Source organism: Micromonospora sp. NPDC048999 (assembly GCF_040649295.1).
In the GTDB taxonomy this organism is placed as follows: domain Bacteria; phylum Actinomycetota; class Actinomycetes; order Mycobacteriales; family Micromonosporaceae; genus Micromonospora.
In genome coordinates, this window is the sequence record NZ_JBEZFI010000029.1 from 1 (window position 1) to 57671 (window position 57671).

General features: G+C 73.4%; 36 protein-coding genes. 10 read left to right on the forward strand and 26 right to left on the reverse strand.

Annotation, left to right across the window (positions count from 1 at the left end):
- Window positions 1-106: 106 nt before the first annotated feature.
- From AB0C02_RS24250 to AB0C02_RS24280, 7 genes are all read right to left on the reverse strand, one after another.
- Window positions 107-2467, reverse strand: coding sequence for a lantibiotic dehydratase (locus AB0C02_RS24250; RefSeq protein ID WP_357551087.1), 2361 nt, complete (start codon window positions 2465-2467; stop codon window positions 107-109).
- 4 nt (window positions 2468-2471) lie between these two features.
- Window positions 2472-2738, reverse strand: a complete 267-nt coding sequence (locus AB0C02_RS24255) for an acyl carrier protein (RefSeq protein ID WP_357551088.1) — start codon at window positions 2736-2738, stop codon at window positions 2472-2474.
- 61 nt (window positions 2739-2799) lie between these two features.
- Window positions 2800-4275: an amino acid adenylation domain-containing protein gene (locus AB0C02_RS24260; protein ID WP_357551136.1), complete on the reverse strand. Its 1476-nt coding sequence runs from the start codon at window positions 4273-4275 to the stop codon at window positions 2800-2802.
- Window positions 4275-6575: a lantibiotic dehydratase gene (locus AB0C02_RS24265; RefSeq protein ID WP_357551089.1), complete on the reverse strand. Its 2301-nt coding sequence runs from the start codon at window positions 6573-6575 to the stop codon at window positions 4275-4277. The genes AB0C02_RS24260 and AB0C02_RS24265 overlap by 1 nt, the downstream gene beginning before the upstream one ends.
- Window positions 6568-7797: an MFS transporter gene (locus tag AB0C02_RS24270; protein ID WP_357551090.1), complete on the reverse strand. Its 1230-nt coding sequence runs from the start codon at window positions 7795-7797 to the stop codon at window positions 6568-6570. The genes AB0C02_RS24265 and AB0C02_RS24270 overlap by 8 nt, the downstream gene beginning before the upstream one ends.
- A complete protein-coding gene (locus AB0C02_RS24275) occupies window positions 7797-8738 on the reverse strand; it encodes an ornithine carbamoyltransferase (protein ID WP_357551091.1) in 942 nt (313 codons plus the stop codon). The genes AB0C02_RS24270 and AB0C02_RS24275 overlap by 1 nt, the downstream gene beginning before the upstream one ends.
- Before the next feature lie 192 nt (window positions 8739-8930).
- Complete coding sequence (locus AB0C02_RS24280; RefSeq protein WP_357551092.1) at window positions 8931-9536, reverse strand: response regulator transcription factor; 606 nt, start codon at window positions 9534-9536, stop codon at window positions 8931-8933.
- Between the two features lie 279 nt (window positions 9537-9815).
- On the opposite strand from AB0C02_RS24280, the gene AB0C02_RS24285 reads away from it, so the two are divergent.
- From AB0C02_RS24285 to AB0C02_RS24300, 4 genes are all read left to right on the forward strand, one after another.
- On the forward strand, window positions 9816-12818 hold the full coding sequence (locus tag AB0C02_RS24285; RefSeq protein ID WP_357551093.1) for a type 2 lanthipeptide synthetase LanM family protein: 3003 nt from the start codon (window positions 9816-9818) through the stop codon (window positions 12816-12818).
- 56 nt (window positions 12819-12874) lie between these two features.
- Complete coding sequence (locus tag AB0C02_RS24290; RefSeq protein WP_357551094.1) at window positions 12875-13102, forward strand: hypothetical protein; 228 nt, start codon at window positions 12875-12877, stop codon at window positions 13100-13102.
- A gap of 115 nt (window positions 13103-13217) precedes the next feature.
- Window positions 13218-16133: an AAA family ATPase gene (locus AB0C02_RS24295; RefSeq protein WP_357551095.1), complete on the forward strand. Its 2916-nt coding sequence runs from the start codon at window positions 13218-13220 to the stop codon at window positions 16131-16133.
- A 299-nt stretch (window positions 16134-16432) separates the two neighbouring features.
- Window positions 16433-17224, forward strand: coding sequence for a response regulator transcription factor (locus AB0C02_RS24300; protein ID WP_357551096.1), 792 nt, complete (start codon window positions 16433-16435; stop codon window positions 17222-17224).
- A gap of 90 nt (window positions 17225-17314) precedes the next feature.
- Here AB0C02_RS24300 and AB0C02_RS24305 read toward each other — a convergent pair whose 3' ends face one another.
- From AB0C02_RS24305 to sbnA, 18 genes are all read right to left on the reverse strand, one after another.
- Complete coding sequence (locus AB0C02_RS24305) at window positions 17315-17518, reverse strand: MbtH family protein (RefSeq protein WP_357551097.1); 204 nt, start codon at window positions 17516-17518, stop codon at window positions 17315-17317.
- 111 nt (window positions 17519-17629) lie between these two features.
- The gene (locus AB0C02_RS24310) at window positions 17630-19339 is read right to left on the reverse strand and encodes an IlvD/Edd family dehydratase (RefSeq protein WP_357551098.1); all 1710 of its coding nucleotides are present in this window, start codon (window positions 19337-19339) and stop codon (window positions 17630-17632) included.
- Between the two features lie 34 nt (window positions 19340-19373).
- Window positions 19374-19940 carry a hypothetical protein gene (locus AB0C02_RS24315; protein ID WP_357551099.1) on the reverse strand — a complete coding sequence of 189 codons (567 nt, stop codon included), beginning with the start codon at window positions 19938-19940 and terminating at the stop codon, window positions 19374-19376.
- Window positions 19937-21259, reverse strand: a complete 1323-nt coding sequence (gene mtnC, locus AB0C02_RS24320; protein WP_357551100.1) for an acireductone synthase — start codon at window positions 21257-21259, stop codon at window positions 19937-19939. The genes AB0C02_RS24315 and mtnC overlap by 4 nt, the downstream gene beginning before the upstream one ends.
- Window positions 21256-22245 carry a hypothetical protein gene (locus AB0C02_RS24325; RefSeq protein WP_357551101.1) on the reverse strand — a complete coding sequence of 330 codons (990 nt, stop codon included), beginning with the start codon at window positions 22243-22245 and terminating at the stop codon, window positions 21256-21258. The genes mtnC and AB0C02_RS24325 overlap by 4 nt, the downstream gene beginning before the upstream one ends.
- Window positions 22245-23354 carry an HAD-IIIC family phosphatase gene (locus tag AB0C02_RS24330; protein WP_357551102.1) on the reverse strand — a complete coding sequence of 370 codons (1110 nt, stop codon included), beginning with the start codon at window positions 23352-23354 and terminating at the stop codon, window positions 22245-22247. Before AB0C02_RS24330 ends, AB0C02_RS24325 begins: the two co-directional genes overlap by 1 nt.
- Window positions 23355-23358: 4 nt before the next feature.
- On the reverse strand, window positions 23359-24546 hold the full coding sequence (locus tag AB0C02_RS24335) for an acyl-CoA dehydrogenase family protein (protein WP_357551103.1): 1188 nt from the start codon (window positions 24544-24546) through the stop codon (window positions 23359-23361).
- The gene (locus tag AB0C02_RS24340; RefSeq protein ID WP_357551104.1) at window positions 24536-24784 is read right to left on the reverse strand and encodes a phosphopantetheine-binding protein; all 249 of its coding nucleotides are present in this window, start codon (window positions 24782-24784) and stop codon (window positions 24536-24538) included. The genes AB0C02_RS24335 and AB0C02_RS24340 overlap by 11 nt, the downstream gene beginning before the upstream one ends.
- Before the next feature lies 1 nt (window position 24785).
- Complete coding sequence (locus AB0C02_RS24345) at window positions 24786-25664, reverse strand: 3-hydroxyacyl-CoA dehydrogenase NAD-binding domain-containing protein (protein ID WP_357551105.1); 879 nt, start codon at window positions 25662-25664, stop codon at window positions 24786-24788.
- Entirely contained in the window at window positions 25661-27004 is a 1344-nt protein-coding gene (locus AB0C02_RS24350) for an acyltransferase domain-containing protein (protein ID WP_357551106.1), read from the reverse strand. Before AB0C02_RS24350 ends, AB0C02_RS24345 begins: the two co-directional genes overlap by 4 nt.
- Window positions 26997-27758 carry an alpha/beta fold hydrolase gene (locus AB0C02_RS24355; protein ID WP_357551107.1) on the reverse strand — a complete coding sequence of 254 codons (762 nt, stop codon included), beginning with the start codon at window positions 27756-27758 and terminating at the stop codon, window positions 26997-26999. Before AB0C02_RS24355 ends, AB0C02_RS24350 begins: the two co-directional genes overlap by 8 nt.
- A complete protein-coding gene (locus AB0C02_RS24360; RefSeq protein ID WP_357551108.1) occupies window positions 27755-28954 on the reverse strand; it encodes an aminotransferase class V-fold PLP-dependent enzyme in 1200 nt (399 codons plus the stop codon). The genes AB0C02_RS24355 and AB0C02_RS24360 overlap by 4 nt, the downstream gene beginning before the upstream one ends.
- Before the next feature lie 28 nt (window positions 28955-28982).
- Window positions 28983-32450: an SDR family NAD(P)-dependent oxidoreductase gene (locus tag AB0C02_RS24365; RefSeq protein ID WP_357551109.1), complete on the reverse strand. Its 3468-nt coding sequence runs from the start codon at window positions 32448-32450 to the stop codon at window positions 28983-28985.
- Window positions 32450-34216 (reverse strand): non-ribosomal peptide synthetase, encoded by a 1767-nt coding sequence (locus AB0C02_RS24370; protein ID WP_357551110.1) that lies wholly within the window; start codon window positions 34214-34216, stop codon window positions 32450-32452. Before AB0C02_RS24370 ends, AB0C02_RS24365 begins: the two co-directional genes overlap by 1 nt.
- A gap of 281 nt (window positions 34217-34497) precedes the next feature.
- The gene (locus AB0C02_RS24375) at window positions 34498-41649 is read right to left on the reverse strand and encodes an amino acid adenylation domain-containing protein (protein ID WP_357551111.1); all 7152 of its coding nucleotides are present in this window, start codon (window positions 41647-41649) and stop codon (window positions 34498-34500) included.
- On the reverse strand, window positions 41649-48065 hold the full coding sequence (locus tag AB0C02_RS24380) for an amino acid adenylation domain-containing protein (RefSeq protein ID WP_357551112.1): 6417 nt from the start codon (window positions 48063-48065) through the stop codon (window positions 41649-41651). Before AB0C02_RS24380 ends, AB0C02_RS24375 begins: the two co-directional genes overlap by 1 nt.
- An 88-nt stretch (window positions 48066-48153) precedes the next feature.
- On the reverse strand, window positions 48154-49164 hold the full coding sequence (gene sbnB, locus AB0C02_RS24385; RefSeq protein WP_357551113.1) for a 2,3-diaminopropionate biosynthesis protein SbnB: 1011 nt from the start codon (window positions 49162-49164) through the stop codon (window positions 48154-48156).
- Window positions 49158-50168 (reverse strand): 2,3-diaminopropionate biosynthesis protein SbnA, encoded by a 1011-nt coding sequence (gene sbnA / locus AB0C02_RS24390; RefSeq protein WP_357551114.1) that lies wholly within the window; start codon window positions 50166-50168, stop codon window positions 49158-49160. Before sbnA ends, sbnB begins: the two co-directional genes overlap by 7 nt.
- 161 nt (window positions 50169-50329) lie before the next feature.
- Here sbnA and AB0C02_RS24395 point away from each other — a divergent pair, with 161 nt between their 5' ends.
- From AB0C02_RS24395 to AB0C02_RS24420, 6 genes are all read left to right on the forward strand, one after another.
- A complete protein-coding gene (locus AB0C02_RS24395) occupies window positions 50330-51310 on the forward strand; it encodes a TauD/TfdA family dioxygenase (protein ID WP_357551115.1) in 981 nt (326 codons plus the stop codon).
- A gap of 176 nt (window positions 51311-51486) precedes the next feature.
- Entirely contained in the window at window positions 51487-52272 is a 786-nt protein-coding gene (locus AB0C02_RS24400) for a hypothetical protein (RefSeq protein WP_357551116.1), read from the forward strand.
- A complete protein-coding gene (locus tag AB0C02_RS24405; RefSeq protein WP_357551117.1) occupies window positions 52269-52979 on the forward strand; it encodes a DUF4129 domain-containing protein in 711 nt (236 codons plus the stop codon). Before AB0C02_RS24400 ends, AB0C02_RS24405 begins: the two co-directional genes overlap by 4 nt.
- Complete coding sequence (locus tag AB0C02_RS24410; RefSeq protein WP_357551118.1) at window positions 52976-54256, forward strand: DUF4350 domain-containing protein; 1281 nt, start codon at window positions 52976-52978, stop codon at window positions 54254-54256. The genes AB0C02_RS24405 and AB0C02_RS24410 overlap by 4 nt, the downstream gene beginning before the upstream one ends.
- Window positions 54257-54267: 11 nt before the next feature.
- Window positions 54268-55251, forward strand: coding sequence for a MoxR family ATPase (locus AB0C02_RS24415; protein ID WP_357551137.1), 984 nt, complete (start codon window positions 54268-54270; stop codon window positions 55249-55251).
- A gap of 10 nt (window positions 55252-55261) precedes the next feature.
- Window positions 55262-56629, forward strand: a complete 1368-nt coding sequence (locus AB0C02_RS24420) for a DUF58 domain-containing protein (RefSeq protein ID WP_357551119.1) — start codon at window positions 55262-55264, stop codon at window positions 56627-56629.
- A gap of 27 nt (window positions 56630-56656) precedes the next feature.
- Here the strand turns inward: AB0C02_RS24420 and AB0C02_RS24425 are convergent, their stop codons facing one another.
- Window positions 56657-57658, reverse strand: coding sequence for a stage II sporulation protein M (locus AB0C02_RS24425; RefSeq protein ID WP_357551120.1), 1002 nt, complete (start codon window positions 57656-57658; stop codon window positions 56657-56659).
- Between the last annotated feature and the right edge of the window lie 13 nt (window positions 57659-57671).

A 57671-nucleotide genomic window follows, 5' to 3' on the forward strand; every position in this document is an offset into this window, starting at 1 on the left:
CACCCAAACCCCGGCCAGTCAACCCCCGAAGGACTTACGGCGCGGACCACTAAGGACGACAGAGCGGTCCGCCGGCATCCGCCGGCGGACCGCTTCGGTGCCGGCCTCAGGACTCCGGTTCGTCGAGGCCGGCGGTGTCGAACGCGACGAAGCGAAGCTCCGAGGTGTAGCGGTTGCCCCGATCGTCGGTGAGCCAGGTCTGCTCGGGGGTGGGCAGCATCTCCGTGACGGTCAGCCGCCCGTCCGGGTCCTTGCGGATCAGCCGGCGTGCCGCCTTGGCCAGCAGATTCACGTACACGGGGCTGTCGAAGTCGACGAACAGCGGCCGCGGCTCGGTCGGCGAGGTCACGAACACGAACCTCGGCAGCTGGTGGGCGGTGGCCCACCGCCGGGCCCGGACGAACCTGCGGGCCTCGGTCCGCTCCTCGGCGAAGGCCAGCTCGCCGGCGGCGAAGCGCCAGGTCTCCCGGGCGAGGACCAGCTTGTCCACCGTCACCCGCGGGGTGTGGTCGTGCTCGGGCAGAATCCGCCAGCGATCCAACACCAGCGAGGTCAGCACGTGCGAGAAGACGTCGACCACGTCGTACTCCGCCCCGTCGGGCAGCACGGCCACCAGCCGTTCCCCGCGCGCCCGCACGGTGACGTCGGCGCTGTTGACCGTACGCGGCCGGTGCGGGTCCGCGGTGAAGTCCACCAACGCGACGTAGTAGTCCTCCGGCCGGGCGAGGCTGTAGCGGATCCGGGTGGACAGGCGGGACCGGTTCTCCTTGGAGATCAGCGGCAGGAGCCTTGGCGTCGGATGGTCCCGATCGGTCAGTTCGACCAGCTCGGCGGGGTTCGGGTGCTGGTTGAGGTAGAGCGAGGCGCCCAGGGTGTTGATAGCGACGTGCAGCTCGCCGAGGACCAGCTCGAACTCGCCGCGCCCGACCGCCTCGGCGTCGGTCGCCGCGATCATGACGTCCGGGCTGAGGTACCGCGCCGTCGGCCAGCCGCCGCCGGGCGAGTCGAAGACCTCGCGTACCCGGTCGGCGAGGTCGGCCAGGGACAGGGTGACCCGTCGGGTGGCGTCGTCGATCCGTAGCAGCCTGCTCCACCGCGCCCAGAACTCGGCCTGCAACTCGGTGACGTCCGAGACGGCCTCGCCGTGCAGGATCGGCATGCACGCGAACCAGAACGTGGCCAGGTCGACCGGCCCGCCCAGCCGGTCGAAGACCCCGCGGGCCCGGGTCATCACCCGCTCGGCCAGCGCGGAGGTGAGCCAGGTGGCGCTGGTCAGCAGCGGGTCGAGCGGGGCCAGCGCGGACAGGACCGCCGGGCCGACCCGGATCGACGCGGCCCGCCGGCAATCCGAGTAGACCAACGCCCGCCCGGGCGCGGTCGTCGCGCCCTTCTCGCGGGTGGCGGCCACCTCGGTCAGCGCCACGAAGTCGTCCTCCAGCGCGGCCATCCCCGCCGACAGCTCGTCCGGTCCGGTGGCCGCGCGGACCCCCGCCCGGTGGTGTTCCAGCGCGGCCAGCTTGTCGAGACCCCGCTGCCGGGTGGCCGGGTCCGCCACGTTTTCCAGCCACGCCCGGAGGTGACGCTCGGGGAAGGCGTCGGCGGGGATGTCCAATCGCCACACCACGAGGCGGCGCCGCACCAGCTCGGTGAGCAGGTCGGTGACGTCGTGACCGAGCTCCTGGCCGATCCGTACCGCCGGTCGGGTGCCGTCGCAGCGGTGCAGGACCTCGGCCAGCTCCGGCGTGAGCTGCTGCGCCGGCCGGCCGGGCAGCGACACCGTCCGCCCGTCGACCCGGACGAACGGCACGCGCCGTGGCGCGACCCAACCGGCGAGCGCCGGGTCGGCGCCGATGCTGCGGGCCAGGCCGTCGATCGCCCAGCTGGCGAAGTAGACGGTGGTCTCGGCGACCAGGCCCTGGCCGGGGGCGACCGCCAGGCCCGGCCCGGTCGGGTCGCACCGACCCCAACCGACCGGGCCGAAGAAGCCGATCGTGTCGTTCTTCACGCACAGCCGCTGCCAGTAGTGCGCGACGAGTTCCTCCCGCTGCCGTACCTGGCTGGTGCGCGCGGCCGTGGGTCGCCACGACAGGTACGGCTGGACGGCCCGGCCGAGCACGACCCGGTTCTGCCACGCCACCGCCGTACGGAACTCCGGCGTCGCCGCGGCCGCCTGTAGCGTCAGGGCGCTCTTGACCGCGGACGCGGCGAACGACTCCTCGAACGTCTTCCACTCCGCGGCCGAGGCCGGGACGGCACCCGTCCGGGCATCGGCGGTGGAGGTGCGCCGGGAGGCGGTCGGCGGGTCGATCCGGTCGGCGGCCAGGGCCATCTCGTGATCCGCCAGCCGCAGGACGCCGTCGGCCGGGAACCCCGCCCCGCGCAGGCTGAACTGGTCCCACAGCCGCCATCGTCCACCGAGCAGCAGCGCGGGGTGTCCGGCGCGGTCGGCGCCGATCATGCCGTCCATGCCGTCAGACCCCCGAGACCGCGTCCGCCTCGACGACCTCGGCGAGCTCCGCCGGTGTCGGGTAGGAGAACACCAACGCCACCGGAACCTCCACCCCGAGCGCCGTCTCAAGGCGCCCGGTGATCTGGAACGCGGCCAGTGAGTCCCCGCCCGCCTCGAAGAAGTCGCTGTCCGCGTCGAGGTCGCTGTCGGAGAGCGTCTCGCGGTAGATCGAGGTGATCAGCTCCCGGATGTCGGTGCCGGCGAGCGTCATGTCGTCGATGGTGGTCATCAGATTCCTTCCGTGGGGTTGGTGCCCTGATCCGTGGACGCCGCCGGGCTGGGCCGACGGGTCATCGGACGCCGCCGGCGGTGAGCGCGCGCCGGTCGATCTTGCCGGTGCGGGTGGTCGGAAACCGGGTCAGTCGGGCGAACCGCCGGGGCATCATGTGCGGCGGCAGCTTCTGCGCCAGGTACCCGCGCAGCGCCGCGTCGCCGACCTCGGCCAGCTCGCCGGTGAGGTGGGCGACGAGGTAGGTGCGGGCCTGTTCGTCGGTCACCGCGGTGACCGCCGCACCGGTCACCGCGGGGTGGGTCAACAGCACTCCCTCGACCTCGGCGGGGTCCACCCGGTAACCCCTGATCTTGATCTGCCGGTCGGCCCGGCCAAGGTACTCCAGGTTGCCGTCGGGACGTCGCCGGGCCAGGTCGCCGGTGCGGTAGAGACGCGTACCCGGGGCGCCGAACGGATCCGGCATGAACCGCTCGGCGGTCAGCGCCGGCCGGCCCGCGTAGCCACGCGCCACCCCGGCACTGGCGATGCAGACCTCGCCGGGGGAGCCGTCCGGGACCGGCCGCAGGTCGTTGTCGAGCAGTCGTACCGCCACGCCGTCGATCGGGGTGCCGATGAGGTCGGCCGTGGTGTCCGCCGCCACCGGCACCTCGAATCTCGTCGCGGTCATCGTGCCCTCGGTCGGGCCGTACTGGTTGACCAGCCGCCCGGAGATCAGGTGCCGGCCGCCCGAGGCAAGGAACGGGCGCATCGACTCGCCGGTCGTGCCGACCAGCCGGAGTCCGCGTAGCCGCCGCGCGACGCCGTCGTGACGCGCCAGGAAGGTGAGAAACGACGGCGTGACGCTGAGCATCGTGTTGACCTCGAACCGGTCCAGGGCGGCGAGGAACTCGTCCGGCCGCAGCAGCGCCGAGCGGGGCAGCATCACCAGGCGTCCGCCGGCCACCAGCGGCGCGAAGATGTCCCTGATCGAGGCGTCGAACCCGAGCGGAGCGAGCTGCACCGCCACCGTGTCCGGCCCGAGCCGGTGGTCGCGGGCGACGAACCGCAGGTACGCGTGCAGCCACCGGTGCTCGATCAGCACCGCGTTCGGCGTACCGGTCGAGCCGGAGGTGTGGCTCACGTAGGCGAGCGACCGCGGCGCGACCCCGGACGGCGGCGCGGCCGTGGGTCCGGGCCCGTCGAGCAGGATGGTCGGCCCCGGTACGTCGAGCGTGGCGAACCGCTGCGCCAGCGCCGCCGTGGTGAGCAGGGCGTCGGCGCCGGTGACGAGCGAGGCGATCCGCTGGTCGGGCAGGTCGACGTCCACCGCCAGGAACGCGGCGCCGGCCCGTAGCACCGCGGCGATCGCGATGACCGCCTCGGGTCCCCGTTCCAGCGCCACCACGCAGACCCGTTCCGGCCCCACCCCACCGGCCGCGAGCCGACCGGCGAGCCCCTCGACGCGCGCCACCAGCTCGGTGTAGCTGAGCATCCGGTCGAGGGTCACGATCGCGGGCGCGTCGTGCGCGGGAAGGTCGGCGACGAACGTGCTGATCATGTGGGCTCCCCCGTGGTCTGGTCGACGGCGACGAGCCGCAGCTCGCAGCCGTATCCGGCCCCCCGGTGATCGGTCAGCCAGGTCTGCTCGGGCGTGGGCAGCATCTCGGTGACGGTCAGCCGGGCCGCCGGGTCCGCGCGGTGCAGGCGGCGGGCGGCCTTGGCGAGGATGTTCACGTAGACCGGGCTGTCGAAGTCCACATAGAACGGTCGTGGTTCGGCCGGGGACACCACGAAGACGAAGCGCGGCAGGTCGTGCGCGTCGCGCCACCGACGCGCCCGCACGTACCGCCGGGCTTCGATCTTGTCCGTCGCGAAGTCGAGCGCCTCGGCGGTGAACCGCCACGACTCCCGGGCCACCACCATCCGGTCCACCGTCACGCGGGGCGAGTGGTCGGCGCCCGAGCGCAGCGAGAAGCGGTTGATGACCTGGTTGGTCAGGGCGTAGCCGAACACGTCCAGCAGCCCGAACACGGCCCCGTCCGGCAGCACCAGCACGAGCCGGCCGTTCCGCTCCTGCACCAGCACGTCGGCGCCGAGCACCGTACGCGGGCGGTGCGGGTCGGCGCTGTGCCCCACCACCGCGACGAGGTAGTCCCCCGGCCGGTCGAGCGCCGGCCGGTTACGGGCCGACCACCGCAGTTGCGGGGTCTCCTTCGGCAGCATGGGCAGCACCCGCGGGCCGGGAAAGTCCCGGTCCGTCTCGTCGAGCAGCTCTTGGCCGGCGGGATGCTGCATCACGAACAGTGACTGGTCGAGGGTGTTCGTCGCCACGTGCAGCTCGCCGAGCACGAGGGTGCAGTCGCCGCGCCGCACCGCCTCGGGGTCGTCGCCGACGACGAAGACGTCGGGGCTGACGTACCGGGCGAGGTTCCAGCCGTGCGCCGGCCCGTCGAACGCGTCGCGCACCGCGTCGGCGATCTCGGCGGCGGACAGCTGCACCCGGCGGGCGCCCGGCGGCGCGTCGACGATCCGCTCCCACCGCCGCCGCAACTCCGCCTGGATCTGCTCGGCGTCGGTGGCGGCGCCGGGATACGGCGTCGGCTGGCAGCGCATCCAGAGCGCCGACAGATCCACCGTCGACCGTTGGTCGCGCAGCTCCCGGTACGCGGCGCCGATCCGCGCCTCGGCGGCCTCGGCGACCCGGTTCGTCATCCAGCGGGCAGCGGTGAGGCACAGTCCCAGGGGCGTCAACGCGTCGAGCACCCCGGTGCCGACCCGGACGGTCGCGGCTCGGCGCGAGTCGGCGTAGGCCACCGCCCGGCACGGCGCCGTGCGGGTGCCCTTCTCGCGCTGCGCCGGGGCGCGGGTCAGCTCGACGAACGACGCCTCCAGCCCGGCGAGCGCGGCGATGAGCGCGTCGGGCTCATCGACGGCCGACCGCAGTCGCTCGCGCCCGTGTTCGAGCACGGCCAGCTTCGCCAGGGCACGTTGCCGCACCGCCGGATCCGGCACCCGTTCCAGCAGGGCGCGCAGCTGACGGTCCGGATGGGCACCGGACGGCACGTCGAGCCGCCAGACGATCCAGCGTTGTTCCACCATCGTCTGGAGGGCATGCAGCACCTCCGGCACGGACCGGCCGACCGCGTCGGCGAGGGCGGCCGGTTGCCGCGTGCCGTCGCAGAGTTCGAGGATCCGGCGTAGGGGTGGTGCGACGGCCTGTGCCGGACGGCCCGGCAACGACACCCGCCCGTCCTCGACCCGGGCGAACGGCACCCGGCGCGGCGGAAGCCACCGCCGCAGCCCCGGGTCGGCGGCGATCTGCCGGGCCAGCGTGTCCACCGCCCAGCTGGACAGGTACACCTCCGACTCGGCGACCAGGCGGTCGCCGGGGTCGACCAGGACGCCCGCTCGGGTCGGGTCGAATCGTCCCCAGCCGACCGGGCCGAAGAACCCGATGGTGTCGTTCTTGACGCAGAACCGCTGCCAGTAGTGCGCGACGAGTTCCTCGCGCTGCCGGGGCATGCTGGTACGTCCGGCGGCCGTGGGCGCCCAGGACAGGAACGGCGCGATCCCGGTGCCGAGCACGGCCCGGTTCTGCCACCCCACCGCGGCCCGGAAGTCCGACCTGGCCGCGACCTCCTGGAGCGTCCCGGCGGTACGCACCGCCGCCGCTTCGAAGCGCCGCGCGAACTCGTCCCACTCGGGGCCGGAGAGCGCGTCCGGGAGCTTGTCCGCGGCCAGCGCGATCCCCTCCGGGGCCAGCCGCAGCACCCCGTCGGCCGGAAAGCCCGGCCCGCGCAGGGCGAACTGCGGCCACAGCCGCCAGCCGCCGGTCAAGAGCAGGTCGTCAGGCATTGCTGAGCACCTCCTGCGGGGCGGGCGGGGCACCGACCCGGTCCATCCGGGCCAGCGCGATCAGGAAGTTGAGCGTGGCGAGGGTGGCGCTGACCGCGACCAGTACCAGGCTCGCCCGGATCCCGACCCCTTGCATCAGCAGGCCGGCGCAGAGGAAACCCAGCGGTCCGGCGATGTTGCTGATCGTCAGGACCGCCTGGAGGACCTTGGGCAGCAACTCGGCCGGGACCCGGGTGCCGAGAATCGTCATGTACGGGGCGTTCGACACCGACACGGCCGCGGCCGAGACGGCCACCGCCGCCACCAGCACGGCGGGCGAAACGGGCAGCGGCAGCAGCCACAGCGGAAGCGCGACGGCGATCATGGCGACGCCGGCCAGCCGGTGTGGCGCCACCCGGCTGGCCACCACGAACACCCCGAGCGAACCGAGCAGCGCGCCGGCCCCTTCGGCGGCGACCAGCAGGCCACCCAACCGGGCGTTCCCGTCGAAGCTGACGAAGGCGAGCAACGGCAGGGCGACCGCCAGGACCCGGAGCAGGAACCCGTACATCAGCGTGGAGATCACCGTCTGGGCCAGGAACGGGTCGGCGCGCAGGTGACGGAGCCCGGCCAGGGCCCCGCGCGGGCCGCCCCGGGCCGCCGCGGACCGGCCGACCTGCGGTACGAACGCCAGCAGGACCAGCCCGGACAACGCGAACGAGAACGCGTCCAGCCAGAGCACCTGGGCCGGTCCGGCCACCGCGATCAGCGCGCCCGCGAGGGCGGGACCGCCGAACGCGGAGACGCCGTAGATGCCGTCCAGGACGCTGTTGGCGCGGGTGAGCGCCTTCGGATCGTCGTCGATCAGGGCGACCGCCAGCACCCGCTGCGACGCGGCGTACGGCACCCCGAACACCCCGATGAGGGCGACCAACGCCAGCAGGACGCCGAGGCTGAGCGCACCGGTGGCGTGCAGCACCGGAACGAGGGCGACGATCGGGGCCCGGGCGAGGTCGGCGACGAGCATCGTGCGACGCGCGCCGAACCGCTGGATGACGACGCCGCCCAGGAACCCGAGCAGCGCGATCGGCAGGATCTGCACGGCGAAGACCAGACCCGTCCGGGCCGCCGACCCGGTGCTCTCCAGCACCAGCCACGGCAACGCCAGCATCGTCATCTGGGTGCCGACGGAAGACACCCCACCAGCGAGGTACAGGGCAACGGGCCCGCGTCGGTGCGTCATCACGCGCCACCAACCGTGGTCCGACCGGCGCACCACTCCAGCACGGCACGGGCGCTGTGGTACTTGTTCTCGGCCTGCCGGAAGGCGACGCTGACCGGCCCGTCCAGCACGTCCGCGGTCACCTCCTCGCCGCGGTGCGCCGGCAGGTCGTGCAGGAACACCGTCGCGCCGCTGCGGTCCAGCACCGCGCCGTCGACCCGGAACGGTTCGAACGCGGTACGCCAGTCGGCGGTCGGCTTCGTCGTACCGGTGGTCTGCCACCGGGTCGTGTAGACGACGTCCACCTCGGGCAGCGCCGACATGTCGTGGCGCTGCTCGATCCTCGCCTCGGTGCGTTTCGCGGTCACCCGGGCCCGGTCGATGAATCGCGCCTCGACGCCGTACCCGGGCGGCGTGCGCAGGTGCAGTTCGGTGCCCGGGTACCGGGCCAGCGCGAGGGACAGCGCCGAGGCGGTGTTGTTGCCCTCCCCGACGTACAGCACCCGCAGGCCGTCGATCGCCGGGAAGTGCTGCGCCAGGGTGGTCAGATCGGCCAACGCCTGGGTGGGGTGCTCGGCCGCGCTCATCGCGTTGACCACCGCCATCCGGCGCTGGGCGGCGTACGCCCGCAGCTCCGACTCGGCGCCGGCGGTCCGGGCGACCAGGACGTCGAGCATGCGCGACAGCACCGCCCCGGTGTCCTCGACCGTCTCGCCGGTGTTCTCCTGCAGGTCGGCGGGACCGTACGTGATCAAGTTGGCGCCGAGGCGCAGCGCGCCCGCGGAGAAGGCCGTCCTGGTCCGGGTGGACGTCTTGCGGAACAGGACGCCGACCACGGCGCCGTGCAGGGGCCGGGCGTCCGAGTGCCGCCCGGACGCGTACTCGACGCCGCGCCGGACGATCCAGTGCAGGTCGTCGTCCTCGAGATCGTCGATCGAGATCAGGTGTTGGCGCATGGGCATCGGAACCTCCCAGTTCTTGGGCTGCGCCCCCGTGGCCCGCCGGTCCTACGTGGACACCCGCGCGGTCGACGTTCGCCCGACGGACTCAGACTGTCTGGTCGCCGCCCTGGCCAGCCAGGGAAGCGGTGGCACGGCGGCTCGCGGTCACCGCTGCCGGTACTACCCGTCCGGCCGTGGCGGCGCCGTGGCGGGTCAAAGCAGCCCGGCCCGCAGCGCGTACGCCACGGCGTGGGCCCGGTTGCGCAGCCGGTACCGGTGCGTGATGTCGTGCAGGACGCTCGTCACGGTGCGGGGGGAATAGCACAGTGCCCGGGCGATGTCCCCGGTCTCGTGGCCGTCGGCGACCATGCGCAGCACCGCGCGTTCCCGTTCGGTCAGGCTGGCCGCCAGTGCCGGGTCCCGGGCGACGGCGCCGTGCTCCAGCAGGCCGTCGAGCAGGTCGGGCGGCACCAGGCAGTCGCCGCTCGCGGCGGCGAGCACCGCCTGGACCAGCCGGTCCGGGCTGGCGTCCCGCCGGCGGAGCAGGCCCCGAGCCCCGGCCGCGATCACGTGCAGCGCCCCGGCCGCCGCCAACTCGGCGGCGACGAGGACCACCTCGGGCCGGTGGGGCTTCGCGCGGGTGGCCCGCACCAGGTCGAGGATCTCGTCGCTGACGTCGTCGACGATCACGACGGTGACCCAGGCCGCCTCGCCCGGCAGCACCACGGCGATGTCCGGACAACTGAACAGGGCGCTGGTCGTGCCGGCCTCCAGCACCGGATCCAACGCGACAACGTTGACGCTTACGGGTTCGCCCATCTCGGACCTCCTCGTCGCAATACAGTCATCGAAGTACGGCGACCCGGGTGTGCGCATGGGTAGGACACCCGCCAATTCCGGGACCGGACACCCGACAAGCGGCGCGGCCACGGCCGCTTCCGGCCGGGTGTACGACAGATCCGCGCTGCGCCGGCCGCTTCGGGCCGCCACCACGGACCCCGGTCTGCGTATGGGCCGGAAGAATGTAGGTGGCGTCTACCCATGACCCGGCCACGCCGGTGTGGCAGCTTACGAGGCGTGAGTCTTCTATCGACGCCCGTGGGTGAGGGTTCCGCCGCCGCCGAACTCGGCCCACGGTGGTGGGCGAGGGCGCTGGGGCCGGCGGACGGCCCGCTCTCAGGCGGGTCGGGATCGTCGCGACCAGACTGGGTCGACGTCGTCGAGCAGGCCGTCTCCGTCGCGGCGGTGCGCCCGGCCGGCCGACCGCCGGCCGTCGACGAGTGGCCGGACGCGTTCGCCGTACCGTTGCGACCGTTCCTGACCGGCGCCGGGGAACTGCTCGCCGAGGCGGCCCGCCGCCACCTCGCTCCGGGCCAGGTCGAGCTCCAGGGCCTGACGGAGAGCTTCACCGCTGTGCTGGCCGGGCGGCTGGCCCGGATCGCGGTGCGCACCATGCTGCGCGAGCTGGAAGTGGCTCGGGCCGGCGGGAAGCTGGTCGGCGCCGACGGCCGGCAGCGCTTCACCGACTTCATCGCCCGGTTGTCGACCCGACCCGGGCTGGTCGGACTGGTCGAAAAGTATCCCGTGCTCGCCCGGCTGCTCGCCACGACCAGCCAGCTCGCCACCGAGGCCGCCGTGGAGCTGCTGGCCCGGTTCGGGGCCGACCGCGCGGCGATCGTCGACGCCCTGCTCGACGGGGTGGACCCGGGACCGATCGTGACCATCCGGCCGGGTCTGGGCGACGCACACCGGCGGGGCCGCTCGGTGTCGGTCGTCGGGTTCGCCGACGGTCGCCAGGTGATCTACCGGCCGCGCGGCCCGCAGGCGCTGGCCCGGTTCGGCGTGGTGGTCGGCTGGCTCAACGAGCGGCTGCCCGACGTCCAGCTCCGTACCCCGGCCATGCTGGCCCGACCCGGGTACGGCTGGGTCGAGTTCGTGGCGCACCGGCCGCTGGGCCACCCCGGGCAGGCGGTGGACTTCTACCGCCGCGAGGGGGTGCTGCTCGCCGCGCTGTACGCGACCCGCGCGGTCGACATCCACTGCGAGAACGTCATCGCCAGCGCCGACCAGCCGGTCCTGATCGACGTCGAAACGCTGTTCCACCCCCTGCTGCCGGCGGGGCACACCGTCACCGCCGACCCCGCCGCCGCGGCGCTGGCCGCCTCGGTGCGGCGTACCGGGCTGCTGCCCTATCTGACCGTGGGCGAGTACGGCGCCCTCGACTACTCCGGGATGGGCGGCGACCCGGGCGAGGCCCGCCCCGACGGGGTGCTGGACTGGGATCCCCCGGCGACCGACACGGCCCGGCTGGTACGGCGGGCGGCGCCGTTCCCCGGCGCGCAGAACCGTCCGCACCGCGGCTCGGAACTGCTGGACTCGGCCGACCACGAGGCGGCCGTGCTGGCCGGCTTCCGGCTCGGGTACGACGCGATCGTCCGGGACCGAGCCGCGTTCACCGATCTGCTGCGGGAGTGCCGCGACGTCGAGGTCCGGGTGGTGATCCGGCGCAGTGGCGGGTACGCCCGCCTGCTGGACGAGTCCACCGAGCCGGACCTGTTGGGCGACGTCGACGGCTGGGACAAGGCCCTGGGCACGCTCCGGGATGCGTCCGCCCACCATCCGCTCTGGCGGGCACTGGCCCCGTACGAGATCGCGGACCTGCGGTCCGGCGACATCCCCCTACTGACCAGCCACCCGGGGACTCGGGACATCTGGGCCGCCACCGGCGAGCGGGTGCCGGGTCTGCTCGACCGAAGCGGTCTGGCCGGCGCGGTCTCGACCGTCGAGGCGATGGACGAGGTCGACCGGGGTGACCAGGAGTGGATCATCTCCGCCAGCCTGGCCGCCCGACGCCCGGTCGACGGGCACCGCGGCGCACCGCCGCTGCCGGGTCCGGCGACCGTCGTGGACGCCGAGCCCGGTCGGCTCCTCGCCGCCGCCTGTGGCCTGGCGGACCAGATCGTCGCCCGAGGCATGACGGAGCGGCAGGCGGACGGGCGCGGCGGCCGGGTGAACTGGATCGGCCTGCAGGCGGTGGAGGACGCCCGGTGGATGGTGCTGCCGATGGGCGCCAGCCTGGGTGACGGTTACCTCGGCGTCGCGCTGTTCCTGGCCCAGCTCGCCGAGCTGACCGGCATTGCCCGGTACGCCGACGTGGCCCGGCGCGCGGTCGGGCCGGTGCCGACGCTGTGGACCGTGCTCGGCGGCCGACCGGACCTGATCTCCGCGATCGGCTGCGGCGGGACCTCCGGGCTCGGCGGGATCGCCTACGGGCTCGCCCGGATGTCCACCCTGCTCGGCGACGCGACGCTGGGCGAGTGGGCGGAGACGGCCGTCGAGTTGTCCGCCACGGCGGCTCCCTTCCCGGCACCGCCCGGCTGGACGACGGGCAGCGCCGGCTGCCTCGCCGCGATGGCCGCGGTCCGGGACGAACTCGGCTCGACCGCGGCGGCCCGGCTGGCCGAGGCGTACGCCGACCGCCTGGTCGAGCTGGTCGAGCGGACCGACGGCCGGTGCGCGGAGGACGGCGAGCCGGTGCTGCCGGGCTTCGCCGCCGGGCCCGCCGGCATCGGCTGGGCGTTGGCAAGGTTCGCCGAATCCGGGGCGGACCAGCGGTACGCGCAGGCGGCGTGGCGCGCGGCCTCCCGGGCCGGCACGCCGGCGGGCGCGATCGCCGACGAGTCGTACGGCTGGTGTTCGGGGGCCGCCGGCTTGCTGCTGGCGCGTACCGGCCTGACCGGCGACGCCGCGGCCCGGTCGGTCCTGCCACGGCTCGCCGACCGTCCGGTGCTGCGCGATCTCAGCCTCTGCCACGGTGAGCTCGGCATCGCCGAGGTGCTGATCGTGGCAGGAGCCGCCCGGGGCCGGGCCGCGCGGCAGGTACGGCGACACCGGGCCGGGCAGATCCTGGCCGCCATCAACCAGCACGCCCCCTACTGCGGGACGCCCGGTGGCATCGCGACCCCCGGGCTGCTCAACGGACTCGCGGGCATCGGGTACGGGCTGCTCCGGCTCGGCTTCGCCGAGCGGGTGCCCTCGGTCCTGCTACTGCAACCCACCCCACGAAAGCCCTCCGAGGCGGTGGCTCACTCCTCGGAATGAGCCACCGCCGACCGAGACCTTCCCACCCCGACAGGAAAGACCGAAGAGGAGACACAATGTCCAATGTGAACAGCGACCACATCGTGGCCGACGGCGGCGAGCTCGCGTCCACCCGCACCCGTGGCGCCAGCCGGCTGGTGCCAGCCGCGGCGACCTTCGCGCTGGGTGCAGCCCTGCTGGCCGGAGTGGTCGTCGCGCCGGACGCGGCAGTGCCCGGCCTGGGTGGCGCGGTTCAGGAGCTGATCGGCATGCCCGACACCGGATGCTGCGGAAACACCAAATAAGTTCTTTTTCGCTCGGGGAGGCCACGCACGCGTGGCCTCCCCGAGCGCGTGACCGGGCCAGGCATTGGAGATCACGGATAGACCCACGATCGCTAGCCCGGTATCGTCTGCGACCATGCGGACCCGCGCATCGCTCATGGTGGGCAGAGATGACGAGCTCCGTACGGTCGGGCAGGCACTCTACGCGGCGAGATCCGGCGCAGGCCGGGCCGTCTTCCTGGCCGGTGAGGGCGGTATCGGAAAGTCTCGACTGGCCGCCGCCGCTGCCGACCTCGGGTTCGCCGCCGACATGAGCATTCTGCGGGGCCGGGGCAGCTCGGTCGGCCCGATGGTGCCGTTCCGGTCGTTGGCCGAGGCGCTGATGTCTCTGCTGCGCGCCGGCGACGCGGTCGACATCGAGGCCCTGGGCCCGTACCGGCCCGTCCTCGCGCGGTTGGTCCCGGACTGGGGCCCGCCTCCACCGGGTGGAGCCAGCACGTCCCTGGTCGTCCTCGCCGAGGCGGTGCTGCGGCTGGCCGCCCTCGTCGGCCGTGGGCGCGGCTGCCTGATCATCCTCGACGACCTGCAGGATGCCGACGCGGAGACCCTGGCCGTGGTCGAGTACCTCGTCGACAACCTCGACCGGCAGCCCACGATGCTCCTCGGCACGGTCCGTACCGAGCCCTGCCCCGCCCTCGACCTGGTCCGCTCGGCGGCCCAGCGGCGCTCCGCCGTCCTGATCGAGCTGAACCGGCTCGCCGACGACGAGGTACGCCGGCTGGCCGGCGCGTGCCTCGGCGGCGACGCGACGCACGTGCCGGAGCAGGTCGCCGAGCACCTCTGCGCGCATACCGGAGGCATTCCACTGCTGGTCGAGGAGCTGCTGAGCGGCATGCTCAGCAGTGGGCTGCTGGTCTCCGAGACGGACGGCTGGCGGGTGACCGGCACGATCCAGACGACCGTGTCGACCACCCTGGCGCGCAGCGTGGCGGGGCGGCTGGCCAAGCTCGGCGCGCCGGGGCGGGAGCTGCTGTCGGTCGCCGCCGTGCTGGGCCGGCGCTTCCCGCTGGCCGTGATCCAGACCGCCACCGGGCTGGACGACCGCGAGCTGCTGAGCTACCTGCACGCCGAACTGACCGCCCAGCTCGTGGCGCCGGACGAGGAGATCTCCGGCTGGTACGCGTTTCAGCATCCGCTCATCGCGGAGGCGTTGCAGACGCTGCTGCACCCGGCTGAGCGCAGCCGGCTGACCCGGCAGGTGGCGGACGCGGTCGAGCGGTGCTATCCCGGCCTGCCCGGCGAGTGGTGCCAGATCACGGCCAGCCTGCGCCTGACCTCGGGCGACCGGTCCAGCGCCGGGCGGCTCTTCGCCGAGGCCGGCCGGCGGGCCCTCGACCAGGGCGCGGCGAACTCCGCGGTGACCCTGTTGGACAAGGCGACCGGCCTGCTCACTCCAGACGACGACGCGCAGGACTACGCCGACGCCTTCGCCACGCTGCTGTACGCGCTGGCCGAGACGGGCCAGGTGGAACGGGCGGTCGCGGCCGCCGGCGAGCTCGACCGGATCAGCGGCGTGCTGGACCGTCGCTCACGGGCCCAGTTGCACACCCGCCTCGCCTGGGCCGCCGCCGTCGCCGGCCGTACCACCGACGGACTGACCCAGGTGGAGATCTCCCGCCGGCTGCTCGGGCCGGACGCCGCCGACGAGGATCTCGCGCCCGTCGACGCCGTCGCCGCCCACCTGATGCTGGACGTGGCCGGTCCGGGCCAGGTCCGCATCGCCGAGTCGCTGGCCCGGCGAGCGGCGGCGGTGGCCGAGGCGGCGCCGCTGCCCATGGTCGCCTGCCAGGCGTGGCAGCTGCTCGGCGCGCTCAGCCGGGGACGGGACCCGGACGAGGGTACCGCCTGCCTGGAGCGGGCGCGGGAGCTCGCGGTCCGGCACGGCCTGCGGCTCGAGGAGATCCATGCCCTGATCCGGCTCGGCAACGACGACGCGCTACGGGACGGCAACGTCGACCGGCTGGAGCAGGTACGGCAGGAGGCGTCCCAGGTCGGCGCGGTGACCACGCGATACCAGGCCGAGGCGAGTCTGGCCCTCTACGCCACCCTGCGCGGCGACTTCGCCGACGCCGAGGCGCTGCTCGACCAGGTACTCGGCGTCACCACCCGGCTCAAGCTGCTGGAGACCACCCGGTACGCGCTCCTGCTGCGTGCCATCGTCGGCGCCCATCGTGGTCGGCGCCGGGAGATGGACGCCGCCCTGGCCGAGCTGCGCCACTGGGCCGGGGATCTCGCGCAGCTCACCCCCCGGGTGCATGGCCTGGCCCGGTCTTGGTGCGCCCTGCTGGAGGAAAACCGGCCCCGGGCGCTCGAAGAGCTGTCGCGGGCGCTCGACGCGGAGGAGCGCAGCCCGAGCATCTACCAGCTCACCGGCCGGTACGGGCTGCGCCTGCTGCTGCGGGTGTTGAACGGGGAGGCCGACGAGGCGGAGTACGCCGCCGTCACCTCGGCGCCGGTCAGCCAGCTGCGCTGGGACCGGCAGTTCGCGCTCTTCGCCAAGGCGGTGCTGTACGGCCGGGCGGGGCGGAGGGCGGAGGCGGCGGACACCGTGGCCGAGGCCGAGCGGGTGGGCGCGCCCTACGCCACCGGCCGGCACATGGGGCTCCGCCTGGTCAGCGAGGCGGCCGTCGCCGACAACTGGGGCACCCCGGTCGAGTGGCTGCGCACCGCCGAGGAGTACTTCCACACCGTCGAGGTGACGGCGGTGGCGAGCGCCTGCCGGGCGCTGATGCGCCGCGCCGGGGCGTCGGTCGCCCAGCGCCGGCGCGGTGTCCAGGCGATCCCGTCGGCACTGCGCAGCGTCGGCGTGACAGTTCGCGAGTACGAGATCCTCCAACTGCTGATCGAACGCCTGGGTAACCGCGAGATCGCCGAACGGCTGCACCTGTCTCCGCGCACGGTGGAGAAGCACGTGGCCAGCCTCATCGCCAAGACCGGCCAGCGGGACCGGATCGCGTTGAGCGAGTTCGGATCAATGGCGCTGTCAGCCTGACGGCAACCGACGCCATCCGGCGCAGCGGCACCACCGGGCCGGGGCCCGGGACATCGGTACAGCTCCCCCGGATTTTCGCCGTCCGCCGGTACGCGTTCCCGCCGGCCGGGGTCCACCACCGTGTTCTGCCTGCTCGCCGCAGCGTGCGCAGGGTAGAGGGCGGGCGCGAATGTGGGCAGCCGGACCCGTTACGCGGCCTCGCCCGGTTGGCGAGGCTGGTGCCGTGAAAAGCGCGGCGTGGCCCGGGAAGCCGGGGCACGCCGACGGCGCGAACGCCCCCTAGCCGAGGAGCCCCCGACATGAGCAGCAACGCGACGTTGGCGCCCGAATGGGCACCGCCCCACCGCCCGACGCTGGTCCCCGTACCCGACCGGTGGGCCGGCGTGGGGCCGGGCGAACCGACCCGGGACCGACGACGGACTCGACACCACCCCCGCACACCGGCCGCGCAGTCCGGCCCCGCACCGCTGCGGGTGCACGTCAGCGCGCGGGACACCCGGGCGCGGGCAGAGGTCCTCACCCTGCTGCGCCGGGCCGACCTGGCGCTGGCCGCACAGGCGGACCGCTCGCCGGAGACGGTGGTCGTGGCCGCCGGCAGGACGGTCGACGAGGCGATCGCGGCCTGTCCCGCGGCATACCGGTCCGGTGACCACCGGCTGATCGTGCTGGCGGACCGGTTCTCCCCTTCCGAGGTGCGCCGGGCCGTGCAGGCGGGCGCCCAGGTACTGGTGGGGTCCACCGAGATCACTCCGGCGCGGCTCGCCGCCGCCGTACGCTCGGTCGGACACGGCTACGGCCGGATACCGTACGAGACGCTGGTTCGGCTGCTCAACGAGGCGAACGCGGCCGAGCCGGCGCCGCCGGCGCCCGTTCCGGCCCGGCCGGCGGTCTGCCCGGTCGAGCCGCTCACCGCCCGACAGACCACAGTGCTCAGGCTGATCGCCGAGGGGCACGGCAACGCGGCGATCGCCGACACGTTGACCTGCTCCGAGCACACCGTGAAGAACGTCATCTACGACCTGATGGCCCGGTTGCAGGTACGCAACCGGGCGCACGCGGTGGCTCGGGGCGTCCGCACGGGCCTGATCTGACCCGGCCGGGCGGCCCTGTCCCGGACAGCGAACTGCGCGATCACCGTTGCGGTGATCGCGCAGTTCGCGTCGGGTGGCTGGGCGACGGGGCTAGGCCATCTGCCGGCGCAGGCTCAGCGGGCGCAGGTCCGTCCAGACGTTGCCGATGTGGTCCAGGCACTCCGCCCGGGTGCCCCGGGTGCCCTCGGCGCGCCAGCCCAGCGGAAGCTCCCGGTCGGCCAGCCAGATTGAGTACTGCTCCTCGTCGTTCAGCACGACCTGATAGGTGCGGTCGTCCGTCTGCTCGTCGTACACGGGACATCCCTTCGGCTCGGGCTTGACTGACACTGCAACCAGTCTCCGGGCGGGCCGGCGGTGGTTGCAGAGAAGAACGGGCATGGCGGGTGGCGAGGATCCACCGGCCGGTCAGTACGACTCGCGGAGGCCGTCGTGACCGCTGGCGCCGACCAGGAAATCCAGATCGGCGCCGGTGTCCGCGCCGGTGACCGTGGAGACGTAGAGCTGTTCCCAGCCCCGCCGCGGTCGGGCGAGCGCGGCCGTCAGCCCCGCCGACGGCGCACGCGCGGCCAGCTCGGCGTCGGGTACGTCGACGTCCAACCGACGCCGGGTCACGTCGAGGGTGATCCAGTCGCCGGTGCGCACCCTCGCCAGCGGGCCGCCGGCCGCGGCCTCGGGGGCGACGTGCAGGACGACCGTCCCGTAGGCGGTGCCACTCATCCGCCCGTCGCAAACCCGGACCATGTCGCGCACGCCGGCCCGCAGCAGCTTCTCCGGCAGCGGCAGGTTCGCCACCTCCGGCATTCCGGGGTACCCCCGGGGTCCGCAGCCGCGCAGCACCAGGACCGAGTCGGCGTCGACGTCGAGCGCGGGGTCGTCGATGCGGGCGTGCAGCTCCTCGACCGAGTCGAACACCAGCGCCCGGCCACGGTGGACCAGCAGGTGCTCCGACGCCGCGGCCGGCTTGATGATGGCCCCGTCGGGGGCGAGGTTGCCCCGCAGCACGGCGATCCCGGCCTGCTTCTGCAGCGGCGCCTCCCGGGTGTGGATCACGTCGGGGTCCCAGATGGCCGCGCCGGCCAGGTGCTCGACCAGCGGTCGGCCGGTGACCGTGACCGCGTCCGGGTCGAGCAGGTCGGCGACCTGGTCGAGTACGGCGGCCAACCCGCCGGCCCGGTGCAGGTCCTCCATCAGGAACCGGCCGGCCGGTTGCAGGTTGACCAGCAGCGGCACGTCCGCGCCGATCCGGTCGAAGTCGTCGAGCGTCAGCGGCACGCCGAGTCGGCCGGCGATCGCGAGCAGGTGTACAACCGCGTTGGTCGAGCCGCCGATCGCCGCCAGCGCCACGATCGCGTTGCGGAACGAGCCCGCGGTGAGCACGTCGCTGGGCCGCCGCCCGGCGCCGACCAGCTCGACGGCCAGCCGGCCGGTCTCGTGCGCCCGGGCCAGCAACCGGCTGTCGGCGGCCGGGAGGCCGGCGGTGCCGGGCAGCGTCATGCCCAGCGCCTCGGCGAGCAGCCCCATGGTCGACGCGGTTCCCATCGTGTTGCAGTGCCCACGGCTGCGGATCATCGACGACTCGGATTCCAGGAACGCGGCGGCGGGCAGGGCGCCGGCCCGGACCTCCTCGCTCAGCCGCCACACGTCGGTGCCGCAGCCGAGCGGGGTACCTCGGAACGTGCCGTTGAGCATCGGCCCGCCCGGCAGCACGACCGCCGGGAGGTCCACCGACGCGGCGGCCATCAGCAGCGAGGGGATCGTCTTGTCGCAGCCGCCGAGCAGGACGACCCCGTCGATCGGGTTGGCCCGGAACATCTCCTCGGCGGCCATCGCGGCCATGTTCCGCCACAACATCGCGGTCGGTCGCATGTTCGTCTCGCCGAGCGAGACCACCGGCAGGTTGAGCGGCACCCCGCCGGCGGCCCACACCCCCTGCCGGACGCTCTCGGCCACCTCGTTGAGGTGGCTGTTGCAGGGGGTGAGGTCGGAGGCGGTGTTGGCGATCGCGATCTGCGGACGGGTGAACGCGTCATCCGGCGTACCCCGCCGCATCCAGGCGCGATGGATGTACGCGTTGCGGTCCTGACCGGCGTACCACGCCGAGCTGCGCAGCTGCACGATTCGTCCTTTCCGGTGCGGAGGTCCGCGACGGTCAGCGGGTCGCGACGAGGGTGTCGAAGTCCGGGAACGTGCTGGCGATCTGGCTGCCGGTGAAGTTGCCGACCCAACCGTCCTCCTCGTGGAAGAAGCGGATGGCCACCCAGTTGGGGCGGGTGCCCATGTCGAACCAGTGCCGGGTGTCGGCGGGCACGCTGAGCAGGTCGCCCGCCTCGCACAGCACCGCGTACACCTTGTCCTTGAGGTGCAGGTAGAAGGCGCCGGCGCCACGGGCGAAGTAGCGGTCCTCGGCGTCGTCGTGGGTGTGCTCGGCGAGGAACTTCCGCCGGGCCTCCGCCGCCCGTTCCGGGTCGACGGGCGGGTTCATCGAGAGGGCGTCGACGAGCACGTACCCCTCGGCGTCGACCACCCGCCCCACCTGCTCCGCGTACGCGGCCAGGACCTGCTCGGAGGTCGGCTCGGCGGGCAGTCCCTCAACCACCGGCCAGCGCTCGAACCGGACGCCGAGCTGGCCCAGTTCGGCGGCGATCTTCTCGCCGTCCTCGGTGCGCCACAGCGGTGTGCCGGGCTCGTCGTCGGCCCACACGGTCAGCAGTGTCATCGAAGCTCCTTAGTCGGCTTGTCGGTACTCGTCTCGAGGGCGAACCGGCACAGCCACTCCAGGCATTCGAGCCGGTGCCGGGCCTGGCGCAGGTCCTCGCCCCACACGTAGACGCCGTGCCCGGCCACGACCAGCGCCGGGACGTCCGAGCGGAATCCGCGTTCGAAGGCGTCGCCGAGCGCCCGCATGTCCTGCCCGTTGGCGATCACGGGAATGGTGACCGGATCGTCGTGCGCGCCACGGCCGAGGCCCTTGAGCATCTCCAGGCCGGACAGGCGTACCCCGTCCGGCCAGCGTTCGGCGGCGAGCACCGGCGCCAGGGCGTGCACGTGCACGACCGCCCCGGCGCCGGCGACCGCCGCGATCCGCGCGTGCAGGCCGGCCTCCGCCGACGGCACGCCCGCCGAGACCGCGTCGCCCCGGCCGTCGACCACGATCACGTCCGTCTCGGTCAGCTCACCCTTGTCCAGCCCGCTCGCCGTGATGGCCAGCCGCAGCGGGTCCCGGTCCAGGGTCACCGACAGGTTGCCGGCGGTGCCACGCATCCAGCCCAGTCCCGCGTACCGCGCGGCCTCCGCGGCGAGTTCCCGGCCGGCGGCGAGCAGCCTGGCGGCCGGCACCAGGGTCAGCTCGTCGAACGAGGCGACGGTCCGGGCCGGACCGAAGTCCGCCCCGTGGTACGGCTCCCCCGGCCGGGCCACACCGATGGCCCGCCACCCGGCCGCCGCCGCGGCGGCCAGCTCGGCCGGCACGTCGGTGAGGAACACCGCCCGCGCCGGGTCGACGCCCAGCTCCGCCGCGATGGTCCGGTACGACGACCCGTCCCGTTTCGGTCCGGCGGTGACCGTGTCGAAGTGCCCGCTGAACAGCCCCGTCACGTCGCCGTCGGTGGTCCGGGAGAACGCGGCGACCTGGGCGGTGACCGAGCCGGAGGAGAAAACGGCGAGCCGCAGCCCGGCCGCGTGCCAGGCCCGCAGCGCGGGCGCCACGTCGGCGAAGAACTCGGTGACCAGCTCACCGGTCGCGTAGCCGCGCTGCCAGATCATGCCCTGGAGGGTCTTCAGCGCGGCGATCTTCTCGTCCGCGTCCATCCAGCCGTGCAGCACCCGGAGCACGTCCCCGGTGCCCGCGTCCGGCGCCAGCCCGCCGAGCGATCGGACCTGCGCGACCGCCTCGGCGACGGCTGGGGAGTCGGCGTGTTCGTCGAGCCAGGGACCGAGCCGGGGCCGGGCGTAGTCGTACAGCACGGCGTGCACCTGCTCGGTGGGGGTGAGGGTGCCCTCGATGTCGAGCAGCACCAGGTCCACGCCGACCGTCACGGCGCCTCCTCGTGGTACCCGGCGAGCGCGGCCGGATCGAACGGACCGCGGTCGGTGACCACCGTGGTGACGTACCGCGGCGGGGTGACGTCGAACGCGGGGTAGTGGCCACGGATCCTGGGATCGACCACGCCGACCGCGGAGAGCACCTCGGTGCCCGCGCGGTACTCGATCGGCACGTCGGCCGCGGTCGGGGCGAGCCGGTCGGGCGCGTGGACCATCGCGAGGTACGGCACCCGGTGCGCGTGCGCGGCGATCGCGAGGCCCAGGGTGCCGACCTTGTTCACCACGTGACCGTCCAGGGTGACCCGATCGGCGGCGGTGACCAGCGCGTCGATCCGGCCGGAGGCGAGTACGGCGGCGCCCATGTTGTCGGTGATCACCGTCGTCTCGACGCCCATCTCGGCGAGGGTGTGTGCGGTCAGCCGGGCGCCCTGCTGGTACGGGCGGGTCTCGGTGCAGTGGAACGTCAGGGTCTTGCCGACCTCCTGCGCCGCCGTGACGAGCCCGACCAGGTAGAGGTCGGCCCAGCAGTGGGTGAGCACGGAGGCGTTGTCCGGCAACAGCTTCGCGGTGTGCTCTCCGAGTGCCCGGCTGCGCGCCCGGTAGCGTTCGTCGCCCGCCCGCGCCGCGGCCAGCACGGACCCGACCAGGTCCGTCCGATCCACCGCGGACAGCACCGACCGCACCGCCTCGCGCTGGTGGTTGTTGGTGGGCCGGGTGGCGATGATCCGCTCCCCCGCCCGGCGCAGGTGCGCCAGCGGGTCGCGGCGGCCGACGGCTTCCCGGGCGGCGAGCACCATCGCCCACAGCGCGGCGAAGTACGGGCCGGATGACTGGGTCACCATGGCCTCGATCGCCCGGGCCACGTCCTCGACCGTCGCGCACCGCACCCACTCCTGCCGCCCCGGGAAGACCCGCCGGTCCAGGATGTGCACGCCGTCGTCGGCCAGCCGCACGCTGTCGGCCAGGATCGGGGAGGTCATCAGCCTGCCCCCGACCGAGCCGGCTGCCGGACGGCGACGCCGGATCCGACCTCGGCGCGATCCCCACCGGCCACGCCCCGGACCGTGAGGTAGGGCGGGCTCACCGGGACGTCGCCGGCCGGGCCCTCCAGGACGACCTCGTCGCCGTCGCGGTACACCTCCCGGAAGCCGCCCATCCGGTAGGTCACGTACATCATCCGGTTGCGGTCGTTGGCCACGAAGTCCGCCTGCAACCGGACGCCGGCCTCGGCCGCGAGCCGCTGGATCTCGTGCAGCAGCACCGTGCCGACTCCGCGTGACATCACCCGGCACGACATCAGCAGCAGCTTGAGCCGCCAGACCGCCGGGCCGCGTTCGACCAGGGCCAGGCCGATCTTGCCGTACGAGCCGAACCGGTCGGTCAGCTCGGCCAGGAGCAGCAGGTGGTCGTCCGAGCGCTGCAACCGTTCGAGCTCGGCATAGGAGTACGTCCGGCCGGTGGTGTTGAGCTGGTGGGTCCGGACGGTCAGCTCCTCCGCCCGCCGGAGGTCCTCCGTGGTGGCCGGGGCGATGTGGAACACCATGCCCAAGGTGGCCAGGAACTCCTCGGAGGAGCCGGTGAACTCGGCGGCTGCCTCGTCCCGGTCGAGGTCGGCCCGGTACATCTGCCGGCGCTGCCGGGACTCCTCGGTCACGAAGCGCGGCTGGAAGGCCGGCAGCGCCGGCAGCCCGGCGGCCTCGGTGGCGTCGAAGCAGCGTACGGTCGGGTGCCGGGAGCTGACCTCCGCGCGTTCGAAGGGCTGGTCGTCGACGAAGACGAGCGCGTCCGGGTTGAGGTTGAGCCGCTGCGCGATCGTCGCCACGGACTCCGCCTTCGACCCCCAGTTGACCTGCGGGTAGAGGAACAGGTCGGCGATGCCCAGCTCGTCGAGCTTGGCGCGCACGGTCGCCGGGTCGTTGCGGCTGGCGATCGAGTTCAGGATGCCCCGCTCGTCCAGGGTGTGGATCGCGTCGAGCACCTCCGTACGCGGATGAACCTGTGGATCCTCGAGCAGCACGCCGTCCCAGAGGGTGTCGTCGAGGTCCCAGATCACGCACTTCACCGGCTGGAAACCGGAACTCGTGTCCACCGGCTCACCTCCCTACCGACATCAGCGCTTCGGGCAGCTCCGCCAGCCGGTGACGGTCCTGGCGGACCAGGTCGGCGATGACGATCTCCTGGATCTGGGTGCTGCCCTCGATGATTTCCATGACCTTCGCGTCCCTGAAGTAGCGCGCAGCCGGGTGGCCGTCGAAGCAGCCGGCGGCGCCGTGGATCTGCACGGTCTCCCGGGCGGCCCGGTTGGCCGCGGCGGCGGCGAAGTACTTGGCCGTCCAGGTGGCCAGCGGAGCGGCCAGGTCGTTGCGCTCGCGCAGCGCGCCGGCCTGGCGGCAGAGCAGCCGGGCGGCGGCCACGTCGGTCGCCATCCCGCTGACCAGCCGGCGGATCAGTTGGTGGTCCCGGATCAGGCTGCCGCCCTGCCGCCGACGGTCGGTGTGCTCCAGCGAGGCGTCCAGGCAGGCCTGCGCGATGCCGACGCACCCGGATGCCACGCTGTACCGCCCGAACTCGAGCGCGGTCGCCGCCACCGTCATGAAGCCGCGGTCGACCGGACCGAGCACAGCGCTGGACGGCACCCGACAGGCGTCGAGGCGTACCTCGCCCATCAGCCCGCCCCGGGTGCCGAGTACGCCGTCGATGGGTACGACCCGCAGGCCCGGGGTGTCCCGCGGCACCAGGAAGGCCGTGATGCCGCCCGGGGCGCGGGCGAACACCAGCAGCACGTCCGCGGCCAGCGCCATGCTGATCCACCGTTTGACGCCGGTCAGCAGGTATCCGTCCGACACCGGCTCGGCCGAGGTCACCAGCTTGCTCGGGTCGCTGCCGGCGGATTCCTCGCTGAGCGCGAACGCGCCGAGCAGCTCTCCCCTGGCCAGCCGGGGCAGCAGGTCGGCCCGCTGGGCGGCGCTGCCCCAGCGTTCGACCGCCCCGGCGACCATCCCGTGCACGGTCAGCAGGGTGCGTACCGACGAGCAGGCCCGGCCGACCTCCTCGTGCAGCACGCCGAGCGGTACGGCGCCGAGGCCGGCGCCGCCGTGCGCCACGGCCACCCCGGCGCCGAGGTGACCCTCGGCGGCCAGGGCCTGTACGACGTCGGCGGGCACCGCCCCGGTCCGGTCGATCTCGGCCGCTCGCGGCGCCACGACCCGGTCGGCGAACTCGCGGAACCGGGCGGTGTCCGGGTACCGGGGCGCGACGGGGGCCAGGGTTTCAGTCGGCATGGCGCTCGACCAGCTCGGCGATCGCGTTGACGGTGCGGAAGTTGTCGCGTTCCAGGTCCCCGTTGTCGAGCTCGATCGCGAACTCCTGCTCGACGAAGAGCACCAACTGCATGGCGAACAGCGAGTTCACCAGGCCGGTCTCGAAGATGTCGTCGTCGTCGCGCAGGTCGCCGGGCCAGCGGGTACCGAGGAAGGTCCGGATGCGGGTCTTGGTGTCCGGGCGGGTCTTGGTGTCCAACTCAGGCTCCTTGGGTCGCGGGCCGCCGGTCGCCGGTGATCCCGTAGTGGTGGAAGCCCTCCCCGCTCTTCCGGCCGAGCAGGCCGGCGGCGACCATGGTCCGCAGCAGTGGGCAGGGCCGGTACTTCGAGTCGCCGAAGCGTTCGTGGAGCACCTCCAGGCTGTGCAGGATGGTGTCCACGCCGATGAGGTCCGCCGTCTCCAGCGGGCCCATCTCGTGGCCGAAGCAGCTCTTGAACAGCTCGTCGATCGCCTCGGCCGAGGCGATTCCCTCCGCCCGGCAGAACGCGGCCTCGTTGACGGTCAGCATCAGCACCCGGTTGGACACGAAGCCCGGCGAGTCGTTCACCATGATGGAGGTCTTGCCCATCGACGCGAGCAGGGTCTGCGCCGCCTCGACCGTGGCCGGGGTGGTGTGCCAGCCGGGAATGAGCTCCACCACCGGCTTCAACGGCACCGGGTTCATGAAGTGCAGGCCGATCACCTGCCCGGGCCGCGACGTGAGGGCGGCGACGTCGGTGATCGGGAAGCAGGAGGTGTTGACCACGAAGACGCAGCCGGGCTCGCAGATCCGGTCCAGCGCCCGGTACACCGGCTCCTTCGCCGACCACTTCTCGGAGACGTTCTCGATCACCACGCTCGCCGGGCCGAGTTCGTCGAGATCCTGGGTGAAGGTGATCCGGTCCAGCACCTCGTCCGGCGCGTACGTGCGCAGCTTCGGCGCGACGAGCCGCTGGAGCCGGACCGCGCGGCGGATCTCCACCCGCGCCCGGTCCAGCGCGTCGGCCGACGTGTCGACCAGGACAACCTTGTGCTCGGCCTGGGCCAGGCTCTGTGCCACGCCCGTCCCGATGGTGCCGGCACCGACCACGCCGATCATGAGTTGCTCCTCCTTGGGGTGTCGTTGGTGAAGCGCGCCCAGTCGATCTCCAGGCCGGCCGTCCACAGCCGACCGAGCGCGGTCAGCAGCCCGGCCGTCTCCGAGCGGCCGGCGAACGCGGCGGTCAGGCCCGGCTGGACCCGGGCGAGCCGGGTCCGGTCGCAGGCCGGGTGGTGGCGGGCGGAGGAGGACAAGCCCTCGCCGGGGCCGAGTTCGATCGCCACCGGGTCCACGTCCCGCCACAGGGTGCCGAGACCCGACATCAGCTCGACCGGGCGGGTCAGGTGCTGGGCCCAGTACGCCGGGTCGACCGCCTGGGCGTTGCTGAGCCAGGTGCCGGTGACGTTGGAGACGTACGGGATGCGGGGCTCGGCGAGCCGGACGTTGGCGCGTACCCAGGCGGTGAGCTCCGCGCCGAGCGGTTCCATGGTGCGGGTGTGGAAGCCGTGGTGGGCGCCCACCCGCTGGTAGGCGACGCCGGCGTCGGTCAGCCGGCCTTCGAGGTCGGTCATCGCGGCCCGGGGGCCGCCGACCACGGTCTGGAAGGGGCTGGTCACGGCGGCCACGTCCAGGTCGGTGCCGAGCCACGGGCCGATCTCGTCGCGGGTCAGCGCCACGGCCAGCATGCCGCCGGGCGCCAGCTCCTCGATGCGCTCGGCCCGCCACCGGACCAGGCGCAGCGCGTCCGGCAGGGACATCACCCCGGCCAGGCAGGCCGCGACGTACTCGCCGAGGCTGTAGCCGATCATCGCCGCGGGTTCGACGCCCCAGCTGCGGACCAGTTGGGCGAGCGCGTACTCGATCACGAAGACGCCCGGCTGGCCGTACCGTGTGGTGGCCAGCGGCCCCTGCGGCACCTGGCGGGGCCGCAGCATCGTGCGCAGGTCGCCCGGCAGCCGTGGGGGTTCCACCGGCCGGACCAGCAGGTCGAGCAGGTCGCAGCCGTCGGATCCGAGCACGGCGCAGCAGCGGTCGACGGCGGCCCGGAACACCGGTTCGGACCGGTACAGCTCGGCGCCCATCCCCGGGTACTGGTCGCCGACTCCGCTGAACAGGAACGCCACCGGCCGCCGGAGCGCGGGCTGGCCGCCGTCCAGACCCCGACCCCGGCGCAGCGCGGCGGCGACGGATGCGGCGTCGGTGCCGACGACCGCTCCCCGGTACGCGCCGTGCGCGCGGTGCCGCAGCTCGCCGGCCAGCTCCGGCAGCGAGTCCGGCGCTGCCTCCAACCGGCCGAGTACGGCCTGCCGGGCCGGGGGCAGCGCCTCGGCGGTGCCGGCCGACCAGACCAGCAGTTCCGCCGGGCGAGTGGCCACCGTGGTCAACAACGACTCAGTCATGACGAGTCCCTTCCATCGCGGCGACGAGTCCGAGGTGCTCCCGGACGAGCCGGAGCACCGCGGCCCGGTCAGAGACGAGATTGAAGTGGCCGTGGCCGATCACGTCGGCGGTGCACCGGCCGGTGGTCAGCTCGCCCCAGTCGGCCAGGCTGTGTTCCGGCACGTAGTGGTCCCCCGCGCCGCTGCACGCGTGGATGTCGCAGCGCAGCGGCGGGCGCGCCGACCATCGGTACCCCTCGCACGCGGCGAAATCGGCCCGCAGGACCGGCAGCAGCAGCCGCAGCAGATCCGGGTCGGCCCAGAGCGAGTCGGGAATGCCGCCGTAGCCGTGGCGTACCTCGGCCAGGAAGTCGGCGTCCGGCAGGTGGGCGATGGGCGGCTCGTCGGTGGGCCGGTGCGGGGCCGGCGCGCCGGAGACGAACAGCCGTTCCGGTTCCCGCGGCAACCGGTGGGCGACCTCGTACGCGATCGTCGCGCCCATGCTGTGCCCGAACAGCGCGTACGGACGGTCCAGCAGCGGCTGCGCCGCCTCGGCCACCCGCGTGGCGATCAGGTCGAGGTCGTCGACCGGCCGCTCGCCGAAGCGCGACTCGCGGCCGGGCAGGTGCACCAGGCACACCTCGACCGCCGGAGCCAGCTCGGTCAGCCAGCGGGCGTAGAACGACGGCCCCGCCCCGGCGTGCGGTACGCAGAAGAGTCTGATCCGTGCCTCGGGCACCACCCGGGGCCGCCTGATCCACGACGATCCCGTCACGATGCCACCTGCACGGCCTGGCCGACGGTCAGCGACTCGAGCACCGTGCAGAGCCGGGCCAGTTCCTCGGCCGAGTTGTAATAGTGCACGGACACCCGCAGCAGGCTGCTGATGCCACGGCGTCGCATGTCCACGCACGCGGCGTTCGACAGACACACCCAGGTGTTGATGCCGGCCCGCTGCAACTCCGCACGGACCAGCTCGGCGGCCTGGCCGTGCACGGTCAGCGCGATGGTGCCGCAGCGTTCCCGACCGCGGTCCTCCACGGTGATCCCCGGAATGCTCGCGAGGTCGGCGCGCAGGCCGGCGGCGAGCCCCCGGATCCGGCGCCAGGTGTTCTCGATCCCCCAGGAGAGCGCGTAGTCGACGGCGACGCCCAGACCGATCCGGGTGGCGCAGCTGGTCTCCCAGGTGTCGAATCGGCGGGCGGCGGGCGCGAAGCGGTAGCCGACGCCGTCCCACTCGACGCCGTCGAGTCCGACCGTGCCGGGCGAGAGCTGTTCGGCGAACTCCCGTCGGGCGTACAGGAACCCCGTGCCCCGGGGGCCCCGCAGGAACTTCCGGCCGCAGCCGACCAGCATGTCGCAGCCGATCTGCCGTACGTCGACGGGCAGCTGCCCGATCGACTGGCTGGCGTCCACCAGGTAGGTAATCCCGAACTCGCGGGCCACCCGGCCGATCGCGGCCACCGGATAGATCAGGCCGTCGTGCATCGGCACGTGGGTCATGGCGATCAGCTTCACCCGCTCGTCGATGCGGCCCCGCAGGTCCGCGGCGTCCACCAGGCCGTCGGCGTCCACCGGCAGGACCTCCAGCTGGACGCCGGTGCGCCGGGCGAGGTGCAGGAAGGACAGGTAGCTGCTGCCGTACTCCATCGGCGAGATGAGGACCCGGTCTCCGGGCCCCAACGCGAGGCTGGACAGGGCCGCGCCCCAGGCCCGGGTGGCGCTCTCGAACATGGCGATCTCGTCGCTGTCACAGTTCAGCAGGTCGGCGAGGGCGCCGTGCCCGCGTTCCACGGCCACCCGGGCCCGCTCGGCGGCCTCGTAGGGGCCCAGCTCGGATTCCAGCCGCAGGTGCCCCATGACCGCGTCGATCACCGGCTGCGGCGGGAGGCTGGCGCCAGCGTTGTTGAGATGGGCGACGTACTTCACGCCGGGCGTGTCCGCCCGCGCCTGGACAAGGTTGATGTTCATCTCAGCTCATCTCGACGGATCGGTGCGGTTATCCGGCCAGGTGGCGCAGCGCCAGCCGACCGGCGTCCTGCGCGACGGCGTGTTCCTCGTTGACCACCTGCCAGGCGACCTCGGCCAGTTCGGCGAAGGTGCGGCAGCCCCACAGTCGCGTGATCGGCACCTTGACCCGGATGCGCTTCTCCCACCGCGCCCGCGCCTCCAGGAAGGTCAGCGAATCGCAGCCGACCGCCAGCAGTTCGTCGTCGTCGACCAGGTCGTCCACCCCGACCAGGTCGCCGACGATCTGTTTGAGGTGTTCGCACAGCTCGTCCTGCGTCGCCGCGATCGGCTCGGCGCCGTCCGGTTCGTCGGCCGGCCGCCGCAGCAGCCGACGCACCCGGTCGACGCGCTCGGCGAGCGGCACCGTCGACACCACGAGCCGGGCGTCCCCGGCGGCCACGATCGAGCCCAGCAGCCCGGTCGCCTGGTCCACGCCCATCGCCGTCGCCGTGGCGGCGGCGGTGCCCAGGCTTGCGGCGGCGTCGTCGAACCGCCACACGTCCCAGTCGACGCTCACCCAGGGGGCACCGTTCGCGCTGCGCCATTCGGCGTACGCGTCGAGGTAGCGGTTGGCTGCCGTGTAGACGCCGAAGGTGATGCCACCGAGGACCGCGCTCAGGCTCGAGCAGACCAGGAAGAAGTCCAACGGCTGGGCGCGGGTGACGCGGTCGAGGACGCCGATTCCGGTCGTCTTGGGCCGCAGCAGGTCCTGGGCGTGGTCGTCGGAGGTCTCGGCGACGAACGTGAAGCCGTCGCCCGCGCCCTCGATCCCGGCCGCGTGCACCACGCCGTTGACCGGGCCCCAGTGCCGGTTGACCTCCTCGACCACCTGGGTCATCCGCCGCTCGTCCGCGATGTCGGCGGGCAGGGTGAGCACTTCGGCGCCGAGTTCACGCAGTCGGCGGGCGGTGTCCGGGGCGGGCGGCCGGCCGTGGCGGGACACCAGCGCGATCCGGGTTCCGCCGGACGCGGCGAGGTGGGTGGCGATCGCCAGGCCCATCCGGCCGGAGCCGCCGGCGACCAGGTACACCCCGCCCGGCCGGACCGGCGTGGCCACCCCGCCCGCGGTGTCCAGCCGGTCGAAGGTCGGGACGTGCCGGTCGGCGCCGCGGTAGGCGACCTCCGGCGTCTCCGCCGGGCTCGCCAGTTCGGCCAGCAGTCGGGCCGCGACCTCGGTGGCGGGCGTGCCGGCCGCGAAGTCCAGCGCGTGGCAGCCCAGGTCGGGATGCTCCTGCGGGAGGACCTGGCAGAGCCCGAGCAGCGCCGCCGCCGCCGGGTCCACCGCCGTGGCGTCCCCGACGGGCTGGGCGTTCTGCGTCACGACCCACAGCTCGGGCGACTGCCCGGCCGCCACCAGGGCCCGGACCAGCGACAGTGTGCCGAGCACGCCGGTGGCGAGCGCCGCTTCGGCGGGGGCGCCGCCGGAGCGCAGCCGCACCACCCGGGTGATCGGGCCGGTCTCGGCGACCACGTGGTCGACCAGGCGGGCCAGGTCGCCGGGCTCCCCCGGTCGTACCCGCACCACGCCTTCGGTCGTCACGTCGAACTCGGTGGCCGGCTCCACGGGCACCACCGTCAGTCCGGCGGCGGCGAGCTCGGCCCGTACCGTCGCGGCCGGTTCGGCGTGGTCGCCGAGGACGAGGCAGGCGCCGTCGGTCCGGGTCAGGTCGCCCCGGTGGTGCGGGCGGGGCAACCCGGTCCGGGTCCACACCTGCCGGTACAGCCACCGGTCGACCGGTTCCTGCTCCTGCGGCGTACGCCCGGCGGCGTCGCCGCCCGGGGTGACCCGCTGGTCGGCGACCGGCACCCACAGCTCCTCGCCCTGCCAGGGGTAGGTGGGCAGGGACAGCCGGTGGCACCGCCGGCCCGCGTACCGGGCCGCCCAGTCGACCTCCGCGCCGCCGGCCCACTCCCGGGCCAGGTCGGCCAGTTCCCCGGCACCGGGCCCGGCCGGGTGCTCGCCGGCCAGCACCCGGGCCAGCTCCGCAGTCGACGAGACGACGGCGGCCCAGCGGCGCGGCTGCGGCCGGCGGCCGACCGCCAGCGTGAACGCGAGGTCGGCCAGCGCCACGTCCGGCTGGCGGGTCAGCCAGGCCGACAGCCGCTCCCGCAGGGCGTGCAGCGCTTCCTCGCTGCGGGCCGAGAGCAGCACCGCGTGCTCGGCCGACGGATGAGGTTCGGCCGGCGCCGGCTGGGGCGGCTGCTCCACGACGAGGTGGACGTTGGTGCCGCCCATGCCGAAGGAGCTGACGCCGGCCCGGCGCGGGCCATCCGGCCACGGCTGCAGCGTGCGGTTGACGTAGAACGGGGAGTCCGCGAAGTCGATGCCCGGGTTGGGCTGGTCGAAGTCCGGCGCGGGCGGGATCTCGCCGTGCTTGACCGACAGGATCGCCTTGATCAGCCCCGCCATGCCCGCCGCGTAGCCGAGGTGCCCGACGTTCGCCTTCACCGAGTTGAGCGCGCAGAACCCGCTCTCCTCGGTGTGCTGCCGGTAGGCGCGGGTGAGCGCCCGTACCTCGATGGGGTCGCCGACGGCGGTACCGGTGCCGTGCCCCTCCACCAGGTGGATCGACTCGACCGGCACGCCCGCCGCGGCGAGCGCCGCGCTGATCGCCGCCGACTGCCCCTCGACCCCGGGCGCGGAGAAGCCCGCCTTGGCCTTGCCGTCGTTGTTGATCCCGCCGCCGAGGATCACGGCGTGGATGTGGTCGCCGCTGGCGATGGCGTCGGAGAGCCGGCGCAGTAGGACGACCCCGACGCCGTCGCCCTCCACGTAGCCGGTGCCGCGCTTCTCGTAGGCGCGGGTGTGGCCGTCGCCGGAGAGGATGAAGCCGTCCTGCTGTTCGTAGGCGAGACTGTCGTGGCAGCGGATGTTGACCGCACCGGCCAGCGCGAGATCGGCCCGGCCGGCGCGTACCGCCTCGGCGGCCAGGTGGACCGCGACCAGCGACGAGGAGCAGGCGGTACGCACGCTGAGGCTCTCGCCGGTGAGGCCGAGCTTGTAGGAGATGCGGGTGGAGAGGGTGTCCGGTGCGTTGGACAGGTCGACGAGCAGTCGTTCGGCGGCCGAGTGCGCGCCGAACTCCCGCCCCTCGCGGTAGGTGTTCGGCCCGGCCGTGGTGTAGACCGCGACCCGCTCGGTGAGCCGGTGCACGTCGTAGCCGGCCTCCTCCATCGCGGCCCACGCGTGTTCCAGCAGGAGGCGGTGCTGCGGGTCGAGGACCTCGGCCTCCCGCCGGGGGATGCCGAAGAACTCGTAGTCGAAGCGCCGGATCTCGTCGAGCACACCGCGGGCGTGGACCCACCGCCGGCCGGTCTGGTCGTCGTCGACGGTCAGCGGCGTGCCGAAGGTGATCGACTCCCGTCCGGCCCGCAGGTTGGCCCAGAACTCGTCGAGGTCGGACGCCCCGGGCATGGTGGCCGCCATGCCGATGACGGCGATCGGTTCCTGGCTCATCAGCCCCGCACCCCCACGCCCGCGATCGATTCGGCCAGGCTCCGGACGGTCGGGTACTCGTAGAGCGCCGTGACCGGCAGCTGCGCGCCCAGCTCCTGTTGGATCCGCCGGTTCAGCACCGGCACCGACGCCGACGTGCCGCCGAGGTCGAAGTAGTTGTCGTCGACGCCCACCGTGGGCACCTCGAGCAGTTCCGCCCAGACCGCGGCGATCACGGTCTCCACCTCGGAGGCCGCGGCCGCATACCGGCTGCCCAGTTCGAGCCGGGGGGCGTCGGTGTCGGCGCGCAGCGCGGCCCGGTCGAGCTTGCCGTGCTGGCTGAGCGGCAGCGCCTCGACCCGGTGGTATTCGGACGGGATCATGTAGTCGGGCAGCCGCGCGGCGAGCCGGCGGCGCAGCTCGGCGACGGTCGGCGCGACGGTGGCCGGTACGACGTACGCGGCGAGGATCCGGTCGGCGCCCTGCGTCCGGTCGACCACGGCGGCCTGCCGGATCTCCGGGAGCTCCGCCAGCGCCGACTCGACCTCGCCGAGTTCGACCCGGTTGCCGCGGATCTTCACCTGGTCGTCGGTCCGGCCCAACACCTGCACCAGCCCGCCGGGCAGCATCCGGGCGAGGTCGCCGGAGCGGTACAGCCGGGCGCCGGGCCGGGCGCCGATCGGGTCGGGCACGAACGCCGCGGCGGTGAGGTCCGGCCGGTTGTGGTAGCCGCGGGCCAGCGCGTCGCCGCCGATGTAGAGCTCACCCGGTTCGCCATCGGGAACCGGGCGCAGCCGCTCGTCCAGGATGTGCACCTCGGTGCCGGGCAGCGGCCGGCCGACCGGTGGCGGGGACTGCGCCAGGTCGGCCGCCGTGAACTGGTGGCAGCAGGCGAAGACCCCGGCCTCGGTCGGGCCGTACCCGTTGGCGATCCGGGTGCCGAGCGACCGCAGCGCGTGCGCGACATGGGCGCTCGACAGGACCTCGCCGCCGACCACGACCTGGTGCAGGCCCGTCCCGTCGAGCAACGCGTCGTCGACGATGCGGTTGAACAGGGTGGGGGTGAGCCAGAGCGTGGTGACCCCGGCACGGCGGACCGTCTGCGCGATCAGCTCCGCGGAGACCCGCTGGTCGGGCAGGATCGCCAGCCGCCCCCCGTTGGCCAGGCAGCCGAAGATCTCGAAGACCGACGCGTCGAACGACAGCGGGCAGGACTGCAGGAACGTCTGGCCCGGGTCGAACGTGCCGTATATCCCGGACCGGACGATGCGGGCGGCGGCGCGGTGTGGCACGGCGACGCCCTTCGGGGTGCCGGTCGTGCCGGAGGTGTAGATGACATAGGCGAGGTGGTCCGGGGTGGCGCGCGGTCCGGCCTCGGCCGGCACGGCGCCGAGCCGGGCGTCGACCGGGACCCGGATCCCGTCGAACTCCGGCAGGCCGCACCGGGTCGCGTCGGACTCGACGAGGACCCGCGCTCCGGAGTGCGCAAGCATGAACCGGAGCCGGTCGGCCGGGTGACCGACCCACAGCGGCAGGTACGCCGCCCCGGCCTCGAGGATGCCCAGGATCCCGACGAGCATGTCGATGGAGCGCGGCACGTGCAGGCCGACCACGGCGTCGGGCCCGACGTGCTGTGCCCGCAGAACCGCGGCCAGTTGTCGGGAACGCTCGCGCAACTGTCCGTAGGTGATCGACTCATCGCCCGCAACGACGGCGATCGCGTCCGGGGCGGCGTCCGCATGCCGCGCGAACATGTCGTGCAGGCACTGGGTCGAGTCGTCGTTCATCGGGGGCCACTTCCGCCCAAATGTTTGTCCACTTCGGTCTCCCACCACTCGGCGTGTCCCGTCGCGGCTGTGCCGGCGATCGACTTCAGCCTGCTCGCCCGGCTGTTCCGGCGGCAGAGAAGCAGCGACAGGCCGGTTTGCCGGCGCCGCTGCGCGTTCGTTTTTGTCCGCGGCCGAGTGCGTGCTGTCGCCGGCGGCACGCGCCGAACGTGTGCCGTCGGCCGGCGGACATGACGATGCGTCCGGTCCCGCGATCGGGACCGGACGCACCGTCGAGCAGATCAGCGGCGGTCGCCCAGCCGGTCCATGATGGTCCGGGCGAGCTGCGGGACGTGCTCCCGCATCACCGAGAAGTGGTCACCGGCCATCCGGTGGACCTCCACGTCGGCCGTCAACTCCCGCCAGCGCGCCAGGTACTCGGTGAAGCTCTGCCCGGCGTCGACGACCTCGTGCTCGCCCTGCGCGAGCTCGTCACTCACGATCAGGTGCAGCCGTCCGGCATGGTGGCGATGCTGGTACGTCATCATCATCTCCATCACCTCCGCCCACATCCGCGCCGCAGGGAGCCACATGTCTCCCGCGCCACGCTCGGGCAGGGTGATGCCGTCGTCCCCGACGAAGTCGTCGACCAGGTGCTCCAGCAGCCCGATGGTCTCCAGGCGCAGCCGCGAGGTGTCCTCGTCCGGCGCCGCGCCGGCGAGCTTCTCCAGGTTGGCGACGCACTTCTTGATCAGCCCGAACTCGTCCCAGAGGTGCTGCTTCTCGCTACAGTCCAGCGCCGGGTCCAGCAGGATGAAGGTGACGTCCTCGCCGTCGGCGGTCAGCCGGTGCACGACCTCGCTGGCCACCCCGCTTCCGCCGCACCAGCTGAAGATCCGGTACGGGCCCTGTGGCACGGCCTCGCGCAGCTCGGCGACGTACCGGGCCGCCATGTCGGCCGTGGCCGGCACCTTCCCCGAGTCGCCCTGCAGTCCGGGCCATTCGAAGGCGACCACCGGGAGGTCCGGGTCGAGATGCACGACCAGACGCTGGTACCAGTGCGCGCTGCCGCCACCGGGGTGGATGCAGACCAGTGGCGCCCGGTCGCCGGCACGATTGAGCCAGAGCAGGGCCTGGGTCGGCAGCTCCCCGCTGTCGATCGACTCGGCGAGCGCCTCGACGGTGCGGTGGGTCAGGAAGGACCGGACGGGCACCTCGATGCCGTGCCGCTGCCGCAGCATCGCGATCATCCGCAGGATCAGCAGCGAGTGCCCGCCGAGGTCGAAGAAGTCGTCGTGCCGGCCCACCCTCGGCAGCCCGAACACTTCCGCCCAGAGGTCCGCCACCACCCGCTCGGCCGGGGTGCGGGGCGCACTGAACTCCCGGGTCCGGCTGGCCGCCACCGGCAACGGCAGCGCCACCCGGTCGACCTTGCCGCTCGCGTTCAGGGGGAGCTGATCCAGCCGTACCCACGCGGTCGGCACCAGGAAGTCGGGGACCCGCCGACGCATCAGGTCGCCGAGCCGGGCCGGGTCGTCAGGTCCGTCGGCGTCCAGGACCACGTACCCGACAAGCTGTTTGACCCCGTCGGAGCCCTGGTGCGCTGCGGCCGCCGCGGTCCGGACCGACGGCAGCTCGGCGAGCGCCGCCTCCACCTCGCCCAGTTCCACCCGGTGCCCGCGGATCTTCACCTGGTGGTCCTGCCGACCGATGTAGTGGAGGGTGCCGTCGGGGTTCTGCCGGACGATGTCCCCCGTGCGGTACAGCCGCGCCCCCGGTTCGGTGGCGGACGGGTCCGGTACGAAGCGTTCCGCGGTCAGGTCAGGGCGGCCCTGGTAGCCGCGGACCACGCCGGGGCCGCCGAGCAGCAGTTCCCCCGGCACACCGAACGGGACCGGGTTGAGATCGTGGTCCACGACCTGGACCCGGGTGTGTGAGACCGGGACGCCGATCGGAATGGAGTGCTCGGTTTCCAGCAGGGAGACCCGGGGGTGCACGGTGGCGAATGTGGTGCCCTCGGTCGGGCCGTACCCGTTGCCGACCGGTACGCCGAGTTCGAGCGCCTTGCGTACGTGCGGCGGGGAGAGCGCCTCGCCGCCGACCAGCAGGTGCCGGACCGCCGTCAGCGCCTCGGGCCGGACGTCCACGATGGTGTTGAACAGGCCGGAGGTCAGCCACAGCACGGTGACCCCGTGCCGGCGCAGCAGTTCCTCGAGCTCGGCCGCGGTGGGGGCGCCCGGTGGGCAGACGGCCAGCCGGGCGCCGGTGCAGAGCGCGCCCCAGATCTCGAACGTGGAGACGTCGAAGGCGAGCGCGCTGAGCAGCAGCAGCGTCTGCTCCTCGTCGAGGGTCGTGTAGTTCGGGTCCTGCAGCAGCCGGACCACTCCGCGGTGCGGCACCAGCACACCCTTGGGCCGGCCGGTCGAGCCCGAGGTGTAGGTGACGTAGGCCAGGTTGTCCGGCGACAGCCGCACGTCGGGGGTGTCGGTCCGCCGGTCGGCCAGCGACCGCCAGGCCGGGTCCAGCACGATGGTGGTGAGTTCGGCGTCCGCCGCGAAGCGGTGCGCCTGGTCCGGTTGGGTGAGCAGCACCCGGGCCCCGGCATCGTCCAGGATGTACCCGACCCGGGAGTCCGGGTACTTCGGGTCCAGCGGCAGATAGCAGCCGCCGGCCTTCAGGACGCCGAGCAGGGCGGGGACCACGTCGAGGCCACGGTCCAGGCACACCCCGACCGGCGTGTCGGGGCCCACCCCGTGCTCGCGCAGTGCCCAGGCCAGCTGGTTGGCCCGGGCGTCCAGCTCGCGGTAGGTCAGGCGCTGCTCGCCGAACTCGACCGCCACCGCGTCCGGCCGGGCCGCGACCTGGGCGGCGAACAGGTCGGTGACGCAGACCTCGGGCGGCGTACGCCAGGTCGGCGCCGGTACGCTGAGCCGCTCCGCCGAGGTGGAGCCCAGCTCGACGGGGTTCGCGCCGCCGTCGGCGACCATCGCCTCCAGCAGTTCGAGGTAGGTCGCGCCAAGCGCGTCGAGGCGTTCCCGGGTGGCCCAGCCGGCCCGGCACTCCAGCCGCACCTCGCCGGGGAAGGTCAGCACGTTGAGGTTGAACTCGTTCGGGCTGTCGTCGACGATCGTGCCGAACGCCTCCTGCTGGTCGTCGAGGACGTGGAAGTCGAGGTAGGAGAAGATCACGTCGATCAGCGGCGTGCCGCCGCCCCACTCGCGTTGGATCGCGGGTAGCGGGTACCGCCGGTGCGGCCACAGCGCCAACTCCTCGTCGTACACGGCCCGCAGCAGCTCCCGCCAGGACGGCGCCCGCAGGTCCACCGCGAACGGCAGCGTGTTGAGGTGCATGCCGAGCACCTCGTCGCCGCGCAGCAGTTCGGGGCGGCCGTTGCAGACCAGTCCGCCGAAGAACCGGCGTTGCCCGGTGATGATCCCGAGCATCGCGAGGTGGGCGGTGTGCAGCACGGTCTTGAGCGACGTGCGGGTCCGCGCGACGAGGTCGCGCACGGCGGGCTCCAGGTGCCGCCAGGACACCCGCAGCTCCTCGACCTTGCCGTAGCCGGCCGGGGCGGTGTCCGACGGCAGCCGCAGCCGGTCGAAACCGCACACCCGGTCCCGCCAGAACTCCTGGTCCGCCGCGTCGGCGAGGGACCGGCGCTCCAGCGCGATGAAGTCGGCGTACCGGGCCTCGGGCGCGCCGCCGGGCCCGTCGGTCTCGCCGTCGCGGATCGCCCGGTACGTCGCGCGCAGCTGGCCGATCAGCGAATGGTGGCTCCAGCCGTCGAGGATGGCGTGGCATTCGGTGTGGGTCAGCACCCAGTCTCGTTCGCCGGTCCGGTGCACGTGCCAGCGCAGCTGTGGGGCGTGTGCCACGTCCACCGGGCTGGTCCGCATGGTGTCCCGGTACTCGGCGATCACCGCCTGTTGTTCGGCCTCGGGCAGTGCGCGCAGGTCGTCGTAGCCGATCTCGGCCCGGGCGGTCGCGTGCACGAGCTGCATCGGCTCCGAGTACCCGGACATGTCGAACGCGGTTCGTAGGATCTCGTGTCGGTCGACCAGCTGCTGCCCGGCCGCGCGGAGCGCGGTCAGCGAGAACGGGCCGTCGTCGGTGATCGGGAAGCTGGTGACGTTCTGGTACGCCGGGTGTTCGGTGTCGGCGAGCATCTCGTAGACCATGCCGGCCTGCACCTGACCCATCGGGTAGGCGTCGACCAATCCGTCCGGCAGCCGGTCCCGGTCGGCCGGGGTGAGCTGCGTGAACCGGCCGACGAGGGCTTCCTCTGCGGCGGCGTCCGCCCGGCCGGCCGCCGTCGCCAGCTCGGCCGGGGTCTGGTGGGTGAAGATGTCCTGGACCGACAGGTTCAGCCCGGCAGCGCGCAGCCGGCCGATCGCCCGGATCGCCCGGATCGAGTCGCCACCCAGATCGAAGAAGCGGTCATGCACGCCGATCCGGTCGATGCCCAGGGCTGCGGTGAGCGCGTCGGCCACGCTCCGCTCCAGCTCGGTGCGGGGGGCGACGTACGCGCCGGCCACGGCGGTCCGGCCCTTCTCGGGTGCCGGCAGCGCGGCGCGGTCGAGCTTGCCGCTGCTGGTGAGCGGCAGCGCGGCCAGTGGCACCCAGTGGCTCGGGACCATCGCCTCGGGCAGCCGGTCGCGCAGGAACGACACCACGGCGGTCACGTCGACCTCGGCGTCGGCCCCGGCGACGAGATACCCGACCAGCTGCCCGTCGTGCACGGCGACCGCGGCCGCGGCCAGGCCGGGCAGCTCCCCCAGCACCGCCTCGACCTCGCCGAGTTCGATCCGGTGGCCGCGGATCTTCACCTGGCGGTCGAGCCGGCCGAGGTACTCGATGCTGCCGTCCGGCCGGTACCGGGCGCGGTCGCCGGTGCGGTACAACCGCTCGCCGGCCCGCCGGTCGAACGGGTCGGGGACGAATCGGTCAGCGGTCAGCTCGGGCCGGTTGAGATAGCCCCGGGCCAGCTGCACCCCGCCGAGCAGCAGCTCACCGGGAACCCCGATCGGGACCGGCCGCAGGGCGTCGTCGACGATGTAGCTGCGGGTGTTGGCGATCGGTCGGCCGATCGTCACCGGCGTGCCCGGTACGCAGCGCGCTGCGGTGACGTCGACCGCCGCCTCGGTGGGGCCGTACAGGTTGTGCAGCTCGCACCCGATCCGCTCGTGCACGGCCTCGGCCAGGTCGGCGGGGAGCGCCTCGCCGCTGCAGATCATCCGGCGCAGCGACGACAGCGCGGGGTGCGGCTCGGCGAGGAACGCCCGCAGCATGGTGGGTACGAAGTGGACGGTGGTGATCCGCGCGCTGGTGATCAGGTCGGCCAGGTAGCTCGGGTCGCGGTGACCGCCGGGGCGGGCCAGCACCAGCGTGGCCCCGGTGATCAGGGGCCAGAAGAACTCCCACACCGAGACGTCGAAGCCGTACGGGGTCTTCTGCAGCACCCGGTCGGTCGGGTCCAGCCGGTACGCGTCCTGCATCCAGTGCAGTCGGTTGACGATCGCCCGGTGCGGGACCACAACCCCCTTGGGCCGACCGGTCGACCCCGATGTGTAGATCACGTATGCGGGATGGTCCGGGCCCGGCGCGGCGCCGGGATTGCCGGCCGACCCGCCGTCGGCGGGGAACCGGTCGGTCTCGTCGAGCACGATGGTGGCCCCGGCGTCCGCGCACATGTACGCCAGCCGGTCGGCCGGGTTGTCCGGATCGAGCGGCAGGTACGCGCCGCCCGCCTTGAGGATGGCCAGCAGCGCCACCACCAGCTCCGGGCTCCGCTCCCGGCGGACGCCGACGACCGACTCCGGCCCCACCCCGGCCTTGATCAGCTGGTGCGCGAGCCGGTTGGCCCGGATGTTCAGCTCGGCGTAGGTGACGGCCTCGGCACCGAACAGGACCGCGACCGCGTCCGGGGTCTCCGTCACCTGCCGCTCGAACAGCTCCGGCAGGGTGTCCGACGGATAGTCGACCGCCGTGTCGTTCCACTCCTCCAGCACCCGCCGGCGCTCGGCCGCGGGGAGCACGGACAATCGGCTGACCGGCGTCTCCGGTGCGTCCGCGAGGCCGCTGACCAGCTCGACGAACTGGGCGGCGAACCGCTCGGCGGTCTCCCGGTCGAACAGTGCGGTGGCGTAGTTCACCGCGCCGGCCAGTGACCCGTCCGGCCGGTCGGCCACGGCGACCGTCAGGTCGAACTTGGCATCGCTCTCCCCGACCGGCAGCGGCTCGGCGCGCAGCCCGCCGAAGCGCCGTTGCGGCGCGGCGCCAGCGCCGTCCCAGAGGAACATGGTGGAGAACAGCGGGGTCCGGGCCGGGTCGCGCTCCGGGGCCAGCTCCTCCACCAGCCGCTCGAACGGCAGCTCCTGATGGGCGTACGCGTCCAGCGCCGTCTCCTTGACCCGCCGCAGCACCTCCGCGAACGACGGGTCGCCGGAGAGGTCGGTACGCAGCACCAGGGTGTTGAGGAACAAGCCGATCAGGTCCTGCACCTCGGCCCGGTCCCGGCCGGCCACCGGGGTGCCGACCGTCACGTCGGTCTGTCCGGCGTGCCGGCCGAGCAGGATCGTGTACGCGGCGAGCAGCGCCATGAACGGCGTCGCGCCGGCCTGGCGGGCGAGTCGGGTCAGCCGGCCGGCGACGGGCGCGGGCACCACGAACGGGACCTTCCCGCCCGCGCTGTCCCGCACCGCCGGGCGCGGCCGGTCGGCCGGCAGCTCCAGCGGGCCCGCCCCGGCCAGTTTCCCGCGCCAGTAGGCGAGCTGCCGGTCCAGGGCGACGCCGGACATCGCCGTACGCTGCCACGCGGCGAAGTCCGCGTACTGGACCGGCAGCGGGTGCAGGGTGGCCGCCTCGCCGACCAGCGCGGCGGCGTACCGGCGCTCCAGCTCGCGCCAGAGCAGCTGCTCCGACCACTCGTCGAACGCGATGTGGTGCAGGGTCACCAGGAGCGCGTACTCCTCGTCCGCCAGCCGGGCCAGCGTGGCGGTGAGAACCGGACCGGCCGCCAGGTCGACCGGGTGGCGGTCGTGGCTGGTCCAGCCGACGAGCCGGACGTCCTGCGCCGCCCGGTCGAGGTCGCGCAGGTCCACCTCGGCCAACGCGACCGGGCCCGGATCGTCGACCACCTGGACCGGTTCGTCGTCGACCACGACGTACCGGGTGCGCAGCACCTCGTGCCGGGCCACCACCCCGTCCAGCGCGGTACGCAGCGCGCCGGTGTCGAGCGGGCCGGACAACCGCAGCCCGGTGGTCATCAGGTACTCGGTGCCGCCGCCGCGCAGCTGTTCGAGAATCCACAGCCGGCGCTGCGCGAACGACACCGCGAGCGGGCCGGGACGCGGTGCGCGTCGGATGCTGTTGTCGGGGGCGACCGTCACATCGCCGCGCAGCCGCCGTCGGAGCAGCTCCGCGCGAAGGTCGGTCCGGGCGAGGGCTTCAGTCATCACACACCTTCTCGTGAGAGCAGCTCGCGCAGCTGCGCGTCGGTCATCCCGTCGAGCTCCGCCGCGATGTGCTCGGTCGTCACCGCGGCCAGGTCGGCCACGGTCGTCGCCTCGAACAGGCAGCGCAGCGGAAGTTCGGTCACGAAGGCCTGGCGCAGCCGGGCCAGGACCCGGGTGGCCAGCAGCGAATGGCCGCCGAGTCCGAAGAAGTCGTCGTGCACCCCGACCCGGTCGACGCCGAGCACGTCGGCCCAGATCCTGGCGATGATCTCCTCGGTCGGGTCGCGGGGGGCGACGTACTCCCGGGCGCCGTCGAGCTGGGACGGGGTGAGGGCGGGTAGCGCGGCGCGGTCGACCTTCTTGTTCGAGTTCAACGGCAGGGCCGGCACCGTCGCCCAGACCGACGGGACCATGTAGTCGGGCAGCAGCTCCCGCAGGTGCGCGCGCAGCGCGGCGATGTCGGGCTGGGTGTCGGTCCCGCACTCCAGGTAGGCGACGAGCCGCTTGTCCCCCGGGGCCACCTCCCTGGCCACCACGGCCGCCGCGGCGACTGCGGGGTGTTTGGCCAGCGCGGCCTCGATCTCCGGCAACTCGATCCGGAAGCCACGGATCTTCACCTGGTGGTCGAGCCGGCCGAGGAACTCGACCGTGCCGTCCGGCCGGTACCGGACGAGGTCGCCGGTGCGGTAGAGCCGCGCGCCCGGCTCGGTCCCGAACGGGTCGGGGACGAACCGCTCGGCGGTCAGTTCGGGTCGCTCGTGGTAGCCGCGGGCCAGCCGTACGCCGCCGATGCACAGTTCGCCCGGCACCCCGACCGGGAGCGGGCGGAGCTGGGCGTCCAGCACGTGCACCCGGGTGCCGGCAACCGGTCGACCGATGTGCAGCGTCGCCGTGCCGCGTTCGCCGGCGAGGTCGCCCGCCACCGGGTTGAGCATGCAGGTGATGGTGGCCTCGGTCGGTCCGTAGTTGCACAGGAACCGGCCGGGCAGCCCGGTCGCCGCCCACCGCTGGGCGTCCGCGACGGTGACCACGTCGGCGCCGACGTTCATCAGCCTCATCCCGGCGAGCTTGTCCACGTCGGACTCGAGCATCTCCCGGTAGTAGGCAGGGGTGATCTCCATGATCGTGACGCCGTACCGGGACAGCTTGGCCGGCAGCTCGGCGGGCAGCCAGAAGACCGGGTCGCTGACCACGAGCGTGGCGCCGGCGACCAGGGTCACCGCGATCTGGTCCATCGCCAGGTCGAAGGTGAGCGCCGAGAGCAGCACCACCCGCTCACCCGGGCCGATGCCGTACGCGTCGGCGATCACCCGGCAGTGGTGGGCGTACGACCGATGCTGGATCATCACGCCCTTCGGCCGGCCGGTCGACCCGGAGGTGTAGATGATGTAGGCGAGGTTGTCCGGCCGCGCCACGGCGCCGAGGTTGGTCGACGGCATCCCGGCGACGGAGTCCTCGTCGTCGGCCAACAGCACCCGTCGGCCGGGCTGCCGTACCCGGTCGGCGAAGCTCCGGGTGGTCACCACCGTGTGCGCCCCGGCGTCGGCCAGCATGTAGTCGAGCCGTTCCGCCGGGTGCTCCGGGTCGAACGGCACGTACACACCGCCGGCCTTGAGCACGGCGAGCAGCACGACGACCGGTTCGACGCCCCGTTCCAGGCACGAGCCGACGACGGTTTCCGGCCCGACGCCGACCGCCCGGAGCCGGTGCGCCAGCCGGTTGGCCCGCGCGTTGAGTTCGGCGAAGCTGATCTCCTGGTCCTGGAAGACCACGGCGGTCGCCGCCGGGGTGCGGGCCACCGCCCGCTCGAACAGCTCCGGCACGCAGAGGTGCCGCTCGGCGGGTGGATCGAGCGCGTCCAGCCGGTCCGCCGCCGGGTTCGGCCAATCGCGCAGGATCGTGTGCCGCTCGGCGGCGGAGAGCAGGTCGAGCTCGTCCAGCCGGCGGTCCGGATCGGCCCCGACGCGCTCCAGCAACCGCAGGTAGTGGCCGGCGAGGCGCTCGATCGTCGACCGGTCGAACAGCGCGGTCGCGTACTCGAACCGGCAGCGCAGTCCGCCCTCGGCGGGCTTGCGGATCGAGAGCGTGAGGTCGAACCTCGCCACCTGGGGGCCGCTGTGGATCGGTACCGCGGCGCACCCGGCGATGGTCGGGGGCAGCAGCCCGGCGGTGTGCTGCACCTGGAACATGATCTGGAACAGCGGGTTGCGGGACATGTCGCGGCTGGGCTGCAGGGCGTCGACCAGGTGCTCGAACGGCACGTCCTGGTTGGCGAACGCCTCGACCGTGCCACGCCGTACCCGCTCGACCAGGCTGGTGAAGGTCGGGTTCCCGCCCAGGTCGGCGCGCATGACCAGGTTGTTGACGAAGAAGCCGACCAGATGCTCGGTCTCCGGCCGGCTCCGCCCGGCCACCGGGGTGCCGACCGCGACGTCGGTACGCCCGGTGTATCGGCCGAGCAGGACGTCGAACGCGGCCAGCAGCACCATGAACGGGGTCGCGCCGGTACGCGCGCCGAGCTTGTCCAACGCCGTGGCGACCGCCGCCGGCACCTCGACGACCACCGCGTCACCGTGCGGGTCGCGCTCGGCCGGGCGGGGCCGGTCGGCGGTCAGCTCGACCGGGGTGAGGCCGGCGAGTCGGCCGCGCCAGTATTCGAGCTGCTCGGCGAAGACGCCCTCGGACTCCCGGTCCCGTTGCCAGGCGGCGAAGTCAGCGTACTGGACCGGCAGCGGCCGCGCCGGTGGCGCGGCGGCCGACCGGCTCACGTCGTACGCCTCGTTCAGCTCACGCAGGAAGATCTCCATCGACCAGGCGTCGAAGGCGATGTGGTGCAGGGTGATCGTGACCAGGTGCTCCTCGGCGGCCGTACGCGCCACGGTCACCCGCAGCGGGTGCTCGCGGGCCAGGTCGAACGGGCGGGAGCTGGCCGCGTCGATGATCGCCACGGCCCGCGGCTCGGCATCCGGGGTGCCCGCCAGGTCCACCACGTCGAACGCGACGTCGCCGGGCGGGTCCACAATCTGCGACGGCGTGCCGCCCACACCGACGTAGCGGGTGCGCAGCACCTCGTGCCGGGCGACGACCTGGGTCACCGCGCGCCGCAGCGCCCCGGTGTCCAACGGGCCGCTGAACCGGAACGCCAGCGGGATCAGGTACTCGGAACTCCCGGGCTCAAGCTGGTCGAGGAACCACAGCCGCCGCTGGCCGAACGAGGTGGGCAGCGCACCGTCCCGGGCGACGGGGACGATCTCCGGCCCGTCGCTCGGCGCCGTGCTGGCGTCGATCAGGGCGGCGATCCTGGCCACCGTCCGTCCCTCGAAGAGCGCGCCGACGGTCAGCTCCATGCCGAAGCCGCGACGCAGCCGGTGGGCGAGCCTGATGGCGAGCAGCGAGTGTCCGCCGAGGGCGAAGAAGTCGTCCTCGGCGCCGACCCGCTCCACCCCGACCAGCTCGCCGATGATCGTGGCGACCGCCTGCTCCGTCGGGGTACGCGGCCGGACGTGGCCCGGGTCGTCGGCGCGTGCGCCGCCTTCCGGGGCCGGCAGCTTCGCCCGGTCGAGCTTGCCGTTCGGCAGCGTCGGGAAGGCGTCGAGCACGACCACGGTCGAGGGGATCATCGCGGCCGGCAGCCGAGCGTCGAGGTGGTCCCGCAGCGTCTCGCCGGACACCTCGGCTCCGTCGGCCGGCACCACGTAGGCCACCAGCTCCAGGTCGCCGACGGCGCCCCGGTGGGTGGTGACCACGGCGGCGGCGACCGACGGGTGGGCGGCCAGCACGGCCTCGACCTCGCCCGGCTCGACCCGGACGCCACGCACCTTGACCTGCGCATCGAGCCGGCCGACGAACTCCAACGTCCCGTCGGCGCGCCACCGGGCCAGGTCGCCGGTGCGGTACCAGCGCGCGCCCGGGGTGGCGGCGTACGGGTGCGGGGTGAACCGCTCGGCGGTGAGGTCGCCGCGGCCGAGGTAGCCCCGCGCGAGACCGGCACCGCCGACACACAGCTCACCCGGCACCCCGACCGGCACGAGCTGGTCGTCGGCGTCGACGACGAACACCTCGACGTTGGGCAGCGCGGCGCCGATCGGGACGACGCCCTCCGGCCCACCGCGCCGGTACCGCCACGCGGTCGAGTCGATCGAACACTCGGTCGGGCCGTACGTGTTGTAAAGCTCCACGTCGCGCACGTCGAGCAGGCGCTCGGCCAGGGCGGCCGGCAGCGGCTCCCCGGCCGAGCAGACCAGCCGCAGCGCGGTGCAGTCGGCCAGCTCCGGCTCGTTGACGACCAACTGGAGGACGGACGGTACGAGTTGGAGCACGGTGACCTCGTGCTCGGCGGCGGCCCGGACCAGCACGGCCGGGTCGCGGTGCGCGTCCCGGGGCGCCATGACCACGGCGCCGCCGGAGACCAGCGGCGCCAGGAACTCCCAGACCGAGGCGTCGAAGCCGGTGGTCGTCTTCTGCAACACCCGGTCCGCGCGGGTCAGCCCCTGCGCCTCGACCGCCCACCGCACCCGGTTGCGGATCCCACCGTGGGTCACCGCGACACCCTTCGGGCGGCCGGTGGAGCCGGAGGTGTACATGACGTACGCCGCCTGCGCGGCGTCGATCGCGATCGCTGCCGCCGGCGCGGACCGGACGATCTCGTCCCACCGCTCGTCGACCGCCACCGCGACGGGCCCATCCGCGGGCAGCCGGTCGCGCGACGCCGCCTCGGTGAGCACCAGCTCGACCCCGGAGTCGGCGAGCATGAACTCCAGCCGCTCGGCCGGCAGGTCAGGCGGCAGTGGGACGTAGACCCCGCCGGCGGCGAGCGTGCCGAGCAGGGCCACGACCAGGTCGGTGCCGCGGCCCATGGCCACCCCGACCGGTGTCTCGGCGGTGACGCCCCGGTCGCGCAGGAAGCCGGCCAGTCGGTCCACCCTCGACACCAGCTCGGCGTAGCTCAACCGGGCGGTGCCCGAGACGACGGCGACGGCGTCCGGGGTGGCCGTGGCCTGCGCCCGGAACAGGTCCGGGAGCGCGGCGTCCGGCACCTCGGTGGCCGGCGGGTTCCAGCCGAGCACTCGCTCCCGCTCCGCCTCGGTGACCGTCACCACCCGGCTCAGCGGGGCGTCCGGCTGGGCCGCCACGTTCGTCAGCAGCTCCAGGTAGTTCGCGACCATCCGCTCGATCCGCTCGCGGTCGAACAGCGCCGTCGGGTACAGCATCCGGGCGTTCCACCAGCCGCCCGCCTTCTCCGCCAGGTTCAGCGACAGGTCGAACGTGGCGTCCATCGAGTACAGCGGCAGCGGCTCGACGTCGAGGCCGGGCAGGTCGAGCGTCTCGCCCTGGGCGTTGTGCACCATGAACGCGGCCTGGAACAGCGGATTGCGGGACATGTCGCGGTCCGGCACCAGCTCGGCGACCAGCCGCTGGAGCGGGACGTCCTGACGGGCGAACGCCGCCAGCGTGGTGTCGCGGGTACGGGCCAGCAGCTCGGCGAAGGTGGGGTCGCCGGAGAGGTCGGTACGCAGCACCACCGTGTGGAACAGCGGCCCCACCACCTGCGCCAGTTCGGACCGGTGACGCCCGGTCATCGACGCTCCGACGTTGATGTCGTACCGGCCCGAGTAGCGGCTGAGCAGCAGGTTGAACGCGGCCAGGAACACCATGAACGGCGTCGCCCGGGACGCCCGCCCGACGGCGACGAGCCGGGCCGCCAGCTCGGCGGGAACGGCGATGTCCACGGTGTCGCCGGTCGGGTCCCAGCTGGCCGGACGCGGATGGTCCGCCGGCAGGTCCAGCGGCTCCAGCGCGGCGAGCCGGTCACGCCAGTAGTCGAGCTTGCGGGTCAACGCCGGATCGGGCGCGGCCCAGCGTTCCCGCTGCCGCTGGGCGTAGTCGGCGTACTGGCCGGGCAGCGGTTCCGGCAGTGCCGCCTCGCCCGCGACGTACGCGCCGTACAGCAGGCGCAGGTCCCGGGACACGATGCCGAGCGACGTGTTGTCGAAGGCGATGTGGTGGACGACGATCAGCAGGATCGCGTCGTCCGGGGCGAGCAGCACGAGCGAGAGCCGCCAGGGGGCCGTAGCGAGGTCCACGGGGCTGCTCACCTCGGTCACGCCGAAGTCGCGTACCCGGCGGTCCCGCTCGCCCGGCGGGCACCCGGTCAGGTCGACGACCCTGAGGTCAACCGGTGCCGGCTCACCGACGATCTGCACCGGCCGGCCGTCGACCGTCTCGTACCGGGTACGCAGCACCGAGTGCCGGGCGGTGACCTCGGTCAGCGCGGCCGTCAGCGCGGCCCGGTCCACCGGGCCGCGCAGCCGGAACGCCGCGTGCATGAGGTACTCCCGAGCCCCGGAGCGAAGCTGGTCGAGAAACCACAACTGTTCCTGTTCGAAGGAGAGCGGGTAGTGGCCGCTGACTTCCATCGATTGCCTCCCGAGGCATGACGGGGATCGGGGTCGAGGCGGCGCCGCCCGGTGGACGGCCACCGCGCCCGGAAATGTGCGGTCCGGCCTAGGCGAAGACCTGGGCGCCCGACGGCAGGAAGTCGTCCAGCCGGGTGCCCAGGCCACGAACCACCGCCTCGCGCCGGACCAGGTCGGCCACGGCCAGGTCCAGGCAGCCCAGGCCGAACGGGGAGAAGACGATCGGGCGCTGCTCGTCCGTCACGTACGGCACGTCGGAGACGAGGATCTCGCCCAGGGACGACGCGATGAAGTCCCGGCTGCCCGTCTCCTGCTCCGCCAGGTGCAGCGACGTCGCCGCCCGGCACACGTGGTCGGCGTCGTCCACGATGTTCACGCTGGACCGCACCGACGCCACGGTGAGGTCGCGCAGCGAGAGGTGCAGCAGCAGCGTCCCCGGACGGCAGTGCGCGGTGTCGAGGTGGGGGACGGTCGCCGTCGTGGCCAGCGAGACAAGTCGCTGTGCGGCCAGGGCGTCCGCCGGCTGCTCCACCACGTCGACCGCGAGCGTGGGCCACGCCGACCGCGCCTTCGTCGCGAAGGACTCCGACCGCCCCCGGTCCAGGTCGTACACCGTCGCCGTGTCGAGTGAAGGGAACACCGCCCGGAGATACCGCAGCACCTCGAAGTTGATCAGCCCGCAGCCGACCAGCGACACCCCGGTCGACGGGTTGACCGACAGCAGGGTCGACGCGGCCAGGGCCGCGCTCGCCGCCGTGCGTTTGGCGGAGATCGCCGACGCCTCAAGAAGCGCCTCGGGCACGCCGGTCCGCATCGAGTTCAGGATGATCGCCGCCGACGCGCGGTCCAGCCCCTGGGCCACGTTGTCGGGGAAGGACGACACCCACTTCACCCCGGCCACCGCGGTCCCGCTGCCCAGGTACGCCGGCAGCGCGATGATCCGGTTCCGGGTGTCGGCCGGGAAGCGCAGGAACACCGAGTGGGGCACCGATGTCCGGCCCAGCGCGTGCAGTTCGTAGGACTCACGGACCGCGGCCAGCACCCGCTGCTCCGCGCCGTCGAGGACGGAGCGGACGTCGCCGGCTCCCAGAATCAACATGATGCCGCCTCCAACTGGGGCTTGCTCCACAGGTGGGACACGTCGCCGAAGTGCCGCTCGACCCAGTCGTCGTCGTAGATCGTGTCCAGGTAGCGGTCGCCGCGGTCCGGGAAGACCAGGACGCAGGTCGAGCCCGGGGGAATGCGGTCGCGCATGCTCTGCATCGCCGACACCACGGCGCCGGACGAGCCGCCGGCGATGATCGCCTCGCGGACCGCGAGGCGCCGGCAACCCACCACCGCCTCGAGATCGTCGACGTGAACCACGACGTCGGCCAGGTCCTCGCCGTAGAGGGCCGGACGGATCGAGGCGCCGTGGCCGGGGATCAGCCGTCCGCCGATCGGTGGGCTGAAGATCGCGCTGCCCAGCGCGTCGACGGCGACGAGGGTCACCGGCAGCCGGTGCGTCCGGATGTACTCGGCGCAGCCCCGCAGCGTGCCGCAGGAACTCGTGGCGCAGAACAGGAAATCCGGTTCCGGCAACGCGGTGAGGATCTCCCGCATGGTGTTGCGATGCGCCCGCGGATTCAGCGGGTTCGCGTACTGGTTGGGGCAGTACGCATGGTCGAGCGCCGCGACGAGCTCGCGGACGCGGCGGATCCGCACCGGCAGGTACTCACCGGTGACCGGATCGGCGTCGGTGACCACTTCCACCTCGGCGCCCAGGGCGCGCATGATGGCGATGTTCTGTCGGTTGGTCCTCGGATCGACCACGCAGATGAAGCGGATCCCGTGGTAGCCGCACACCTGGGCGAGGCCGATGCCGAGGTTGCCCGAACTTGACTCGACGACCACGGAGCGGCCCGGCACGAGACGGCCGTCGCGAATCCGCTCGCGCAGCATCTCCAACGCGGCGCGGTCCTTGATGCTGCCGCCGGGGTTGTGCGACTCCAGCTTGGCGTAGGTCCGGAAGGTGTTGGTCGGGTCGAGTTTGGTCAGCTCGACGAGCGGTGTCGCCCCGATGGTCGCGAGCACGCCGGGAACAGGGAGTCCTGCAACGGCCATAGGGCTGCTCCTCGCATCGCGTCGGCTCGGGTACTCTGTGCTTCAGGAGCGTGCCGCTCAGTGGCGGCCGGCCGCAGAGGAGAACATGCAGAACCGTGCGCGCCCGCACGTCTACCGGATGTTCTCTCGCTGCCGGCCGGGTCCTCGGCCACTGTCGATGGATGAGCATTGTCACGTCCGTTCAGCCCACGGCACCGCTGCCGGACACCGAGCCGTCGCTCCCCTACGTCATCCCCGCGGCCACCCCGGGCATGTCGGCGACCACGTTCCTCGCCGGCGCCCGCGACATGGTCCGGCGGCGGCTGCACGAGCACGCCGCGGTCCTGCTCCGTGGCTTCCAGGTCGGCGGCGTCGACGGGTTCGACCGCGTCGTGCGCGCGGTCTCCGGCGAACCGTTGACCTACGCCGAGCGGTCATCGCCGCGCAGCACCATCAAGGGCCAGGTCTACACGTCCACCGACTACCCGCCGGCCGAGGAGATCTTCCTGCACAACGAGAACTCCTACCAGGCGACCTGGCCGCTGACGTTGTTCTTCTACTGCATCACCCCGCCCGAGACCCGGGGGGCCACGCCGCTCGCCGACACCCGACGGATCCTGAGCCTGATCGACCCGACGGTACGTGCGGAGTTCACCCGGCGCGGCTGGACTGTGGTCCGCAACTTCACGCCGGGCTTCGGCGTGCCGTGGCAGCAGGCGTTCAACACCGACGACCGGGCCGCGGTCGCGGCGTACTGCGCCCGCAACGGCATCGAGGTCGAGTGGGTGGGCCGCGACGGGCTGCGTACCACGGCCCGCCGGCGAGCGGTGCACGAGCACCCGGTGACCGGCGAGCCGGTGTGGTTCAACCACCTCGCCTTCTTCCACGTGACCACGCTGGCCGAGGAGGTCTGCGAGGGGCTGCGGGAGATGTACGACGAGGCGGACCTGCCGACCAACACGTACTACGGCGACGGCACCCCGGTGCCCGACGAGGTCATGGCGCATCTGCGGGACTGTTACCGCGCCGCCCAGCGCCGCTTCGATTGGCAGCGTGACGACGTCCTGATCGTCGACAACATGCTCGCCGCGCACGGCCGGGAGCCGTTCACCGGCCCCCGCAAGATCGCTGTGGCGATGGCCGAGCCCTCGTCTCCCGCGTGACGCCGGCCGCCTCCGCCGCCGGCGCCGTCCAACGTGGTGCCCGCCCCGCCGGGTGCCTGCCCGGCGGGGTCGCGCCGAAGCGGCCCGGCGTGCCAGGATAGGCGGCCGATCGCCGCTCGACGGGGGAATCTTTGCGCCAGTCAGTCACGACGCCGGGCGCCCTGCCGTTGCGGCCGATGACCGTCGGCGAACTGCTCGACGCCGCCACCACGCTGCTGCGTACCCGGGTCCGGTTGCTGCTCGGTGTGGGCTTCCTGGTCGCTCTGCTCGAGCAGGTCGTCCTGTTCCCGCTCCGCCAGGCCGCCGACGTGACCTACCTGGTCTTTCCGCACGAGGATCGGTGGGGCTGGTACGCGCTCCTGCTGCTGGTCGGATTCGGCACCGAGATGGCCGGAATCGCCGTACTGGGTGCGTTCACCTCCGGCGCCGGGCCGCGCGCGCTGCTCGGCGCCGCCGCCCCGGCACGGCCGGTGCCGGTGGGGCGGGCCGCGCTGCTCGCGCTGACCATCGGCCTGTTCGCCACGGTGGCCGGCGCCACGGTGGTCGCCGGACCGGTGGTCTTCCTGCTGCTCGGGCTGGTCATGCCGGCGCTGGTCATCGACCGGCTGGGGCCGGGTCGGGCGCTGCTGCGGTCGATGTCGCTGTCGGTTCGACGCGTACTGCGGGCCGGTTGGATCCGGCTGCTCGGCTACCTGTCCTGGCTGTTCATTCGGCTGGCCACCGGCATCGCCGGGTGGGCCGCCCTCGGCCTGTTCCTGGACACCGGCACCGCCGAGCGGGATCATCTCGCCACCGGGGCGGCGTGGCTGCTGGTCAACACCCTCGCGTACCCGACGCTGGCCTGCCTCGACACCGTGCTCCACCTGGACCTGCGGATGCGTACCGAAGGGCTGGATCTTGGCCTGCGGCGGGCGCTGAGCCGTCGGGTCTCCTGCGACGCCGCGCTGGCGGTGCCGCGGTGATCCGCTGGTGGAACGAGCTCGTCGCCCGCCTGGCCGACGTCGTGCCCGGCGGCGTACCGATGCTGGTGATCCTGTCGTTCCTGGCCACCCTGCTGGTCGCCGCGTTGTGGTACTGGTGGCCGGCCTGGCTGCCCACCCGCCGTTCCGGCCGACGCGGCCGCAGACGAGACCGGAAGCGGTCCGACCGGCGATCGGGGCGGCGCCGGTTCCGTTTGGGCCGGCTGCGGTTCCGGTTCCGGTGGCCGTGGCGCCGACGTCGGGCCGCGCCCGCCGAGGCGTCGAACCTGGCCGAGGACCAGCTGCCGGACGTGCCGGCGGCCGTGCTGGCGCTCAGCGCCGACCAGTTGGCCGCCGCGGGGCGCTTCAAGGAGGCGGTCCGTGAACGGCTGCGTGCCATGGTGCGGGACCTGGTCGAGCGTCAGGTGATCGCCGCTGTCCCCGGTTGGACGGTCACCGAGTTGGCGTGGGCGGCCGGCCAGGCCCGCCCACCGGTCGCCGCGCCGCTGCGCGCCGCGTCCGGCCTGTTCTCCGAGATCTGGTACGGCTTCCGCCCGGCCACCGTCGAGGACGACGGTGCGATGCGCGGCTGGGCGGAGCAGGTCCGCGCTCTCCTCGACGCCGAACCGGCCGCCCGGCAGCCCGGCGATCCCGCCGGCCGGCCGCCCGGCGATCCGGCCGGCTCGTCTCCCGCGGAGGTCAGCCGGTGACCACCCCCGCCCCGGCGGCTACCCCGCCCGCCGACCGGCCGGCCCGCCCGCGGCGGCCCCGCCGCTGGCACCGCCTGGCCATCCCGTTCGGCCTGCTGGTGCTGCTCTACCTGGTGACCGGCGTCGCCCACACAGTGGAGGAGCCCGACCTCGGCGATCCGGGCACCCTCTCCCCCACCGGCACCGGCCGGGACGGGTCCAGCCGGCTTGCCGCGCTGCTTGCGGAGCGTGGCGTCACAGTGCGCCGCGCGACCAGCTCGGCGCAGGCCCGGGAGCTGCTGGCCGGCGGCACACCGGCCACCGTGTTCGTGCCGACCCCGGATCTGGTCGACCCGCGGTTCCTGGTCGACCTGACCGAGGACCGGCACCGGGTGGTGCTGGTCCGGCCCGGGCTCCGGGCCGCGTTGTTCACCGGCTTCCTTCCCGGCTATCCACGTTGGGCGACCGATGTCGTCGAGCCGGACTGCTCCGCCCAGGTCGCCCGGGCGGCCGGCCCGGCCGCGGTGTTCCGGTCCTTCTACGAGGGGGCCGAGGGCGAGGCGTACAGCTGCTACGGGGGGAGTCTGGTCGCGACGCCCACCGGCGGCGGGGAACTGATCGCGGTCGGTTCGACGGACCCGTTCCGCAACGGCCGGATCGGTGAGGTGGGCAACGCCGCTCTCGCCACCGGCCTGCTGTCCGAGGCCGACCAGGTGGTCTGGGTGGACGTGCACGTCCGGGAACCGGTCCCGCTCAACCCGCCGCAGCTGCCCCGTTACCGGCAGCCGCACCGCTCCGGCGGCGAAGGCGACTCCCTGTTGTCGGCGTTCCCGCCGGCGCTGCCGGCCGGGCTGCTGCTGCTGTCCGCCCTCGGCCTGTTGATCGCGCTGGTCCGCGCTCGCCGGCTTGGGCCGCCGGTCGCCGAGCCGTTGCCGGTGCTGGTGCCGGCCACCGAGATCGTCACCGGGCGAGGCCGGCTCTACCAGCGCGTCTCCGCCCGTGCCACCGCATTGGACGCGGTCCGGACGGCCGCGCTTCGTCGGCTCGCGCCGGTGGTCGGCCCGGTGCCGCCGGGCGCCGACGCCGCCGCGTTCGTCGGGCGCGACGTGGACAGCTTCATCGGCCGGTTGGCCGAACGGTCCGGCCTGCCGCCCGCCGAGGTGCACGCCATCCTCAACCCCGCCGCACCGGTCACGGACGACGAGCTCACCGTCGCGGTGGCCCGGTTGGACGCCCTGGTCGACACCGTCGCGCGGACCACCCCTCGGTCCGACCGTTTCCCGGAAGGAATGCCGTGACAGAAACCGCGATCCCCGGTGCCGCCGCCCCACCCGTCGGTGACGAGGCCGCCGCCCACCAGGCCCTCGGCCGGCTGCGCGCCGAGGTCGGCAAGGCGGTGGTGGGCCAGGACGGTACGGTCACCGGGCTGCTCATCGCCCTGCTCTGCCAGGGTCACGTGCTGCTGGAGGGCGTACCCGGGGTGGCCAAGACGCTACTGGTGCGGACCCTCGCGGCGGCGCTGTCGCTGGAGTCGAAGCGCCTCCAGTTCACCCCCGACCTGATGCCGGGAGACGTGACCGGGTCGCTGGTGTTCAACGCCCGGACCACCGGCTTCGAGTTCCGCGAGGGACCGATCTTCACCAACCTGCTGCTCGCCGACGAGATCAACCGCACGCCACCGAAGACGCAGGCAGCACTGCTGGAGGCGATGGAGGAGCGGCAGGTCTCCGTCGAGGGGACGCCCCGCCCGCTGCCCGATCCGTTCCTGGTGGCGGCCACCCAGAACCCGGTGGAGTACGAGGGGACCTATCCGCTGCCCGAGGCGCAGCTCGACCGGTTCCTGTTCAAACTCACCGTGCCGCTGCCGTCCCGGGACGAGGAGTACGGGATGCTGTGCGCACACCACAACGGCTTCGACCCACGCGACCTGGTCGCCGCCGGGGTACGACCGGTGGCCACCGCGGACGACCTCGCCGCCGCCCGGCGCGCGGTCCGGCGGGTGCAGGTGGCCGACGTGGTGCTCGCGTACATGGTGGACCTGTGCCGGGCCACCCGGTCCGCGCCCTCGCTGGAGTTGGGCGCCTCGCCACGGGGAGCGACCGCGCTGCTCAACGCGGCGAAGGCGGCCGCCTGGCTGGGCGGGCGGAGCTACGTCACCCCGGACGACGTCAAGGGGGTGGCCCGGCCGGCGCTGCGGCACCGGATCCGGGTACGCCACGACGCGCAGCTCGAGGGCACCACCGCCGACGTCGTCCTGGAAGGCCTGCTGTACACCGTTCCGGCACCGCGGTGACGGGTGACCCATGCTGACCTGGCGAGTACCGGCCCTGCTCGGGCTGCTCGGCGGGGCCGTGCTGGCGGCCGGCGCGATGCTGCTCGACGCGGCCGGGCTGTGGCTGGGGTTGGCCGGCGCGGCCGGGGTGGTGCTGCTGGCCACCGGGCTGGACTGGCTGATCGCGGCGCCGCCCGGCGACGTGCGGCTCACCCGCGCCGGCGACCGGCAGGTACGCCTCGGCGAGACGGCCGAGGTGACGCTGACGATCACCAACACGTCGCCGCGTACGCTGCGCGGCCTGGTGCGGGACGCCTGGGTGCCGTCGGCCGGCGCCGGTGAGCCGTACGCCCACGTCGTGGACCTGGATCCCGGCGAGTCCGCGGAGTTGACCACCCGGTTGACCCCGACCCGACGGGGCGACCGGCCGGCGGCTCGGGTGACCGTGCGCTCGTACGGGCCGTTCGGGCTGGCTTTCCGGCAGACCGCACAGCGGCGCGCGGCCCGGCTCACCCCACCATGGACGCTGACCGTGCTGCCACCGTTCAACGCGCGGAAGTTCCTGCCGGAGAAGCTGTCCCGACTGCGGGTCATCGACGGTCAGGTGGTGATCCGCGGACGCGGCCAGGGCACCGAGTTCGACTCGTTGCGCGAGTACGTGGTCGGCGACGACGTACGCTCCATCGACTGGCGCGGCACCGCGCGCACCGGACACGTCGTGGTGCGGACCTGGCGGCCGGAGCGGGACCGGCGGATTCTCTGCGTGGTCGACACCGGGCGCACCAGCGCGGGCCGGGTCGCCACCGCCCCGACCGAGGCGGTGCCGGAGCCGCCCGGCGAGCCGCGCCTGGACGCGGCGATCGACGCGGCGTTGCTGCTCGCCGTGCTCGCCTCGCACGCCGACGACCGGGTCGACCTGCTCGCCGTGGACAACCAGGTACGCGTCACGGTGGCGGGGACCCACAAGCGGACCGCCCTGGACCGGCTGACCCGGGCGATGGCGGCGCTGCAGCCGTCGCTGGTGGAAACCGACTTCAGCCGGGTCACCGCCGAGGTGTTGCGCACCGAACGCAAGCGGGCGCTGGTCGTCATCTTCACCGCGCTCGACCCCGGGGCGCTCGGCGAGGGCCTGCTGCCAGTGGTCGCGCAACTCGTCGCGAAGCACACCGTGCTGGTGGCGGCGGTCAGCGATCCCTCGGTGCCGGTTCTCGCCGCCGGCCGCGACGGGCTGACGCAGCTCTACACGGCCGCCGCCGCGGAGCGGACCCTGGACGAGGCCGACCGGGTCCGGCGGGCGCTGGCCCGGCAAGGCGTGCACGTGGTGGAGGCGCCGGTGGAGACGTTCGCCTCCGCCGTGGCCGACCGGTACCTCGACCTCAAGGCGGCGGGCCGCCTGTAGCGCATCCCGCCGCACCGCCCGCGTCCCTCACGCGGTGGGTGCGACGGCCTCCCGGTCGGCGGCATCGACGTCGGCGGTCTGGCCGGCCCGGTGCGCGATGCCGCCGCACACCACCACGTAGGCGAGGAACCCGAGCCAGGCCAGCGTGCCGACCACCAGCTTCACCACGGCTGGCAACGGCGCCGGGGTGACGAACGCCTCGATGACGCCGCTGACGAGCAGGACCGGGACCAGGCCCAGGGCGACTACCAGACCGGACCGGCCGGCAGCGGCGACCGCCTGCCCCCGGGTACGCAGCGGCCCCGGCGCCAGCCACGACCAGCCGATCCGCAGCCCCACCCCGGCCGCCACGAAGACGCAGGTCAGTTCAAGCAGCCCGTGCACCAGCAACAGGCTGAGGAACAGGTCGGTGCGGCCGTTGCCGACCATCACCCCGCCGACGAGCCCGAGGTTGAGCGCGTTCTGCCACAACACATACACGGCCGGCAGCACGATCACCCCCGAGGCGAGGCAGATCGCGGAGATCCAGGCGTTGTTGGTCCACACCGCGAAGCCGAAGTTCTGCGCGGCCGCACCGCTGTAGTACGCCTCGAAGTCGTGCTCCACCAGGGACGTGATCTCGTCCGGCGACATGACCCGCAGCGGAATCTCGGGATTGCCGGCCACGATGGCGATGAGCAGCACGCTGAGCGCCACGAACGCCCCTCCGGTGCCGGCACACCACCGCCCGGCGCGGTAGACCTCGAGCGGGAACGCGGTGGTGAAGAAGCGGCCTACGCCGGCCCAGCGGAATCCGGTGGACGGCGTCACCGCGGCCCGCGCGGCGAGCACCAAGCGGGTGAGCGCGGCGGTCAGCTCGGGATCGGGCGAACGACTCTGCACGATCGACAGATGGGTGGCGGCTCGGCGGTAGAGCACCACCAGCTCGTCCACCTCGGCCGGGGTCAACTTGCTCCGCCGCCGGCGCAGCAGCGTACGCAACCGCTGCCACTCCGCCCCGTGCGCGGCGGCGAACGCGTCCACGTCCACGACGACTCCCCGA

What these genes read in the sequence shown, in the direction of transcription:
- AB0C02_RS24315 (WP_357551099.1), bottom strand. Translation starts at nt 19,940, where the DNA reads ATGACACTGCTGACCGTGTGGGCCGACGACGAGCCCGGCACACCGCTG.
- AB0C02_RS24290 (WP_357551094.1), top strand. Translation starts at nt 12,875, where the DNA reads ATGTCCAATGTGAACAGCGACCACATCGTGGCCGACGGCGGCGAGCTC.
- sbnA (WP_357551114.1), bottom strand. Translation starts at nt 50,168, where the DNA reads ATGGCCGTTGCAGGACTCCCTGTTCCCGGCGTGCTCGCGACCATCGGG.
- AB0C02_RS24370 (WP_357551110.1), bottom strand. Translation starts at nt 34,216, where the DNA reads ATGAACGACGACTCGACCCAGTGCCTGCACGACATGTTCGCGCGGCAT.
- AB0C02_RS24325 (WP_357551101.1), bottom strand. Translation starts at nt 22,245, where the DNA reads ATGACCTCCCCGATCCTGGCCGACAGCGTGCGGCTGGCCGACGACGGC.
- AB0C02_RS24395 (WP_357551115.1), top strand. Translation starts at nt 50,330, where the DNA reads ATGAGCATTGTCACGTCCGTTCAGCCCACGGCACCGCTGCCGGACACC.
- AB0C02_RS24270 (WP_357551090.1), bottom strand. Translation starts at nt 7,797, where the DNA reads ATGACGCACCGACGCGGGCCCGTTGCCCTGTACCTCGCTGGTGGGGTG.
- AB0C02_RS24255 (WP_357551088.1), bottom strand. Translation starts at nt 2,738, where the DNA reads ATGACCACCATCGACGACATGACGCTCGCCGGCACCGACATCCGGGAG.
- AB0C02_RS24365 (WP_357551109.1), bottom strand. Translation starts at nt 32,450, where the DNA reads ATGAGCCAGGAACCGATCGCCGTCATCGGCATGGCGGCCACCATGCCC.
- AB0C02_RS24275 (WP_357551091.1), bottom strand. Translation starts at nt 8,738, where the DNA reads ATGCCCATGCGCCAACACCTGATCTCGATCGACGATCTCGAGGACGAC.
- AB0C02_RS24335 (WP_357551103.1), bottom strand. Translation starts at nt 24,546, where the DNA reads ATGCCGACTGAAACCCTGGCCCCCGTCGCGCCCCGGTACCCGGACACC.
- AB0C02_RS24375 (WP_357551111.1), bottom strand. Translation starts at nt 41,649, where the DNA reads ATGACTGAAGCCCTCGCCCGGACCGACCTTCGCGCGGAGCTGCTCCGA.
- AB0C02_RS24300 (WP_357551096.1), top strand. Translation starts at nt 16,433, where the DNA reads ATGAGCAGCAACGCGACGTTGGCGCCCGAATGGGCACCGCCCCACCGC.
- AB0C02_RS24345 (WP_357551105.1), bottom strand. Translation starts at nt 25,664, where the DNA reads ATGATCGGCGTGGTCGGTGCCGGCACCATCGGGACGGGCGTGGCACAG.
- AB0C02_RS24295 (WP_357551095.1), top strand. Translation starts at nt 13,218, where the DNA reads ATGCGGACCCGCGCATCGCTCATGGTGGGCAGAGATGACGAGCTCCGT.
- AB0C02_RS24265 (WP_357551089.1), bottom strand. Translation starts at nt 6,575, where the DNA reads ATGCCTGACGACCTGCTCTTGACCGGCGGCTGGCGGCTGTGGCCGCAG.
- AB0C02_RS24250 (WP_357551087.1), bottom strand. Translation starts at nt 2,467, where the DNA reads ATGGACGGCATGATCGGCGCCGACCGCGCCGGACACCCCGCGCTGCTG.
- AB0C02_RS24360 (WP_357551108.1), bottom strand. Translation starts at nt 28,954, where the DNA reads ATGAACATCAACCTTGTCCAGGCGCGGGCGGACACGCCCGGCGTGAAG.
- AB0C02_RS24420 (WP_357551119.1), top strand. Translation starts at nt 55,262, where the DNA reads ATGCTGACCTGGCGAGTACCGGCCCTGCTCGGGCTGCTCGGCGGGGCC.
- AB0C02_RS24350 (WP_357551106.1), bottom strand. Translation starts at nt 27,004, where the DNA reads ATGACTGAGTCGTTGTTGACCACGGTGGCCACTCGCCCGGCGGAACTG.
- AB0C02_RS24400 (WP_357551116.1), top strand. Translation starts at nt 51,487, where the DNA reads ATGACCGTCGGCGAACTGCTCGACGCCGCCACCACGCTGCTGCGTACC.
- AB0C02_RS24380 (WP_357551112.1), bottom strand. Translation starts at nt 48,065, where the DNA reads ATGGAAGTCAGCGGCCACTACCCGCTCTCCTTCGAACAGGAACAGTTG.
- sbnB (WP_357551113.1), bottom strand. Translation starts at nt 49,164, where the DNA reads ATGTTGATTCTGGGAGCCGGCGACGTCCGCTCCGTCCTCGACGGCGCG.
- AB0C02_RS24280 (WP_357551092.1), bottom strand. Translation starts at nt 9,536, where the DNA reads ATGGGCGAACCCGTAAGCGTCAACGTTGTCGCGTTGGATCCGGTGCTG.